The organism is Hydrogenophaga sp. (assembly GCF_030158645.1).
Lineage (GTDB): Bacteria > Pseudomonadota > Gammaproteobacteria > Burkholderiales > Burkholderiaceae_C > Hydrogenophaga.
Genome location: NZ_JAOASO010000093.1, coordinates 1 through 44,763, shown reverse-complemented (window position 1 = coordinate 44,763; position 44,763 = coordinate 1). Strand labels below are relative to the sequence as shown.

General features: G+C 64.1%; 40 protein-coding genes and 1 pseudogene. 16 read left to right on the top strand and 25 right to left on the bottom strand.

The annotated features are described in order from the left end of the window. Positions 1-590 (top strand): HDOD domain-containing protein (locus tag Q1W68_RS10705; protein WP_300716594.1); only part of this gene is annotated, 590 nt, incomplete at its 5' end. Between the two features lie 26 nt (positions 591-616). After that, entirely contained in the window at positions 617-1,354 is a 738-nt protein-coding gene (gene queC, locus Q1W68_RS10700) for a 7-cyano-7-deazaguanine synthase QueC (protein ID WP_300652074.1), read from the top strand. On the opposite strand, the gene Q1W68_RS10695 is transcribed toward queC, so the two are convergent. The 13 genes from Q1W68_RS10695 to gspG form a co-directional block, all read right to left on the bottom strand. After that, positions 1,327-3,105, bottom strand: coding sequence for an ABC transporter ATP-binding protein/permease (locus Q1W68_RS10695; RefSeq protein WP_300716590.1), 1,779 nt, complete (start codon positions 3,103-3,105; stop codon positions 1,327-1,329). The two genes, queC and Q1W68_RS10695, sit on opposite strands and share 28 nt — an antisense overlap. 12 nt (positions 3,106-3,117) lie before the next feature. Further along, the gene (locus tag Q1W68_RS10690) at positions 3,118-4,014 is read right to left on the bottom strand and encodes a 5'-nucleotidase (protein ID WP_300716587.1); all 897 of its coding nucleotides are present in this window, start codon (positions 4,012-4,014) and stop codon (positions 3,118-3,120) included. A 94-nt stretch (positions 4,015-4,108) separates the two neighbouring features. After that, positions 4,109-5,338: a type II secretion system inner membrane protein GspF gene (gspF, locus tag Q1W68_RS10685; RefSeq protein ID WP_300652082.1), complete on the bottom strand. Its 1,230-nt coding sequence runs from the start codon at positions 5,336-5,338 to the stop codon at positions 4,109-4,111. A 1-nt stretch (position 5,339) separates the two neighbouring features. Further along, on the bottom strand, positions 5,340-6,782 hold the full coding sequence (gene gspE, locus Q1W68_RS10680) for a type II secretion system ATPase GspE (protein ID WP_300652085.1): 1,443 nt from the start codon (positions 6,780-6,782) through the stop codon (positions 5,340-5,342). A gap of 10 nt (positions 6,783-6,792) precedes the next feature. Continuing rightward, complete coding sequence (gene gspD / locus Q1W68_RS10675; RefSeq protein ID WP_300652086.1) at positions 6,793-8,958, bottom strand: type II secretion system secretin GspD; 2,166 nt, start codon at positions 8,956-8,958, stop codon at positions 6,793-6,795. Between the two features lie 43 nt (positions 8,959-9,001). Further along, on the bottom strand, positions 9,002-9,796 hold the full coding sequence (gene gspN / locus Q1W68_RS10670; protein ID WP_300658899.1) for a type II secretion system protein N: 795 nt from the start codon (positions 9,794-9,796) through the stop codon (positions 9,002-9,004). A 3-nt stretch (positions 9,797-9,799) separates the two neighbouring features. Continuing rightward, positions 9,800-10,339 carry a type II secretion system protein GspM gene (gspM, locus tag Q1W68_RS10665; protein WP_300652091.1) on the bottom strand — a complete coding sequence of 180 codons (540 nt, stop codon included), beginning with the start codon at positions 10,337-10,339 and terminating at the stop codon, positions 9,800-9,802. 4 nt (positions 10,340-10,343) lie between these two features. Beyond that, on the bottom strand, positions 10,344-11,648 hold the full coding sequence (gene gspL / locus Q1W68_RS10660; RefSeq protein ID WP_300652094.1) for a type II secretion system protein GspL: 1,305 nt from the start codon (positions 11,646-11,648) through the stop codon (positions 10,344-10,346). Positions 11,649-11,750: 102 nt separating this feature from the next. Further along, a complete protein-coding gene (gene gspK / locus Q1W68_RS10655; RefSeq protein ID WP_300652097.1) occupies positions 11,751-12,725 on the bottom strand; it encodes a type II secretion system minor pseudopilin GspK in 975 nt (324 codons plus the stop codon). A 245-nt stretch (positions 12,726-12,970) separates the two neighbouring features. After that, a complete protein-coding gene (locus Q1W68_RS10650) occupies positions 12,971-13,651 on the bottom strand; it encodes a prepilin-type N-terminal cleavage/methylation domain-containing protein (protein WP_300652099.1) in 681 nt (226 codons plus the stop codon). Then, the gene (gene gspI, locus Q1W68_RS10645) at positions 13,652-14,020 is read right to left on the bottom strand and encodes a type II secretion system minor pseudopilin GspI (RefSeq protein ID WP_300660663.1); all 369 of its coding nucleotides are present in this window, start codon (positions 14,018-14,020) and stop codon (positions 13,652-13,654) included. Further along, complete coding sequence (locus Q1W68_RS10640; RefSeq protein ID WP_300652104.1) at positions 14,017-14,487, bottom strand: prepilin-type N-terminal cleavage/methylation domain-containing protein; 471 nt, start codon at positions 14,485-14,487, stop codon at positions 14,017-14,019. The genes gspI and Q1W68_RS10640 overlap by 4 nt, the downstream gene beginning before the upstream one ends. 122 nt (positions 14,488-14,609) lie before the next feature. Then, positions 14,610-14,987 (bottom strand): type II secretion system major pseudopilin GspG, encoded by a 378-nt coding sequence (gene gspG / locus Q1W68_RS10635; RefSeq protein ID WP_300652157.1) that lies wholly within the window; start codon positions 14,985-14,987, stop codon positions 14,610-14,612. A gap of 197 nt (positions 14,988-15,184) precedes the next feature. Between gspG and Q1W68_RS10630 the strand changes: the two genes are divergently transcribed. Beyond that, the gene (locus Q1W68_RS10630; protein ID WP_300652106.1) at positions 15,185-15,694 is read left to right on the top strand and encodes a type II secretion system protein N; all 510 of its coding nucleotides are present in this window, start codon (positions 15,185-15,187) and stop codon (positions 15,692-15,694) included. 32 nt (positions 15,695-15,726) lie between these two features. On the opposite strand, the gene Q1W68_RS10625 is transcribed toward Q1W68_RS10630, so the two are convergent. Both Q1W68_RS10625 and ilvA read right to left on the bottom strand, forming a co-directional pair. Next, the gene (locus Q1W68_RS10625) at positions 15,727-16,824 is read right to left on the bottom strand and encodes a nicotinate-nucleotide--dimethylbenzimidazole phosphoribosyltransferase (RefSeq protein ID WP_300652109.1); all 1,098 of its coding nucleotides are present in this window, start codon (positions 16,822-16,824) and stop codon (positions 15,727-15,729) included. A 17-nt stretch (positions 16,825-16,841) separates the two neighbouring features. Continuing rightward, positions 16,842-18,386, bottom strand: a complete 1,545-nt coding sequence (ilvA, locus tag Q1W68_RS10620) for a threonine ammonia-lyase, biosynthetic (protein WP_300652158.1) — start codon at positions 18,384-18,386, stop codon at positions 16,842-16,844. A 290-nt stretch (positions 18,387-18,676) separates the two neighbouring features. On the opposite strand from ilvA, the gene Q1W68_RS10615 reads away from it, so the two are divergent. Continuing rightward, positions 18,677-19,126, top strand: coding sequence for an OsmC family protein (locus Q1W68_RS10615; protein WP_300652112.1), 450 nt, complete (start codon positions 18,677-18,679; stop codon positions 19,124-19,126). Positions 19,127-19,135: 9 nt separating this feature from the next. On the opposite strand, the gene coq7 is transcribed toward Q1W68_RS10615, so the two are convergent. Further along, positions 19,136-19,795: a 2-polyprenyl-3-methyl-6-methoxy-1,4-benzoquinone monooxygenase gene (coq7, locus tag Q1W68_RS10610; protein ID WP_300652115.1), complete on the bottom strand. Its 660-nt coding sequence runs from the start codon at positions 19,793-19,795 to the stop codon at positions 19,136-19,138. A 327-nt stretch (positions 19,796-20,122) separates the two neighbouring features. Here coq7 and Q1W68_RS10605 point away from each other — a divergent pair, with 327 nt between their 5' ends. The 3 genes and pseudogenes from Q1W68_RS10605 to Q1W68_RS10595 all read left to right on the top strand — a co-directional run. Then, complete coding sequence (locus Q1W68_RS10605; RefSeq protein WP_300716577.1) at positions 20,123-21,181, top strand: porin; 1,059 nt, start codon at positions 20,123-20,125, stop codon at positions 21,179-21,181. 294 nt (positions 21,182-21,475) lie between these two features. Further along, the gene (locus Q1W68_RS10600) at positions 21,476-22,573 is read left to right on the top strand and encodes a porin (protein WP_300652121.1); all 1,098 of its coding nucleotides are present in this window, start codon (positions 21,476-21,478) and stop codon (positions 22,571-22,573) included. A gap of 220 nt (positions 22,574-22,793) precedes the next feature. Next, positions 22,794-24,071: pseudogene (locus tag Q1W68_RS10595) on the top strand (heavy metal translocating P-type ATPase); the annotation flags it as partial. A gap of 32 nt (positions 24,072-24,103) precedes the next feature. On the opposite strand, the gene Q1W68_RS10590 reads toward Q1W68_RS10595, so the two are convergent. The 7 genes from Q1W68_RS10590 to Q1W68_RS10560 form a co-directional block, all read right to left on the bottom strand. Then, a complete protein-coding gene (locus Q1W68_RS10590; protein WP_300652124.1) occupies positions 24,104-24,490 on the bottom strand; it encodes a hypothetical protein in 387 nt (128 codons plus the stop codon). A gap of 34 nt (positions 24,491-24,524) precedes the next feature. Next, complete coding sequence (locus Q1W68_RS10585) at positions 24,525-27,644, bottom strand: efflux RND transporter permease subunit (protein ID WP_300652127.1); 3,120 nt, start codon at positions 27,642-27,644, stop codon at positions 24,525-24,527. Between the two features lie 10 nt (positions 27,645-27,654). Continuing rightward, on the bottom strand, positions 27,655-28,767 hold the full coding sequence (locus Q1W68_RS10580; protein WP_300652131.1) for an HlyD family efflux transporter periplasmic adaptor subunit: 1,113 nt from the start codon (positions 28,765-28,767) through the stop codon (positions 27,655-27,657). After that, positions 28,764-29,312 (bottom strand): hypothetical protein, encoded by a 549-nt coding sequence (locus tag Q1W68_RS10575; protein ID WP_300652134.1) that lies wholly within the window; start codon positions 29,310-29,312, stop codon positions 28,764-28,766. The genes Q1W68_RS10580 and Q1W68_RS10575 overlap by 4 nt, the downstream gene beginning before the upstream one ends. A 41-nt stretch (positions 29,313-29,353) precedes the next feature. After that, positions 29,354-30,631, bottom strand: a complete 1,278-nt coding sequence (locus Q1W68_RS10570) for a TolC family protein (RefSeq protein ID WP_300652137.1) — start codon at positions 30,629-30,631, stop codon at positions 29,354-29,356. Between the two features lie 142 nt (positions 30,632-30,773). Then, positions 30,774-31,172 (bottom strand): hypothetical protein, encoded by a 399-nt coding sequence (locus tag Q1W68_RS10565; protein WP_300652140.1) that lies wholly within the window; start codon positions 31,170-31,172, stop codon positions 30,774-30,776. 214 nt (positions 31,173-31,386) lie between these two features. Beyond that, positions 31,387-31,719, bottom strand: coding sequence for a DUF655 domain-containing protein (locus Q1W68_RS10560; RefSeq protein ID WP_300652141.1), 333 nt, complete (start codon positions 31,717-31,719; stop codon positions 31,387-31,389). Between the two features lie 240 nt (positions 31,720-31,959). Here Q1W68_RS10560 and Q1W68_RS10555 point away from each other — a divergent pair, with 240 nt between their 5' ends. The 8 genes from Q1W68_RS10555 to Q1W68_RS10520 all read left to right on the top strand — a co-directional run bounded on the left by Q1W68_RS10555 (position 31,960) and on the right by Q1W68_RS10520 (position 41,435). Then, the gene (locus Q1W68_RS10555) at positions 31,960-32,721 is read left to right on the top strand and encodes a DUF3047 domain-containing protein (protein ID WP_300652143.1); all 762 of its coding nucleotides are present in this window, start codon (positions 31,960-31,962) and stop codon (positions 32,719-32,721) included. Between the two features lie 100 nt (positions 32,722-32,821). Beyond that, positions 32,822-34,408, top strand: coding sequence for an ABC transporter substrate-binding protein (locus Q1W68_RS10550; RefSeq protein ID WP_300660660.1), 1,587 nt, complete (start codon positions 32,822-32,824; stop codon positions 34,406-34,408). Positions 34,409-34,472: 64 nt separating this feature from the next. Beyond that, positions 34,473-35,453, top strand: a complete 981-nt coding sequence (locus Q1W68_RS10545) for an ABC transporter permease (protein ID WP_300660657.1) — start codon at positions 34,473-34,475, stop codon at positions 35,451-35,453. A gap of 12 nt (positions 35,454-35,465) precedes the next feature. Then, positions 35,466-36,746 carry a M20 aminoacylase family protein gene (locus Q1W68_RS10540; RefSeq protein WP_300652150.1) on the top strand — a complete coding sequence of 427 codons (1,281 nt, stop codon included), beginning with the start codon at positions 35,466-35,468 and terminating at the stop codon, positions 36,744-36,746. After that, positions 36,743-38,320: an ABC transporter substrate-binding protein gene (locus Q1W68_RS10535; protein ID WP_300716570.1), complete on the top strand. Its 1,578-nt coding sequence runs from the start codon at positions 36,743-36,745 to the stop codon at positions 38,318-38,320. The genes Q1W68_RS10540 and Q1W68_RS10535 overlap by 4 nt, the downstream gene beginning before the upstream one ends. Before the next feature lie 130 nt (positions 38,321-38,450). After that, complete coding sequence (locus tag Q1W68_RS10530; RefSeq protein WP_300716567.1) at positions 38,451-39,362, top strand: ABC transporter permease; 912 nt, start codon at positions 38,451-38,453, stop codon at positions 39,360-39,362. A gap of 4 nt (positions 39,363-39,366) precedes the next feature. Further along, positions 39,367-40,341, top strand: coding sequence for an ABC transporter ATP-binding protein (locus Q1W68_RS10525; protein WP_300716565.1), 975 nt, complete (start codon positions 39,367-39,369; stop codon positions 40,339-40,341). Next, on the top strand, positions 40,338-41,435 hold the full coding sequence (locus Q1W68_RS10520) for a dipeptide ABC transporter ATP-binding protein (RefSeq protein WP_300650306.1): 1,098 nt from the start codon (positions 40,338-40,340) through the stop codon (positions 41,433-41,435). Before Q1W68_RS10525 ends, Q1W68_RS10520 begins: the two co-directional genes overlap by 4 nt. A gap of 15 nt (positions 41,436-41,450) precedes the next feature. Here Q1W68_RS10520 and Q1W68_RS10515 read toward each other — a convergent pair whose 3' ends face one another. After that, on the bottom strand, positions 41,451-42,299 hold the full coding sequence (locus Q1W68_RS10515; RefSeq protein WP_300650303.1) for an SIS domain-containing protein: 849 nt from the start codon (positions 42,297-42,299) through the stop codon (positions 41,451-41,453). A gap of 65 nt (positions 42,300-42,364) precedes the next feature. On the opposite strand from Q1W68_RS10515, the gene tal reads away from it, so the two are divergent. Beyond that, positions 42,365-43,306: a transaldolase gene (gene tal / locus Q1W68_RS10510; protein ID WP_300650301.1), complete on the top strand. Its 942-nt coding sequence runs from the start codon at positions 42,365-42,367 to the stop codon at positions 43,304-43,306. 312 nt (positions 43,307-43,618) lie between these two features. On the opposite strand, the gene groEL is transcribed toward tal, so the two are convergent. Next, positions 43,619-44,763 (bottom strand): chaperonin GroEL (gene groEL, locus Q1W68_RS10505; protein WP_300716563.1); only part of this gene is annotated, 1,145 nt, incomplete at its 5' end.

Here is a 44,763-nt window from a genome sequence, read left to right as displayed (position 1 = left end):
ACGACTGCTCGCTCGAACGCCTGGAGCGGCTCGTGCGCCAGGACCCGGTGCTGGTTTACCGCATCCTCCTGCTGGTGAATTCGGCCGCCTACGGTGGTCGCCATGAAATCGGCTCGCTGCGCCACGCGCTCATGATGCTGGGCTTTCGCGAGCTCGGACGCTGGCTGTTTGAACAAGCACCCGGGAGCGAAACCGACAACGACCTGCAACCTGTGCGCGCCGCCATGGTCATGCGCGCGCGCCTGGCTCAGCACCTGCTGGCCACCGGCTCCGAAGACAACCTGCGGCTGGAGGTTTACACCACCGCGCTGTTCGCCCAGCTCGACAAACTCCTGCACGCGCCGCTCTCGGAGCTGCTGCACAAACTGCCCCTCTCCGGCCGCTTGTACGACGCGGTGCTGCGCCACGACGGTCCCTACCACCCGTTGCTCGATGTGGCACGCGCCCAGGGTGAGCCCGGTCAGCTGCATCGCCTGAGCACCGTGTGCGAGCGCAACGAGGTGAGCCTGGAACAGGCCAACCGCGCACTCATCCGGATGCTGGCCACCAGCCGTGATCACGCGGGCGTGCGCTCGGAGCGCATGGCCTGAACGGTCCGGGCGCTACCATCGCGCCCATGACCGCCGCCACCTCACACCACACCCCCCACCACACCAGCGCCCTCGTGCTGTTTTCCGGTGGGCAAGACTCCACCACCTGCCTCGCCCACGCCCTCGAACGTTTCCCCCGCGTGGAAACCCTGGGCTTCGACTACGGCCAACGCCACAGCGTCGAACTGCAGGCCCGGCTCGTGGTGCTGCGCGAGATGCGCGAGCGTTTCCCGCACTGGGCCGATCGCCTGGGCGAAGACCACCTGCTCGATTTGGCGGTGCTGGGCAAGGTCAGCGAGACCTCGCTCACCCGCGACATGGCCTTTCGCATGGAGAGCAGTGGTCTGCCCAACACCTTCGTGCCGGGTCGCAACCTGCTGTTCCTCACCCTTGCAGCGGCACTCGCTTACCGCCGCGGCATCCAGGTCATCGTCACCGGCGTCTGCGAAACCGATTTTTCCGGCTACCCCGACTGCCGCGACGACACCATGAAAGCGCTGCAGGTGGCGCTGTCCCTGGGCATGGACCACCGCTTCCTGATCGACACCCCGCTGATGTGGATCGACAAAGCCGCCACCTGGCGCCTGGCCGAGAACCTGGGCGGCCAGGCCCTGGTGGACCTGATCGTGGAGCACACCCACACCTGCTACCTCGGCGACCGCGAGCACCGGCATGCCTGGGGTTATGGATGCGGGCGCTGCCCGGCTTGCGAGTTGCGGGCGCGGGGGTGGGAACGTTACGTGGGCGAGGCCAGCAACTTGTAACGCGCCTCCCCAGTCGCGTCCAGCGTGAACGTCCACTGCGTCCGGTGGAACCCGGCCACCCCGGGCCGGTGGGCGATGGACACCAGCGCGCCGTTGCGCTCTTTCACCAAAGCCTGGAGGCGGGCGTAGACCGTGGCCTCGGCCGCTTCGTCGAGCGCGCTGGTGGCTTCGTCCACGAACAGCCAGCGCGGTTGCTTGAGCATCGCGCGGGCGATGGCCAGGCGTTGCTGTTCGCCGCCCGAGAGCTTCTGACCCCAGGCGTCGTGCTCGTCCAGGCGCGTGCCCAGGTCGGGCAACAGCGCATCCGTCAGTGCTTGCTGCAGCTCGGCGTCGCTGTAGCGCGCGGCGGGTTCGGGGTAGGCCAGCGCGTCGCGCAGCGAGCCCAGCGGGAAGTAGGGGCGCTGCGGCAAAAACATCACCTGGTTCGCAAAGCCTTCGGGCGTGCGCAGGCTGCGCTGCGCCCAGGGCCAGATGCCGGCCAGCCCGCGGAACAGCGTGGACTTGCCGCTGCCCGACGGACCTTTCACCAGCACCGTGTCGCCCGGTGACACCTGCAGACCCTGCACCGCCAGCAGCGGTGCGCCACCGGGCAGTGCGAGTCGCAGGTCATCGATCGCCAGCGCATCCTGCGCGTTGGGCTGCGGCGCGGCGATGTGTTCGGAGGCCTCCAGCGCCTGGAAACTTTCTTCGAAACTGGTGATGCGGTCGGTGGTGGCGCGCCAGGCGGCCAGGCTGCTGTAGTTGTCGACGAACCACGAGAGCGAGTCCTGCACACGTCCGAAGGCCGACGAGATCTGGATCAGTTCACCGAGCTGGATCGCGCCGCTGAAGAAGCGCGGCGCGGCCACGATGAAGGGGAACACCACGGCGGCCTGTCCGAAGCCCACGGTGAACCAGGTCAGGCGCTTCTGCGCGTTGATGAGCTTGAGGTAGTTGCCGATCACCTCACCGAAGCGCCCACCGAGTTGCTGGCGTTCCACGGGTTCACCGCGGTCGAGCGCGATCGATTCGCTGTACTCGCGCACACGCACGAGGTGGTGGCGGAAGTCGGCCTCATAGCGCTGCTGCTTGAAATTGAGCGCGATCTGCGAGCGGCCCAGGTAGTGCGTGATCACGCTGCCGAGCGCGCAGTAGAGCACCGCCATCCACACCATGAAGCCGGGGATGGTGTATTCGCTGCCGTTGAACGAGAAAGCGAAGCTGCCCGAGAGCGTCCACAGAATGCCGACAAAGCTCACCAGCGTGACCACCGCGTTGAGCAGGCCCATCGTGAGGCTCACCGTGTAGCTGGTGAAGAGGTTCATGTCTTCGGCGATCCGCTGGTCCGGGTTGTCGGGCGGCGCGTCTTCACCCTTGGCAAAGCGGGCGATTTCGAGGTGGTAGAAGGCCTTGTTGGAGAGCCAGCGGTCGAGGTAGTGGCCGGTCATCCAGGCGCGCCAGCGCATCTCGAGCAACTGCGTGAGGTAGAAGCGGTAGACCGCGATGATGATGAAGCCGAAGGCCAGATACGTGAAACGGCCGAGCTCGCGCCAGAACACCGCCGCGTCCTTGTTTTGCAGTGCGTCGTAGAACACGCGGTTCCACTCGTTGAGCAGCACCAGCATGTAGACCGAGGCGAGGTTGAGCGCCACGATGGCCACGAGCAGCGCGCGCGCCTTCCACTTTTCTTCCGACTGGAAGTAGGGCACGGTGAGGCGACCCACCTTGCGTGCGAACACGCGGAAGCTCTGAAATTTTTCAGTCAGGGTCATCGGTTCACCTGCTCAAAGGTTGGAAACGCCACTGACCACATGTCCCGAGGGCACGTGCAGCGAGGCGGATTCGATGTGGCCGGTCTGGTCGTCAAAGAAGAAGTCGGGCTCGAACTCGCGCAGGAACTCGCCCTTGGGCAGGCCGCCGAGGAACATGGCCTCATCGACCTCGATGTTCCAGTTCATCAGCGTGCGGATGGCGCGCTCGTGCGCCGGGGCGCTGCGCGCGGTCACCAGCGCGGTGCGCACGCGCATGCGTGGCGTGCCTTCGCTTTGCAGTCGGTGCAGGGCTTCGAGCAGGGGCTTGAACGGGCCGCCGGCCAGCGGCAATGCGGCCTTGCTGGCCTCGTGTTCCTGAAACGCCGAGAGCCCTTCCGATTGGTAGACGCGCTCGGCCTCGTCGGAGAACAGCACGGCGTCGCCGTCGAAGGCGATGCGCACCTCGTGCGGGTGCGCGTCGCTGGCGTGCACCGAGTGCGGGTACACCTGCGCGGCGGGCACGCCGGCGTCGAGCGCAGCGCGCACATCCGCCAGGTGGGTGGAGAGGAACAGGTTGGCGCGCAGCGGGCGCAGGTACCGCCAGGGCGGCTGGCCGCGCGTGAAGCTGCCGCGCTGGATGGGCAGGCCGTAGTGCTGCGCCGAGCGGAACACCCGCATGCCCGAGACCGGGTCGTTGCGCGAGAGGATCACCACCTCCACGCGCTGCGCGTCGGCGTCGTTGAATGCCAGCAGCTTGTGCACCAGCGAAAACGCCACGCCGGGCTGCGCGGGCGTGTCCAGCCGTTCCAGCTGCAGCTTCATGTAGGACCGGTCGTCCCCGGTTTCAAACAGCCGGTTCTCTTCTTCAAAATCGAACAGCGCGCGGGAAGAAATGGCAACCACGAGTTTGCCGTCGAGAGTTACGCCCATGGGAAAGTTACCTGAGTCGATTGAAACATCGCAAACCAGCGTGCCTTGTACAGCAAACGCCACGGAACTGGCTTGGCCAGCCCGCGGGCGTGGGTCAGGTGACCAGCTGGTTGAGCTGGATGATGGGCATCAAGACCGCCAGCACGATCAGCATCACCACCACACCCATGCCCACGATGAGCAAGGGCTCCAGTATGGTGGCCATGTGCATGGCGCGGCGTTGCACCTCGGCACTGAGCTGTTCGGCGGCGCGGTCCAGCATGGCGGGCAGCTGGCCGGTCTGTTCGCCCAGGCGGGCAAACATTGAAACGAGCGGGGGGAAGCGTTTTTTGCTGGCCAGGGCGGATGCCAGTGGTGCGCCCTCGCGCACCAGCACCAGGGCGTCCAGCGCGTCGGCCCGCATGGCCTGGTTGTTCAGGGTCTCGGCCGCGGTCTGCAAGGCCCGCAGGATGGGCACGCCGGCCCCGGCCAGCATGGCCAGTGTGGCGGCAAAGCGGGCGGCGTTGAAGCCGCGTGCCAGGCGGCCCACCAGCGGCAAGCGCAACCAGGCAGCGTCCATGCGCAGACGCAGCGGTGCGTTGCGCCGCGCCATCACCAGGGCGCCGCTGCCCAGCACCAGCGCCACCAGCATCAGCCAGCCGTGGTTGCGCACGACATCGCTCAGGCCCAGCATCATCACGGTGAGCACTGGCAGGGCGCGCTTGCTGCCGGCAAACACGCTGGCCACCTGCGGCACCACGTAGGACACCAGAAACACCACGATCACGATCGCCACCAGCGTGACGATGGCGGGGTAGAGCGAAGCGGCGACGAGCTTGTTTTTCAGTGCTTCGCGCGCTTCCAGATCGTCGGCCAGGCGTTCCAGCACCGTGCCGAGCTGGCCGCTTTGTTCGCCTGCGGCGATCACCGAGGTGTAAATGGCCGAGAACTCACGCGGATGTTGCGCCAGCGCCTGCGCAAACGGTGCGCCGGCGTTGACTTCGGAGCGCAGCGACGCCATGAGGTTGCGTTGCAGTTTGTCTTCGGCTTCGTCGGTCAGGGCGGAGAGCGCCCGCTCCAGCGGCAGACCGGCTGCCACCAAGCCGGCGATCTGGCGCGTCCACACCGCGAGCGTGGTGGCGCTGAACACGCGCCCGCCCCACAGCGTGACGTTGAGCCCGCTGCCTTTGACGTGGGTGCCACCGCCGGTGGCGGGCTCCACCAGCAGGGGCACCAGCGCGCGAGCGCGCAGCATGCTGCGCGCCGAGCGGGCGGTGTCGGCATCGATCAGGCCGCGTTGTGTGGCGCCTTGCGCGTCGAGGGCTTCGAAGGTGTAGGCGGGCATGTCAATCGCGCGTCACTGACATCACCTCTTCAAGCGACGTGATGCCGGCATCGATCAAGCGCTGTCCATCGGCCCGCATCGACTGCAAACCACCGGCTTCGGCCGCCAAGCGGATCTGGCTTTCCGCCGCACGGTTGTGGATCAGCGCGCGGATCGGCTCGTCGGCCACCATCAGTTCGTAAATCCCGGTGCGACCCTTGTAGCCGCTGTGGTTGCAGTGCTCGCAGCCCACCGGGTGCCACAGGCCCTGGTCGTCCTGGCGGCGGCAGTGCACACACAACTTGCGCACCAGCCGCTGCGCCAGCACGCCCAGCAGCGACGAACTGAGCAGGAAGGGCTCAACGCCCATGTCGGTGAGGCGGGTCACGGCGCTGGGCGCGTCGTTGGTGTGCAGCGTGGCCAGCACCAGGTGGCCGGTGAGCGAAGCCTGGATGGCGATCTGCGCGGTCTCGAAGTCGCGGATCTCGCCGATCATGATCACGTCGGGGTCTTGCCGCAGGATGGCGCGCAGCGCCTTGGCAAAGGTGAGGTCGATGCGGGCGTTCACCTGCGTCTGGCCCACGCCCGGCAGCTCGTACTCGATCGGATCTTCCACCGTCATGATGTTCTGCGTGCTGGCGTCCAGGCGTTGCAGGCCGGCGTAGAGCGTGGTGGTCTTGCCCGAGCCGGTGGGGCCGGTCACCAGGATGATGCCGTGTGGCTGGCCGATCAGTTTGCGAAAACGCGCGAGCACATCGCCCTGCATGCCCACGGCTTCCAGACTGAGCTTGCTCTCGCTCTTGTCGAGCAGGCGCAGCACCGCGCGCTCGCCGTGCGCGCTGGGCAGGGTGGACACGCGCACGTCCACCGCCCGGGTGCCGATGCGCAGCGAGATGCGGCCGTCCTGTGGCAGCCGTTTCTCGGAGATGTCGAGTTCCGCCATGATTTTCAGGCGCGAGATCAGCGCGGCGTGCAGCGCGCGGTTGGGTTGCACCACCTCGCGCAGCGTGCCGTCCACCCGGAAGCGCACGCTGGAGGTGCGTTCAAACGGTTCGATGTGGATGTCGCTGGCGCCGTCGCGCGCGGCCTGCGTGAGCAGGGCGTTGAGCATGCGGATGATGGGCGCGTCGTCGGCGGTTTCCAGCAGGTCTTCAATGGCCGGCAGCTCCTGCATCATGCGGCTCAGGTCGGCGTCGCCCTGCACCTCGCTCACCACGGCCGCTGCGCTCGACTCGCCTTGCGAATAGGCCACGCTGATGCGCTGCTTCAAACTCTCGCCATCTTCCCAGTGCAGACCCTGCACCGGGTGGCAGCGCAGGATTTCGGACAGGGCCGAGAGACGCCGGGTCTGGGCGAGCGCGTCGGCGGCGGGCGTGCTGCTGCCCAGCAGCGTCTGCGTGGCACCGTCGTCCTCGACCAGCCAGAGGTGTTCGCGCGCAAAGGCGTAGGGCAGTGGGTACTTCACGGCCCGGGCCTCACTGCGCGGGTGCGGCAGGTGCCGCTGGCGCCACGGGTGGGTTCAGTGGTGGCGACGACTGCGGGTTGGCCAGCGAAGGCGCTTGCGGCGTGAGCGTCATCGTGTTGGGCGTCAGAGGCGCCGGCATCACCGGCGCCTCGTTGATGCCCAGCACGCTGCTGGGTTTGGGCTGCGAGTCTTGCTGCACCGAGCGCATGAGTTCGTAACGGTCGAGTGCCAGGCTGCTGGTGGCGCGCGCGTCGCGCACCACCACCGGCCGCAGGAAGACCATCAGGTTGGTCTTGCGGCGCGAGCGGCTTTCGCTGCGGAAGAGGTTGCCGAACACCGGCACGTCGCCCAGGCCCGGCACCTTGTCCTGGTTGGCTGCAAACTCGTCCTGCAGCAGGCCGCCGAGCACCACGATGGCGCCGTCGTCGACCAGCACGGTGGACTCGATCGAGCGTTTGTTGGTGATGAGCCCCGAGGCCGAGTTGACCGACGAGGCCTGCACGCTGCTGACCTCCTGGAAAATGGTCAGCTTGATGGTGCCGTTCTCGCTGATCTGCGGTTTCACACGCAGGGTCAGGCCCACGTCTTTGCGCTCGATGGTCTGGAACGGGTTGACCGAGCCGTTGTTGCTGCCGGTGTTGGTGAACTGACCGGTGACAAACGGCACGTTCTGGCCGATCACGATCTTGGCTTCCTCGTTGTCCAGGGTGAGCAGGTTGGGGGTGGAGAGGATGTTGCCCTCGCCGTTCTGCTGCAGGAAACGCGCCAGAAAGCCCAGCACGTAAACGCCGTTGGTTCGGCGCGCGACGCCCACATTGAGCCCCGGCGTCGGTGTGGCGTTGCCACTGGCCAGGTCGATGATGTTTTGTCCACCGGAGCCGAAGTTGGTGCCGAGCAAGCCGATGAGCGAGTCGCCCGAATTGCCCAGTGCGCCCTGCCATTGAATGCCGAACTCGGCCGCCTTGTCGGCGTTGACTTCGGCGATCAGGCTCTCCACATACACCTGCGCACGGCGCGAATCGAGCTGGTCGATCACGGCACGCAGTTGGCGGTATTGCGGCTCGGGCGCGGTGATGATCAGCGAGTTGGTGGCCGGGTCGGCCTGGATCTGGCCGCCCGTGGACGGTTGTGCGCTGGCGGCCACCGGGCTGCCGGAGGGGTTGCCGGCGCCCGCTGTGTTCAAGGGGCTGGTCGCGCGGGCACTGGCGGCCAGGCCGCTGCCGCCGCCGCCGGCCGAAGACTCACCCGCCAGCGCCGCCCGCAGCGTGGTCGCCAGCGCCACCGCGTCTGCGTTCTTCAGGTACACCACATGGATGTTGCCGCTCACGTTGGCCGACGAGGGCTGGTCGAGCCGGGTCACGAGCGAGCGCACCAGCGCCAGTCGCGCGGGGTTGGCGGCGCGCAGCACCAGGCTGTTGCTGCGTGGCTCGGCGATCAAGGTGGTCTTGTAGGAAGCGTCGGCCTGGCCGGCACCGCCAGCGGTCACCGCCGGGTCGATCAGGCGCGACACCAGCGCGGCCAGATCGGCGGCCACCGCGTGCTGCAGCGGGATCACCTCCACGTCGGTGGCGCCCGCCACGTCCAGCGAGGTGATGATGCGGCCGATGCGCTGCAGGTTGTCCGCGTAATCGGTGATCACCAGCGAGTTGTTGCCGGGGTTCACATTGATGGTGTTGTTGGGCCCGATCAGGGGGCGCAACACCGGCACCAGGTTGTTGGCCGACTCGTGGTTGAGCCGGAAGATCTGCGTGACGATCTGGTTCGAGGTGGGCAGCGCATTGACCGATCCGGCGTTGACCACATTGCCTTGCAGCTTGGCATCAGCCTCCGGCACGATCTTGTACAGACCCCCGGTGTCCACGATCGAAAAACCCTGCAGGCGCAGCACCGCTGCAAACTGGTTGAGTGCAGCGGTGGGCGACACCGGGCGTTCGGTGGCCAGGTTGATCGTGCCTTTCACGCGCGGATCGACCACCACGTTGCGACCCGTGATGGTGGCCATGGTGCGCGCCACGGATTCGATCTCGGCCCCCACAAAATTCAGCGTGACAGGCTCGCCGCTGCGGGTTTGCGCCTGCAGCGGTGAGAGGGTGCCGATGCCGAGCGTCAGCAACACGGCCAGCGCGATGGCTGTCATGGACTTGCCGGGGGCGGCGGCGTTGGAGCTCGGTTTCATGGGGCGATCGTAAGGGTTGGGAGGTTTGGAGCCATGGGTGTTGTTACCCGATGTTCAGCAGTGAACGCGGGCCTTGCCGGCGCCCGATGATGTTGAGCAGGTTGGCCAGCGCGGCTTCGCTGTCGGGCGCGGCTTCGGCCACGCCGGAGAAGCGCAGGCGCCCGCCCACCCATTGACCCTCGCCTTGCAGCCGCAAGCGCCCATTGAGCGTGCGCAACACCAGCGCGGTATTGCGCCCTTCGGCGTCGGTGCTCAGGTCCATGCGGTAACTGCCCAGCGGGCGCAAGGTGGACAGGCGCGAACTCAGGTCCTGGGCCTCCAGCGCCAGAGCCCCTTGGAGGCTGCCCCGTCCGCCCGCCCAGCGCAGGCTCAGGCCTTCGGTCTGCAGGCTCAGCACCCCGTCGATGCGCAGGGTGTTCCAGGGTGTGCCCAGACCCATGAGCAGCTGGGCGGGCCAGCGGCTGCTCACGGCGGCCAACCGCAGCTCGACGCCACCGGGGTGGGGTTTGAGGGTCATCGCCATCGGCTGTGGCGTGCAACAGGGCGCAGTGAGCTGCATCGCCATGGCAGGCCAACCACCCGACAAGGTGGGCGACAGGCGCCACTGCACGCCTTGCGGCAGCGATGCACGGGTCTGGCTGCCCTCGCCCCCGGTGAGCAGCACATCGGCCTGGCCGTGCCAGACCGTGCCGCGCGCGTTGACCAGTTGCAGCTGACCCGCGGTGGCCGAGTTGATGGCCTGCGCCAGCCAGCGTGCCGGCGCGAACAGCAACACCGCCATGACCAGCCCGAGCAGTGCGCCCAGCCAGGCCATGCGTGAAGGCCAGCGCGCGTTCATGCTTCAGCTCCCCCCGGCCAGGCCCGGGCCGGTCAGCACCACGGTGCCGCTCCAGTGGCCGGAGCTGGGGTCGCGCGTGATTTGCGTCTCCAGGGGCAACAGCCGGGCGTTGATGCGAACCTGCGCCAGCCACTGCGCCAGGGCCGCCGGTGGCGTGCCCCGCAGGGTCGCGGTGGCGCGGTCGCCCTGGACCGAGAGCTGGGCGGTGCCCCCCAGCGATGCGGTGGCCGCTTCCAGTGCGCGTTGCGCTGCTTCTCTGCCCGGGGGCTGCGCGTTCGTGTCCGCCCGCAGCGCGCTGGCGGTGGCCGCCATGCGCTGCATCTGGTTCAGCTCGGCGTCCAGCCGAGCGTGGCGTCCGGGCGCCTCGCGCAGGGTGGTGAGGGCGGGTGCCACCGCCAGCCACCACAGCAGACCCAAGCCCAACACCCAGGCGGCACTCAGGACGGCCCGCCGTTCGCGGGGCGAAAGGCGGTGCAGCGCGGCCCCCAGCGGTGCGGTGAAGCGGGTGAGCAGCGACTGGGGCGGCGCGGTGCGGGTGGCCATGGGTTCAGGGTGCCGGTGGGTTGAGGGTCAGCTCGGCGCCGTCCAGGCGCGCGCGCCATCCGCCGCGCTCCAGCGCTTGCTGCAATGAGCGGAGTTGATCTTCGGTACCGCCCCAGCCCGTCAAACGACCGTCGCCCGGGGTGAAGACCACGGAGGTGGGTGTGAGGGGATCGCCGCTGGAGGCCTGATCGATCGCGCCCAGCAGCGTTTCCAGATCGCCCGAGGCCAGGGACCCGCTGGCCTGTTGAAGGCGCGCCAGTTCTCGTTGCATCTGCACCGGTGCGTCGAGCACCAGCGTGACCTGCGGAAAAGTCTGCTGCAGCGTCTGGCGCACCGCTTGCTGCTTGGCGGCCCATGCGCTGCGCTCCTGCCAGGCCGCGGTGTTGAGCCCCACGAGGTTCACCACCGCCAGCACGGCCAGACCCCATCGCGCGGGTCGCCATTGCGGTGCGCTCAGTCCCTGCTGCAGCGCGCGGCGCCAGCGCTGTCCGCGCCGCGCGCCGGACGACAGGCTGAGATCGAACTGCGCCAGGTTCCACTCGGACTGCGCACAGCGCAGCAGCCATTGCGGCAAGGGCGCGAGCTCGAACCGCTGGTCCAGCAGACGCTCGGCCAGGGCCGCCACGGCCGGGTCGGCCCACCAGAGGCCTGGTTCAGCGGCGTCACTGTGCAGGAGGCCGGACTGCCCTGCGGGCATGGGCATCAAGGCGTTCAGCCCGCCGGTGCCGGCGCTGCCTTCCGCCAGCGGTGTGCATGCCACGCCGAGTGCGCTGGCGCTGGCCAGCCAGGCCTGCCCGCCTTCGCTGTGGGCCCAGTGGATGGACGCGGGGGCAACGGCTTCGGCACTGTGCGCAGCGCCGGGCGGCAACAGTGGAGCGTCGCCGCGGGCCAGCGGTGACAGTGCAGGCACGATGCGGGACACCGGCCGGCCCGCCGCCTCCAGCACTTGCAGCCAGGCGCTGAGACGACCCTTGTGGACCGCAGCCACCCACACCGTCCGGCCCGATTTTCCACCGGGCTCCAATGCGAAATGGAGGTCGTTCACGTCGGCCAGCACACGGTCTTCCAGCAAACCGTCCAGGGCCGCGCGCAATCGGTTGGCAGCGACCTTGGGCAGGGCCACGCTGTGCCACGATACCGCGCGCGGTGGCAGCACCAGCACCACGTCGTCATCGCGGGGCAACAACGAGGCACCACACTGGCCGGTCTCCGATACCTGCTGACCATTGGCCGACAGCGCCCAGTCGAACAGCGCCGATGCGGGCAGGTGGGTGGCAGCAGAGAAGTCCGCAGGGGTGACGATCAGCACAGTGGTTCGGCTGGCGTGGCGAGCGCCACAAAATGGTCCATTCTAGAGAGGGAGTGTGACAGCTGGACACGCGTCATGAGCGCTGCGCAGCCGCCGGGGCTGTCAGGGTCGGGTGAAGCGCTCCCGCCACGACACGCGCACCTCCAGATCGTTGCGCACCACCAGCGAACGTTCTTCGATCACCGCGTTGTCCAGCCGCAGGCGCCCGCGCACTTCAAAGTAGCGGCTGCGGGTGCCGTGGGCTTGATCCCCCAGCTTGCCACCGGTGGCAGGCACGGCGGTGACCACGTCGGCCAGCGTCTTGAACGGACTGCGCTCGCGCGCAGCCACCACCTGGCGGGCCTGGGCAAGGTCCAGTTCGGGCACGCTCGCCTGGATCGCCTCGGCGCCGGCCGTGTTGAGGTTGAGGGCCGAGCGCTCGGGCAACACCGTGACGTGCGGCTCCAGCACCGACAAGCTGGCGCGGCTGATGCCCAGCCAACCCAGTTGCGAGAGTTTGGTGGGCACCAGCGGCGTCGGCGAGGGCAGGGGATCGGTGAGTGCGCGCTGGGTGGTGTTGCGCAGTGCCTCGGCAGCGGTGGTGAGTTCGCCCAGCGGCAAGCCGAGCTGCTCGTACAGCCGGGTGAAAGCCCGCAGATCCGCCTCCACCGTTTCCACCTTCGTCGAGGCCCCCGCGCCCGTGGTGCGCACCAGGTTGTTGAAGTTCAGCCGCGACTGCATGTCGATCACTTCGCCGGAGAGGAAGGCCTGCAAGGTGCTGTCGGCGCTGTTGTTCCGGTCGGCGGCCAAAAAGCTGGAGAGGCGGGCTTCCTCCAGGGGAAGGGCCCAGGGTTCGCCCAGATGGTCGGCGTTGCCGCTGCTCTGGTTGCCGCGTGCGTCTTCGCGCAGGATCAGGCGCGCCCAGTCCAGCGCGCCGGTGAGGATCCAGCCCGCCTGCACGCGCTGGCGCTCGGCCTGTTCGATTTCAATGGACCGCCACTGCTGCCACAGCGCCGCCGAGGCCAGCGTGGCCACCAGCGTCACGGTGAGCATGGCCAGCAACAGCGCCGCACCGCGTTGTCTGCAGCGTGGGGGCAAGGTTTCACCGCCGGGCCGCCCCAAGGTGAAACAGCCCCCTGGGGGGGCAGCGAGCCGCGAAGCGGTGGAGCGTGGGGGCAAGGTTTCACCGCCGGGCCGCCCCAAGGTGAAACAGCCCCCTGGGGGGGCAGCGAGCCGCGAAGCGGTGGAGCGTGGGGGCAAGGTTTCACCGCCGGGCCGCCCCAAGGTGAAACAGCCCCCTGGGGGGGCAGCGAGCCGCGAAGCGGTGGAGCGTGGGGGCAAGTTCATCGGCCCGCTTCCAGGGTGGGACGAACCCAGTCGCGCAGGAGATCACCGCTCAAACCCTGCCCACCCGTCAGGCTGAGCTGCAGCCGCACGCCATTGGGCATGGTGTTCGCGGCGGGCCTGCCGCCGTTGGCGACTTCGGTGCCCACCGACGACAGCGGGTTGCCCCAGGTTTCTCCCCGGTGGTAGAAAACCTGCCACTGCGCCACACCGATCACCGACAGCGAACTGTCGGCCCCCGCAGCGGCCGCGCCCGGGGTGCCGCGCCCCCAGTCGGCCGCGCGTTGCCAGGCGCGGGCCAGCTCGTCGCGCTGGCGCAATGGCCCCGATTGCCAGCGCGACCACTGTCCGCCCGCGGCTGTGGGACGCAGCGCCCACGCCACCACCCGCACACCCGGGCTGTCCAGTCCGGACTCTGTGCTGTCGCGCCGCGTGAGGCGCAACGTCTGTCCGTTGAAATCCACCGGCGCCACCTCGCCGGTGTCGAGCACGGCGTCGAGGTCGGCGCTCCATTGCCCCAGCGCCGACTGCAGCCGCAGCAGCCCATCGGCGCGTTCCTGCGTGAGGGTTTGCGTGCGTGTCATGCCGTCGATGGCGCGCCAGCTCAGCAGGGCCAGCATCGACATCACCACGATGGCGACCAGCAGTTCGATGAGGGTGAAGCCCTGTTCCCTGCGCATTCAGTACCGACCCTGGATCGTGGACAGGGACAGCAAACGCACCGGGTTCCCGTCCACATCGCCTTGCACCACGGCGTCGATGCGTCGGAAATTCGGGTTGGGCGTGGGCAGCACCGACACCAGCACCCGCATCTGCCGGTCGGCCTGCGTACAAGGTACCTGGCTGTCACCCGTGCCGGGCAGCTGGCGCAGCAAGCGCAGCCGCGTGAGCTCGTTGTCGGCGCACAGCTGGGCCAGCCACTGGTCGCTCTGGCGTTGTGCTGCCCGCGCGAGCGCACCGGTGGCCTGCAGCCCGGCAGCGAGGGTGATGGCAATCACCGCCAGCGCCACCAGCACTTCAATGAGGGTGAAACCGCGTTGCGGTTTCATGGCGCCTCCAGCACCACGGCAAAAGGCGAGAGGCCATCGGTGGCCAGCGTCAGGCGCCGATCACCCTGCCGCAGCACCAGGCGCTGCGCAGCAATGAGGGGCTCCGGTCCCAGCACCAGGCTGAGGGCGCCTGGCGGCTGGGTCACCTGGGCCACGGTGTCGGCGCTGAGCCACGTGCGCGGCCCGCCCTGTCTGTCTGGCGATGGCATGGTGCTGCTTGGCGCTGGGATGCCCACAAATTCGAACCCCTGCGGCAGGCTGCGCCACACCACCGGCACACCACTGGTGCGCGACTGTGCCCGGGCTGCTTCGATCAGTGCCGACAGTCGCAGCGCTTCACGCTCCAACCGCGTCGCGCCATCGTCGCGCAAGGCCAGCGTCACGCCGGCGGTGGCGAGCGCCACCAGCGTCACCACCACCATCAGCTCGATCAGGGTGAAGCCGAGGTTGCGGCGCACGCGTCTCATTCAGGTGATCCGCGCAGCGGCGGAGCGTGGGGGCACAGCTTCGCCGCCGGGCCGCCCCCAGGCTAAGCAGCCCCCCTGGGGGGCAGCGACCCGCGCAGCGGCGGAGCGTGGGGGCACTGGTTTCACTGCCAGCTTCCGACGTCGGCGTCCCGGTTTTCCCCGCCCGGCTGTCCGTCGGCGCCGAGCGACAGCACATCCACCTCGCCCTTGAGGCCCGGGTTGAGGTACTGGTACGGGCGGCTCCAGGGGTCTGCTGGCAGCTTGTCGAGGTAGGGGCGCCAATTGGGCGGCACCGGGCCGGTGGTCGGCTTGGCCACCAGCGCGTTGAGGCCTTGCTCGCCGGTAGGGTAGCGCTGGTTGTCGAGGCGGTAGAGCTTGAGCGCCTTCATCAGGTTGTTGACATCGGTCTTGGCCGCCGTGACGCGTGCGTCGTCGGCGCGATCGAGCACGTTGGGCACGATCAGCGCCGCCAGCACGCCGATGATGACCAGCACCACCATGAGCTCGATCAAGGTGAAGCCCCGCTGCAAAGCGCCCACGGTGGAAAAGCGTCGCGGGCTGTCCGCGGGGACGTGTTGGCGGTGGCTGGTCAAAATCGGACTCCCGAAAACTGAACTGGGGGGCAAGCGCCCTGAGGCGTTTGCTGTCGTGTGGCCCCGCCTGGTCTGAGGAGGCCAAAAGATCATAATCCGCGCATATGAAACTCCGCTCTGCGTTCGATCAATCGGGTTCCATCATGGACAGTTCCAGTGCGCGCCCAGGCGCCGGCCGGCGCGCGCCGGCTTGGGTCGCGGTGCTGTTGTGGATGGCGGCGGGCCTGAGCGCGGGTTATTGGGTGTTGCTCGCCGCCGGGCGTTCGCCGCTCACGCCACTGAGCCTTGCAGCCCCGTCGGCGCTGGAGGTGGACACCGCCTCCGTGGCGCGGGTGCTGGGGGCGCGACCCGAGGCGGCGCAAGCCCCTGTGGTCCCGGTGGCAACGGCCACGCAGTACAGCCTGTCGGGCGTGGTGGCCACCAACGCGCCCGGTGGCGCAGCGTTGATCGCGGTGAACGGCCAGCTGCCGAGGCCCTACCGGGTCGGCGCTTCGCTGGAAGGCGGTCTGGTCCTGCAAGCCGTGACGCGCCGCAGCGCTCGGCTGGGGGCGTCGGTTGACGGGCCGACCACCGTCGAATTGAGCTTGCCTGAGAATCCCGCCGCGCCTTCCTGATGTGAACGCGCACGGCCGGGCGGGACGGTGGTCTACCGCTCCAGCAGACTCTGCGCGGCCAGCAGCATCGGCCAGGCCATGAGCGCACCGGTTCCCTGGCCAATGCGAAGACCCATGTCGAGCAGCGGTTGCGTCTGCATGTGGATGAGCAGCAGACGGTGTCCGGCATCGGCTGCGCGGTGGGTGAACACCAGATAGTCCACGACATCCGGACACAGGCCGCGCGCCACCAGGGCGGCGGCACCGGCCACGTAGCCGTCCACCAGCACCACGCGACGTTCGCTGGCGGCCTGCAGCATCGCGCCGGTCATCATGGCGATCTCGAACCCGCCGAGCGCGGCCAGCGCTTCAAACGGACCGATGGCGTTGCGGTGGCGCGCGGCGGCTGCCGACAGTTTTTCTACCCGCTGCACGTGGTGCGTGTCGTCCAATGCGCTGGCCTCGGTCTCGTCGCGGCCGAAAGCGTCCACCAGCGGCACGCCGCACAGACGCGACAGCAGCAAGGACGCGCTCACCGCGTTGGCCACACCCACGTCGGCCAGCGCGATCACATTGCCTGGCAGGTGGCGCACCACGTCCATGCCGGCGTGCACAGCCGAGACCGCCTGTGCGGTCGACATGGCCGGCCCGAGCAACACGTTGCGCGTGCCGTAGGCGATCTTGCGAAGCAGCAGCGAGCCGCGCAACTTGGTGTTGCCCGGCGCAGAGATCGGCTTGGCCATGCCCGCGTCCACCACGGTGAGGTCGAAGCCATGCAGCGCGGCCAACGCGTTCACCGGAGCCTGACCGCGCAGCAACTGCATCACCATCTGTTCCGTCATCGTGGGCGCCATCGACGACATGCCTTCGTCCGCGATCCCATGATCGGCGGCAAAGACCACCAGTTGTGGCGAGTCGAAAGCCAGCAAATCGAACTCGATGGCCGAGCCGTTTTGCGCCCGAGCCAGCTGCAACACCAAGGTTTCCATGCGACCCAGGGCGTGCTCCGGCATGCCCGTCGGCGCCAGGCGTTGGCGCAGCGCAAATTCCAGCATGGTGTCGGACGTTCCCGCCACCGGTGGCAACTTCAGCGCGTCTGGGAGCGCCGCCGAGCGTTTGGAAATGGGAGCAAAAATGGGGTCTTGTGCCATGTTGCGATCCGCCGCGCTCAACTTTGAAGGAACAGGCGGTAAACGGGGTTGTTGGTCTCTTCCACGCAGGGATAACCCAGCGTTTCGAGAAACTTGTCAAACGCCTTGTGGTCCCGGGCGGGCACTTGCAGACCCACCAGGATGCGCCCGTAGTCCGCCCCCTGGTTGCGGTAGTGGAACAGGCTGATGTTCCAGCCCGGGCGCATCAGGCTCAGGAACTTGAGCAACGCGCCCGGCCGCTCCGGAAACACGAAGCGCAGCAAACGTTCGTCGTGCGCCAGCGGGGAATGCCCGCCCACCATGTGGCGGATGTGTTCCTTGGCCAGGTCGTCGTGCGTGAGGTCCAGCGTCTGGAAGCCGTGCTTGATCAGGTTTTTTGCGATCTTGGCGGACTCGCCCTTGCCCTGCGTGGTCAGACCCACAAACACATGGGCTTTGCTGCCGTCGTGGATGCGGTAGTTGAATTCGGTCACGTTGCGGGGGCCGCCCGGCAGGTCGCCAATGAGTTCGCAGAAGCGCCGGAAGCTGCCGCGCTCCTCGGGAATGGTCACGGCAAACAGGGCCTCGCGCTCCTCGCCCACTTCGGCGCGCTCGGCCACGAACCGCAGCCGGTCGAAATTCATGTTGGCGCCGCACAAAATGGCCGCGTAGGTCTGACCACGCGTCTTGTGGGTGGCCACGTATTGCTTGATGGCCGCCACCGACAGCGCGCCCGCCGGCTCCACGATGCTGCGCGTGTCCACGAACACGTCCTTGATGGCCGCGCACACCGCATCGGTATCCACCGTGATGAACTCGTCCACCAGACCGCGGGCGATGCGGAACGTTTCCTCACCGACCAGCTTGACCGCCGTGCCGTCGGAGAACAAGCCCACGTCGGCGAGGGTGGTTCGTTCGCCCTCGCGCACCGAGCGGATCATGGCGTCCGAATCGTTCATCTGCACGCCGATGACCTTGATCTCGGGGCGCAGCGCCTTGATGTAGTTGGCCACGCCGGAAATGAGGCCGCCCCCGCCGATGGCCACGAACACCGCGTCCAGGTGGTCGGAGCCCAAGCTCTGCAGCTGCCGCAGGATTTCCATGGCGATGGTGCCCTGGCCGGCGATCACGTCCGGATCGTCGAAGGGGTGCACAAACGTGAGCCCCTGCTTTTTCTGCAGCCCGACCGCGTGGTTGTAGGCGTCGGTGTAGCTCTCGCCGTGCAACACCACCTCACCGCCGAAGCCGCGCACCGCATCGATCTTCACCTGGGGCGTGGTGGTCGGCATGACGATCACCGCGCGCGTCCCCAGCTTGCGACCGCTCAACGCCACCCCTTGAGCGTGGTTGCCGGCCGAGGCGCAGATCACGCCTTTCTTGAGCTGTTCCGGCGTGAGGTGCGCCATCTTGTTGTAGGCCCCACGCAGCTTGAAACTGAACACCGGCTGCTGGTCTTCGCGTTTGAGCAACACCGTGTTGTGCAGCCGCTCGCTCAGGTTGCGCGCCGGCTCCAACGCCGATTCCACCGCCACGTCGTATACCCTAGCGGTCAGGATCTTTTTCAAATAATCCGCCGGTCCCATGGCGGTGACGGGCGAAGGCGAGATCGGGACTGGGGATTTGGCGGGGCGGTTTGTCATACGAATGTTCTCCAGCCGCATCATATCGGGGCGAAAAAAAGCCCGGACTGGCAGAACCGGTCCGGGCTTGAATCCACCCACGGGGGGCAGAGGAGACAACCTTACATACAATGCCGCCAGTATATCGAAGCCATGTTGCGACGCAACATGCGGCGTCGTTTTTTGGCGCTTTCTAGGGCGTTGCCCCCAAATTCACCACCCACCCCGCGACTACTTCACGACTGGACACGCCCATGGAATGCACCGTTACCTGGACCGGCGCTGCCGGCACCCGCTCCCACATGGGTTTTGTGGCCGAAACCGGCAGTGGCCATGTGATCACCATGGATGGCGCGCCAGACGAAGCGAAACCCGAGAACGGCGGAGCCAACATGGCGCCGCGTCCCATGGAAACGGTGTTGGCCGGCACCGGCGGCTGCACCGCCTACGACGTGGTGTTGATCCTCAAGCGGGGTCGCCATGATGTGCGTGGCTGCAGCGTCAAGCTGGAGACCGAACGGGCAGACACCGACCCCAAAGTTTTCACCAAGATCCACATGCACTTCACGGTGAGCGGCAAAGCCATCCCTCCCTTGGCGGTGGAGCGCGCCATTGCCATGAGCCACGACAAATACTGCTCGGCCAGCATCATGCTGGGCAAGACGGCGGACATCACCACCAGTTTCGACGTGCTGGAAGCCTGATCCAGCGCCTCAGATGCGGTGTGCCACCGTCGTCATGACCTTGGCCGCCAGCTTCATCAGGCCCTTCACCGGCGCGGGCAGCTCCACCGCCCCTGCGCTCATGGCCTCGCGCGCGTGCCGGGCCTCATCCAGCTTCATTTGCGCGACGATGGCACGCGAAGCATGGTCGCCCGCCGGCAGGCGCTCCATGTGTTCGGCCAGGTGGGCTTCCACCTGCCGCTCGGTTTCCACCACAAAGCCCAGGCTCACGCCGTGCCCCAGGCGCCCGGCCAGCAGACCCAGGCCGAACGCCCCTGCATACCAAAGCGGGTTCAACAGCGAGGCGCGCGCACCCAGCTCGTCCAGCCGCGTCTGGGTCCAGGCCAGGTGGTCTGTTTCCTCTTTGCCTGCCGCTTCGAGTTGACGGGCCAGTCCCTCATTGGGCTGGGCAGACTGGCCCGGCCAGCGCGCCGTGAGCGCCTGCGCCGTGTACAGCGCCTGGGCGCACACCTCGCCCACATGATTCACCCGCATCAAGGCACCAGAGAGGTGCTTGTCAGCATCGCTGAGTTCGTGGTCGGTCGCCCGTTCTGGAACCGTTGGGCAATCCCGTGAGGCCCTCGGGGTGACAAACAGGGTTCTCAGTGCCGAGTCTGCGGCGTTGATCAAAGCGTCTGAAGCAGTGCTCATGGAAGGTCCGTCTGCGTGAATGGAAAACAAGGCTGCCAAAGGCTTGGCGACCATCATGGGGGGATGTTGCTACGTGTACCCAAATCACCTCGATAACCCAGGTGGATACCCCGCAAAGTATCTGTGAATGAATGGCTTAAGGGTAACTACCGAGTGCGTCGCGGTGGTGCAACAGAAGCACCATGGAAGGGCACCAGAACGCCAGAAATGCGGTTTCCACCGTGGCGCCCTCCATCACTTTCTGATGCAATTCATCCAACCTTCTGATGGAGGTCGGCTCGGCGGCAGAGACCACCAGTCCTTATTCAACCCTTGGAGAAACTTTCCATGAAAAAGACCCTGATTGCTTTGGCCGCCCTGGCCGCCACCGGCGCCGCAATGGCCCAGTCGTCCGTCACCCTGTACGGCGTGGTTGACGTTGGCTTCGCCAGCGTGAACAACAGCGGCGTCGGCAGCACCGACAACACTGGCCTGACCAGCAGCAACATGACCACCAACCGTCTGGGTTTCCGTGGCACGGAAGACCTTGGCGGTGGCTTGAAGGCGAAATTCCAGATTGAAACGAGCTTGACCGCAGATCAGCCAGGCGCCAGCTCGATTGGTGATCGTGGCGCTTGGGTGGGTTTGGAAGGTGGCTTTGGTGAGGTCCGTCTGGGCCGTGAGTACTCCACCACTTTCTGGTCGGGTTTCCTGTTCTCGCCATTCGGCACTGGTGGTGTGGGCAACGGCTTCGGTTTTGCCAACCGCGTGGTGGCCCACACGGTTACTGGCCAGACCAACCCGATCTGGAACAACAACGCCATCACTTACAACACGCCTCGTATGGCCGGTTTCCAAGCCCATGCCCAATACGCATTCGACGAGCAGGCTGCTGCCGGTAACAACGCAGGCCGCAGTGCTGGCTTGCGCTTGAACTACTCGGCTGGTCCGCTGATGGCTGAACTGGCCTACAGCGACACAGACGGCTCTGGAGCCACTCGGGATCACAAATCCACAGTGGGTGGCGTGTCGTATGACTTCGGCGTTGCCAAGTTGATGACGAACTTCGGTCAGGAAAAGGGCACCAACGCAGCAACTGGTGCGTTCGTCGCAAAAGTCAGCAACTTTGAAATCGGTGCTGTCGCCCCTGTCGGTCCAGGCCGCGCGCGCGTCTCTTACAACAACACGAAGATCGACTTGGGAACCCCAACGGATCAAAAAATCACGAAGTTTGCGCTGGGCTACATCTACGACTTGTCCAAGCGCACCGCTGTCTACGCGACCGTTGCTTCGCTGAAGAACAAAAACGGTGCTGCTTTGTCGCTTAGTTCTACCAATCCAGCCAACACGGGCGCAGCGAACGGCCGTTCGACTGGCTACAACGTCGGTATCAGCCACGTTTTCTAATAGCTGAGACATGGACAGCCTTTTCCTGGGCTGTCGACTGGTTCAGTTCTAAAGCCCGGCACTTTGTGCCGGGCTTTTTTCATTGGAATCTGCTTTTCTATGGCGTGAAGTCGGATCTGGCACCTCTGGCAGCCGGTCTTCTGGTCAGGCTTATCGTTGCATGCAAGCAACAAAAAGTCGCCTTGATCGCGACTTGCTAGGGGATACCCGTAGCTGTGGGCAGCAACCGCACTAAGATTCGCTTGTCCGTTTCATCAATCTGCAACGTGGTTGCATCCTCACAAGGAAATTTCAATGAAAAAGTCCCTGATCGCTTTGGCCGTTCTGGCTTCCTCCGGTGCCGCTATGGCTCAGTCCAGCGTGACCATCTATGGTTTGATGGACGTTTGGGTGGGATCCACCAAGACCGACATCAGCAGCACGATCGTCCCTGCTGCAAACGGCTCCACGCGCAATTCCGTGTTGAACAGCGGTGGTCTTGCCACGAGCCGCATCGGCTTCAAGGGTACTGAAGATCTGGGCGGTGGCTTGAAGGCAAATTTCACTATTGAGACGGCAATTTCCCCAGACGCACCACAGGCAACTAGGCTCGGAAGCCGTATTGCAAAGGTCGGTCTCTCTGGCGGGTTTGGTGAGATCAACCTCGGCCCAGATTGGACGCCGTATGACAACACCCGCTTTGCTGCAAACGATACGTTTACTGCCAATATTGCTTCGTCCTTCTCAACTTGGCTGAGCTACGAAGACAACCCAAACAACATGGTTGCGTACACCACACCTAGCTTCGGTGGATTGACTGGTTCGGTTGCGTACGCGTTTGGTGAAGACAAGACTGCGGCTCCAGGTTCTAAAGCCTCGAGCATCACCTCCCTCAGCTTGAACTACGCAGCAGGGCCTGTGGTGGCCGGAATTGCTCACCAGCAGCAAAAGCAGAACGGTGCTAACGGCACTTTCAGCGCGATCCCCGGCTTTTTGACCGATCCATTGGTCGTAGCCGCTTTCACTTTGGGTAACGGTAAAACTTCATACACCCTGATCAACGGCTCCTATGATCTTGGCGCCTTGAAAGTGGTTGCGGGCTTCAACACGGTCAAGCATGTGGAAACTGGTGTGGCAGGTTCGACGAAAGCCAACGAGTACAATATCGGCTTGGAAGCTCCTCTCGGCGCCAATCTCACCATCGGTGGTGGATATGCCCAGTCTAAAATCAAAGACAATGGCACCGCTGTTGCAAAGACCACGGGCTATTCTGTCGTCGCCAAGTACGCGTTGTCAAAGCGCACCCTGGCCTACACCGCTGTGACCCAGACGAAATTGAAAGCTCAGCCTACTGCCTCCGATTTGACCGTGAAGTCGAGCTTGTTCGCTGTGGGTGTGCAGCACTCTTTCTGATGTCGATTTGATTGTCATCTGAATAGAAACCTGCCGTGGCAACACGGCGGGTTTTTTTACGCCTGAACCCGGCTTCGGGGATCAAGACTGCCCCGTCTTGGTGGGCAATCTGCGTGGGTTAGCCTATTTTTCAGAGACTTGAACGAGAGTTGGCGGCGGAGTGGCTTCAAGATGTCCAATGGGTTCATGAAACAAGAAACCGCCAGCCCACAAGACGTGGATGTCGAGCAACACGACTCTGGCGAGGATCATTCAAGCTGTTGAGCAAGCGCAAGGCACGCGTGCGCCGACACAGCGATTCGTCGATCGCTTTGCCGCCATCTACACGCCTGCGGTCTTCGCCATTGCAGTGGCTGTGGCGGTTCTCCCGCCGTTTTTGATGGGCCTGACCTGGCTGGAAGCGCTGTAAAAGGCGCTCGTGCTGCTGGTGATCGCCTGCCCCTGTGCCTTGGTGATTTCCACGCCTGTCACTGTGGTCAGCGGACTGGCAGCCGGTGCCCGCCGCGAAATATTGATCAAAGGTGGTACCTACCTGGAGGACGCCCGACTCCTGAAAGCAGTGGCACTGGACAAGACGGGCACCATCACCAAGGGCAAACCGAAGCTTGTGCAGTGGCGAAATTGAGGTGATGGCGATGAAGCATTGGCCCAGCAGATGGTCGCCACTCTGGCCAGCCGTTCCGATCACCCAGTTTCCAAGGCAATTGTTCAGGGTCTGAAAGTTCAGGGGCCAGAGGCGCAAGATTTCAAGGCTTTACCTGGGCGTGGTGTTGAGGGTGTGGTGAATAGTGCGCGCTTGGTGCTGGCCAATCACCGACTGATTCATGAGCAGGGACTGTGCACCCCTGACCTGGAAGCGGAACTCGCTGTCCACGAAAAGCAAGGCCTCACGGTGACCCTCTTGGCGGACGGATCCCGCGTTCTCGCACTGTTTGCCGTTGCTGACACCATCAGGGAGACCTCTAGACAGGCCATCGTCGCCATCAAGGTACTCGTCGTGACCTCAGTCATGCTGACCGGCGACAACAGCGCAACCGCCAAGGCCATTGCAGCGCAGGCGGGCATCGAAGATGCACGCGGCGACTTGCTTCCCGAAGCCAAGCTTGACGCGATCAAGGAGATGCAACAGCGGTATGGCCCTACCGGCATGACCGGCGATGGCATCAACGATGTACCGACGTTGGCTCAGGCCGACATTGGTTTCGCCATGGGCGGTGCAGGTACCGACACAGCCATGGAAGCAGCGGATGTGGTCATCATGAACCACAACCTTCAGCGCGTGGCCGAGACGGTACGGCTGTCCAAGCGCACCCACGCGGTGCTCTGGCAGAACATCGCCTTGGCATTGGGAATCAAGAGTGTGTTTCTGGTGCTGGGCACCGCGACCATGTGGATGGCGGTTTTCGCCGATATGGGCGCAAGCCTGTTGGTGGTTACCAACGGCCCGCGCTTGCTTCGTGGGACAGAGGTAGAGCCGACTTTCAACCGAAAGTCGTGAGCCGCCATGCAAACGCAAAGAGCAAAAGCGCGTCACTTCATGACAAAGCGCACGGTAGCTGGCTTGCCCGCCAAGGTCACCACAGCGACGGCTTTGGTGCCTGAGCCGATATTGAAGTTGCCTGTGGCTTCGAGCTTGTCGCCGACGGGTTTCAGTTCAACTTCCTGTTTTTCAGTGCCTGTCAGCAGCGTCACCTTGGCAGTGCCTTTGGACACGTCAGCGGGTTTCCCGTGGTCGCGCAGGTGCAGCTGGATGATCGAGGACTTGGCCACCAATTCATAGTCCATGTCCTTGAGTTCGACGACAACGCCTCCGTGCAGCGGTTTGTGCTCGTGTGCGTGGCTGTGCTTGTCGCCAGCAGCCAAGGCCATATTGGCCAAGGCCAAGGCCGCAGAAGCGGCCAATATTTTCGTTTTCATGAGAGTCCTTTCGGGGTGGATGGCAGGGTAAAAATCAAAGTGCTTCGGCATCTTTGTCGTTCATGAGGGCTTCGGCAGGCTTGCGCCCAAACAGCCAGAACATGGCCGGCGTCAGGAAGGTGTCAAGCAGGGTTGAGCTGATCAGACCGGAAAAAATCACAACGGCTACAGGGTGCAAAACCTCGGTTCCAGGTTGTTCAGCTTCGAAAAGCAGCGGGGCCAGCGCAAAGGCTGTCACCAAAGCCGTCATCAGCACCGGGCTCAACCGTTCGAGCGAACCGCGCATGACCATCTTCTGGTCGAAGGACTCACCCTCTAAACGCATCAAGTTGATGTAGTGGCTGACCTTGAGGATGCCGTTACGCACTGAGATGCCGGCGAGGGTGATGAAGCCCACCAATGCTGCGACGCTGAGGGGCTGACCTGACAGCCAAAGCCCTATCACAGCACCGACCAAGGCGAGCGGAATGTTCACCATGATCAGCGCCGAAAGCGCCGCCGACTTGTAGCGGCTGTACAGCACGACAAACATCAGGGTAAGCGACACGATCGACAACAGACCGACCAGCCGCGCAGCTTCTTCCTGTGCTTGGAACTGACCACCCAGGGTAATGAAGTAACCCTCCGGCAGCTTTGTCTCAGCGACCACCCGCCGGATATCAACGACGATTTCGGACAGCGCGCGCCCGGAAGCATTTGCTGACAACACGATGCGCCGCTTGCCGTCATCGCGACTGATCTGATTGGGTCCATCCCCATCTTCGATGGTGGCAATTTTCGACAGCGGTATGCGCCCGGCTGGAGTTTCGATCAGGATCTGACTCAAGCCCTCCACGGACCGCGCCGACTCCGGCAGCTTCACCACCAGTGCAAATCGCCGGCTGCCTTCCACGATCTGGGTGATTTTCTCGCCTTCAACCAACGCTTGCAGGGCGGATAAAACCTGCGGTGCAGGGACTCCATATTGGGCAGCAGCAGCGTAGTCGATGCGCACCTTGATTTGCGGCGAAAGCACCTGCTTTTCGATCTGAAGATCTGCAATACCTGGAATGGTGGCCAGCCTGGCACGCAGTGCATCCGCCTGTCCCCGCAACGCGTCCAGGTCCTCTCCGAAAATCTTGATTGCAATCTGCGAGCGCACGCCCGAGAGCATATGGTCAATGCGGTGAGAAATAGGCTGCCCGATCTCCAGGGCAGCTGGCAGATTGATCAAACGCGCCCGGATGTCGGCCTTGATTTCGTCCATGCTGCGCGTCAGTTCGGCAGTCGGTTTCAATCCTACGTCGAGTTCGTTCACGTGCACACCTTCCGCATGCTCATCGAGCTCGGCACGTCCACTGCGGCGCCCGACGTGCGTCACCTCCGGTACTTGTTTGACCAACACCTCTGCCTGGCGAGCCAGCGCAGATGACTCCGTCAAAGTCACGCCAGGATTCAAACGCAACCCGATCAGCAACGTGCCCTCGTTGAATGGCGGCAGGAATGTTGTTGGGAAGAACGGCACAGAGGCTGCCGCCACCAGCACTGCTGCCCCCGCGGCTGCCATGGCAGCTTTGGGTCTGTTGAGCACGCCCTGCAAACTGCTGCTGTAACGCGCCTTTAGCCAGGCAAGCACTTTGGTATCCCCGTGGTCCAGGTTCTTCATGCGTGGAAGAAGATAGAAGCTGAGCACAGGAGTGACCGTAACCGAAACGATCAACGACGCGAGGGTCGAAACGATGAAGGCGATGCCCAGTGGCGCAAACAGCTTGCCTTCCAATCCTGGCAACGCGAACAACGGAATGAACACCAACACGATGATGATCGTTGCGTAGAGGATGGCCGATCTGACTTCCATCGTGGCTTGCGCAACAACTTCGATGGGGTGCAACCGGCTGTGCGGATGGTTGGCCCGATCGGCCTTCAATCGCCGAAGGACGTTCTCTACCCCGACCACTGCGTCATCGACCAAACCGCCAATCGCGATGGCCAAGCCGCCCAGTGTCATCGTATTGATCGACAGTCCAAAATACTTGAAGACCAGAGCAGTGATGAAGATCGACACTGGAATGGCCGTCAGGGCGATGATGGTCGGCCGCAGAGTCCCCAGAAAGAAGAAAAGGATCACTGCCACAAAGATGGAAGCGCCTATCAGCTTGCCCTGCAACGTTGTGATCGAGGCTTCGATGAAGCTGGCCTGTCGAAAAGTCACTCGCGGCGGCTCCATCCCTGCGGGCAGCGAAGCCTTGAGCCCTTCAAGTGCTTCCTCAATGGACTGCGTGAGAGCAATGGTGTCTGCAGTTGGCTGCTTCTGGATACCCAGAATCACCGCCGGTTTTCCTTCGTAGCCTGCGTCACCCCGCTTCAGCGCAGCAGCAAAAGTCACCTCTGCAATTTGGCGCATCAGGATGGGTTGTCCGTCCTTCGCGGTCAAGGCCAGGTTGTTGAGGTCATCCAGCTTGGAAGTGCGCCCCAGATTGCGAATCAAATACTCGCGACCGTTCAACTCCAGAAAACCACCAGAGGTGTTTGAGGAATATCCCTTCAACGCGTCTTCGAGCTGTCCGTGTGTGATCCCCAGCTCGGCCATTCGCATGGTGTTGGGTTGGACTTGGAATTGACGAACCTCGCCTCCAATGGGAATGACTTGTGCAACGCCGGGTACAGAGAGGAGTCGCGGTCGCAGCACCCAATCAGCGTACTCGCGCACAGCCATCGCGCTGATCTTGCTTGGATCGACTGGGATGGCGATTTGCATGATCTCGCCCATGATCGAGCTGATAGGCCCCATGCGCGGCACCACCCCGTTTGCAATGCCTTCTTCCATCGACGACAACCTCTCCGACACCAGTTGCCGGGCGCGAAAGATGTCAGTGCTCCAATCAAAAGTCACGTAGAGAAAGGACAGGCCAGCAGACGAAGTTGAGCGCACCGACTCCACGCCTGGCAGGCCGTTCATGGTCGTCTCAAGAGGGAAGGTGATGAGTTGTTCGACTTCTTCAGCCGCCATGCCACCAGCCTCCGTCATGATCGTGACAGTTGGCTTGTTGAGGTCAGGGAAGACGTCCACCGGAGTGGTCGAAAGCGTGAATGCACCATAGGCCATCAGAACCACGCTGGCGATCATCACCAGCAAACGATTCGAAAGGCTGTTATCCAGTAGCCACTTGAACATGATGGCTTCCTTAGCGAACTTGATTGATCAGCGTGGCGCCCTGCGTCGCGACACGATCTCCGGCTTGCAGTCCCGAAGTAACCGCAATAGTGACGCCGTCCAGCGGCTCGATGGTCACCGTCCTCGGCTCGAACCGCTCCGGCGCTGTTTTTACCCAAACCACCGTCTGGTTGGCAGGGTTCTTCATCAGTGAGGCCACCGGTACCGGGATGCCCATGACCTTCTCTTTCGTCTGTACGAATACGCGCACCGGTTGACCTACTGCAAGTTGGTCGAGTGCGGCGCCTTGAGCGCGGAAGGTCAGAGGCAAGGCCTGCTCCCGAAGGCTGCGCGAGGCGCCGACAAAGGTGAGCTGCACTGGCTTGTCGCCAATCGCCAAACTTGCACTCCCAATGTTGGAAACGATGGCAGGGTCGAATGCCAGCGCTTCGATTCGCAGGCGAGAGGGATCGACGATTTCGAACACAAGTTCACGCGCATCGACCACCTGCCCTGCGACCACGTTGGCCGATGCGATCACGCCGGACACAGGCGCCAGAAGTGCTTCACGGTTGGACAAGCCTCCGCCGACCGCAGCGATACGAGCAGCCAGGCTGGCAGCCTCGCTTTCGACTGCTTCTACCTCCTTGCGCGGTACCGTGTCAGCCAGCTCCCGCAAGCGCGCGACGCGCTTGTCTGCCAAAGACTTGGTTGCGCGCAACTCGGCCAGTTGTGCCGCTTGATTTGAACGCTCAATCGGCGCTGCGGACGACAAAACGTAAGCCATCACCTCGCCTTTGCGCACCGCTTGCCCTGGGCTTGGCAGTCCACGCGGCCCCGGCTCAATGCGGCCAGCGTTCAGTGCCTGCACCATGCCGCCAGCGTTGGGGTCCATCAAAACCTTCGCTCCGAGTTCGATCGTGCGCGGCAGATCTGCGGCTTCGGTGACGACGGTGCGAATACTCAACTGTCGTTGCGCTGGCTTGGGGAGGAAGACGCTGCCGTCGGGCTGACGCTGCGGCCCGTTGGCACTGGGCGCCGAGGGCGCGCCGCCATGGTCATGGCCTTCGCCAGCAATGGCGAGGGGTGTTTTTGCGAGGGCCAACAACAGTGCCAGGCATGTGGCGATCAATGCGGGCTTCATGCTGCACCTCCGGCACGGGCGCTGCTGGAAGTCATCAGCCGGCGTCCGGCCCAGACAAACAGGGCCAAACAGGCGAGTCCCCCGGCGAACCATCCCACATATTCCACTGTGGAGCGCGTTACCGCTTCATCTGTGTGCGCTTCCTCGTGGACATCAAGTTCACCAGCGAGCAAATCGGACTCAGCGCCGGCGACAACTGTCGCCGAGACTGTCAGTACTCCGGGCTTGGGTTCGGTGGGTAGCACCACCTCGTATTCATCTTCGCCCTGCTTCCCAGCTTTGAATGTCGTGCCACCGATATCGAGTTCTATTTCTGCATTGCGCACTGGGCTGTTGTCCGCAAAGCGGTCGAGGTATAGCGTTATCTGTTTACCGCTAAGTACCCCGACAAGTTCGAAGCTCTCTGATACGGCGGAAAAACGAGGAAGCGCTTCTGCTGCGCTTTGGGGTGCAGACTCGCCGTGATCGTGGCCTTCGCTGGCCCCTACAGACAAAGAGAGGAAGGTGGTCGCTATCAATACGACTGACAATTTCGGAAATTTCATGGGTGGTTCTCAAGAAAAGGAGTTGATGTGTCAGGGACGTCTTATTGGGGGAGCAGGCCGAGCGCCTGCCTCCATGCAGAGACAGCCGCTGAGAGCTCGATGCGTGTCCTAGAGGCTTGTCTTTCGGCCTCTGTCGCTTCCGCCTCGATACGCAGCCGGGTCGGCAAGTCGGTTTCTCCCAACCGGAAAGACTTATCAAAAAAACTACGTGATTCGCGGGCGAGCTGAGCTCGTCGCTCAGTGGCCTCCAGCTGGGTGCGCAGGCCATCCACGCGCACGCGCGCTGCCTCACGTTCAGCCATCAGACGTTCACGCTCTAACGCCAGCTGAGCCTGAGCCTCTGTAGCCTCAGCAGTTGCGCTTGCGATGCGAGAGTCCTGTCGCGGCCCACTGCCGAACGGGATTCGTACGCCCAACGTGATGGTTTTCTGGGCCGATTCTCCAAATGAACCGCGATCACGCGCGGTCGACAAGACGAGCTCGGGATTTGCGCGGGATCGGCTCGCGGTCAGTGCTGCGGTTTTTTCAGCCACAGCTGCACGATCTTTCAGCTCCTGCAGTGAAGCGTGGCTTTCAACTTCAATCAAGGCCATTCCAGGTTCTGGTTCCTGTATTGCAATGCCCGGCTCATCGAGTGTGGGTATGAACCCGGCTAGTGCGCGCAACTGCTGGCGAGCCGCCGTAAGGGTAGCGTCGGCTTGCGCAACGTTGGCCTGCGCGCCCGCAACCGCGCCGTCTGCTTGATGCTGATCGGCTCGTGCCAGATCGCCGGCTTTTGTCCGGAGAACGACGTCAGCTGCAATGCGTTGGGTACTGTCAAGTTGACTTCGGGCCGTGTACGCATCAATGCGTGCTCTATGCCACTGCCACCAGGCTTCACGTACCGACGCGGCGACGCGCAGTCGCGCCGCCGCCGCACGGCTTTCAACAGCCGCACTCTCGGCACTGGCCAGAGCCGCGCCTCGACTGCGCTCGCCTGGAAGCCAAAGAGGTACGGATACTCCGAGCTCAATTTCCCGCGCACCTTGATTGCGGTAAAGACGATCGGATTTATTTGAAAACTCAAGCGCTGGCGGCTCTGGAGTCCAAGCGCTTGTTGCGCGCTGTTGCGCACTGGCGGCTTCGCGCCGCGTTTGCAGTGCTACAGCCTCGGGTTGGCGTGTCCAAGTTGCTTCGAATATCTGAAGCAAGCTTGAAGTGTTTTCTCGCAGTGCGGCCGTTTCGGTACCTTGCGCTTGCGCCGCTGCGCCGCACAATCCCCAAACAACCGTCGCCGTGGTCCACAGCAGTTGCGCGTTGGTGCGATTTCTTTGAATCATCTGATGCTCCGACATTGAAGTTAATCCAAGGGAGATCGGCGATTTGTCGACGCTGGCGCCGACTCGAGCCTGACACGCCGCTAGCTGCGGCTAGACGTCAGGAGCGAAGGAAGAGGGTAGGAAGGTAGACCCGCCTCGCCGATCAGGCGAGGGGCCGCCACTGAGGGCGTTCTGGACGGCTTGACATGTGTGCGCCACCAAATTCGTCCGGAGCAACGTCGTGTAAGCCCGATGCGAATATGCCGAAGTTTTCCGGCTCCATGCCTAAAACAGCGCTGAAATGGCCGTGGCATTGTTCGCAGTCGGATTTCATGGATCCGGTCGAAGTCTTCTCGATGCTGTGGGTAGTGACTTCCGGGCTGATGGATAGCGAAGACGTTTGGGTTGAACCACTAGGGTGGCTTGACTTGCTTGGGACCTCGGTTAGCCCCGAGAAATCGGAACTCATGCCCGACTCATGCGCGTAGTAAGGCACCACTGCCGCCCAGGAAAGCTGGAGGGGCAGCAGAAAGATCAAAGCCAAGGCAGTCAGAGCGCGCATCGAGGCGGAGTATAGCCAGCGCAGATGTCGCCTTGGCCTTCGTAAGGTAATCAGTTTGTAGGGTTTCAACGATGAAAACCATCTATCCCGCGTGCGCCGGTTTAACGACCTCACTTGGCTGTGCGCTTGTGCTCCAGTAGTTGATATTCGAACCCGAAGCAAAAAACCCACCGTGGCAACGCGGTGGGTTTTTTTGTGGGTGCGTCCTTTCAGATCACTTCACAGCGGTCGCTGCAGGCTTCTTGTCCACCGGCTTTTTCTCCACCACCGGCTTAGCGGTGGGTTTGAATGCGTCACCGTTCACGGTCAGGCCCTCGGACGACAGCTTGGCTGCGCGTTTGTCACCGATGCCGGGTACCCTCTGGATCAGATCGGCCCAGGCCTTGAACGGTGATGTCTTGCGCTCTTCGATGATCTTGCTGGATGTGCTGGGACCGATGCCTTTGATGCTGTCGAGGTCGGCTGGTGTGGCTTTGTTGATGTCGACTGCAGCGAAGCTGGCGGCTGTGACCAGTGCCAGCAGGCTGGCAAGCAATGTCTTGAACATGGATCCTCCGATGATTGAAGTGGTTTGAACGCGCCAGCGTCGTCGGTTGGGCTTGCGCCGTCGCGTCTGCCGCGGAAACCTGCCGTCAGGTTTCGGTTGATCAATTTAATTTAAAAGAATTCACAAAAAATCAAAAATCGCCAAGCTATTAATCCTTTTTTACCTGTTTGAAACATGATTCCGAATGCCTTTTCTTCCTGTGTGAGCGTTGCTGTTGGGGGATCCCGACGGTGCGTTGGCGTGGGTTTGCTGGTGCTCACCGCCGCGCTGGGCGCTTGCTCGTCGCCGCCCGACGTGGCCAACGGTTCCGAAGCCGCGGGCGCCCAGCGGGAGACGGTATTGCGCCAGGCGGCGCAGCAGCTGCTGATCACGCCGTCCGGCCACGTTCCCTGGCAGCCGTTCGCGTTGCCGGGCAAGCGTTATGTGGCTTACGAGCCGGTGGTGGCATTGGCCCGGCCGTCGCTGCGCGTGAATGCAGACAGTTCGGTGAGCATCTTGCGGCGGCGGTTCGAATCGCCGCTGCCGGCGCCCGGTCGCCTGTCGTTTTCCTGGAGGGTGGACGCGTTGCCGCAGGAGGCCGATCTGGCAGCCTCGGACGCATCGGACTCGCCCGTGGGCGTGGTGCTGGGCTTTGAGGGCGACCGTTCGCGCTGGACACCGAGGACGCACCGCCTCTCGGAAATGACCCGGTTGCTCACGGGCGAAGAGTTGCCGTTTGCCACGCTGATGTATGTGTGGGGCAACAAGGAAGCACCGGGCACGGTGGTGGTGAACCCTCGCACCGACCGCATTCGCAAGCTGGTGGTGGACAGCGGCACTGGCGAACTGGGTCGCTGGCGCGACCATGTGCGCGATGTGCAGGCCGACTACCGGCTGGCGTTTGGTGAAGAGCCCGGGCCGTTGCGCGTCGTGGCGCTCATGACCGACACGGACAACACGAACAGTGCGCTCACCGCCTGGTATGGCGCATTGACGCTGGACAACGCCGCACCTGCGCGCTGACCTCCAACCTGCCCAGGTTGTCGATTCGGGTTAGCCCGGCTCGAACACGGGAACGTTTGTTGCATAGTCCCTGCCAGTTCAACTGTTCAGGGATGTCTTCATGAATGCACGTGTTTCGACGCTTCACTTGGCCGTTTTCTCCGCAGCGCTCGCCCTGGGTTCAAGCGGGTCGCACGCCAAAACGTTCAAATGGACCAGCGCCAGCGACATCCCCACCTGGGACATCCATTCGCAGAACAACGCGTTGTCCAACGGCATCCACGCAGCGGTGTACGAGTCGCTCGTGTACTACAACAGCAAGACCTTCAAGCCCGAGCCGATTTTGGCCACGGCATGGAAGCAGGTGACGCCCACCCAGCTGCGTCTCAATCTGCGCACCGGTGTGAAGTTTCACGACGGCTCCACCTTTTCGGCCGACGACGCGGTGTTCTCGATCGAGCGCGCCATGGCCAAGACCTCCAACTTCGGTATCTACGCGCAGGGCATTGACCGCGTGGTGAAGGTGGACGCGAACACCATCGACATCTTCACCAAAGACCCCAACCCGGTGCTGCTCAACCAGCTCACCGAGCTGCGCATGATGAGCAAGGCGTGGTCGGAGAAGAACAACACGACGTCGCCGAAAGACATCAAGACGCAGGAAGAAAATTTTGCCCACCGCAATGCCAATGGCACCGGTCCGTTTGTGCTGAAAGAGTGGCAACCCGACCAGAAGCTGGTGCTCACGCGAAACCCGAGCTGGTGGGGCCAGGCCGATGGCAATGTGACCGAGGTGATCTACACGCCGGTGAAGGCGGTGGCCACGCGCATGGCCGCGCTGCTGTCGGGTGAGGTGGATCTGGTGCTGGATCCGAGCCCACAGGACCTGCCGCGGGTGCGCTCCGAGGGCCGACTCAAGGTGGTCGACGGGATCGAGAACCGCACCATCTTCTTCGGCATGGACCAGTTCCGAAGCGAACTGCCGGGCAGCAACATCAAGGGCAAGAACCCGCTGAAAGACCAGCGTGTGCGCAAGGCGCTCTACCAGGCGATCGATATCAACACCATCTCACGTGTCACCTTGCGCGGCCTGGGCCAGCCCACCGGTGCGCTGGTGGCGCCGCAGGTCAATGGCTGGACGGACGCGGTGCACAAACGGTTTCCGTTCGATGTGGCGGCGGCCCAAAAACTGCTCGCCGACGCCGGCTACCCCGACGGCTTCGAGGTGGACTTCGCCTGCCCGAACAACCGCTACATCAACGACGAACAGATCTGCCAGGCGGTCACGGCCATGTGGGCGCGCATCGGTGTGAAGGCCAAGCTGCGCACACTGCCGCTGGTGACTTACTTCCCCATGATCCAGCGCTACGAAGCCAGCATCTACATGCTGGGCTGGGGCGTGCCGACCTTTGATGCGCTCTACAGCCTGCAGTCGCTGGTGCGCTCGGTGGGTGCGGGTGGTGACGGCAACTACAACGTGGGCCGCTACAGCAATCCGCAAATGGACGCGCTGGTGGAGCGCACCAAGAAGGAAACGGACCTGAAACTGCGAACCGAGTTGCTGACCAAGGCCCTGGCGCTCCAGAACGACGATGTCGCGCACATACCGCTGCACAACCAGGTGATTCCGTGGGCCATGAAGAAGAGCATTGACGTGGTGCACCGCGCGGACAACCGGCTCGACTGGCGGTTGATCAAGGTAAACTGAAATCGGCTGATCGGTAGGGGGTCGTTCACCGCGTGGTGCGACCCTTTTTTCATGTGTACCCACGATGTTTGCATTCATTCTTCGGCGCCTGGCGCAGGCCGTGATCGTCATGGTCAGCGTTGCGCTGATCGCGTTCATGCTGTTTCAGTACGTGGGCGATCCGGTGGTTTTTTTGCTGGGCCAGGACGCCACCGCCGAGCAGATCCGGGAGCTGCGCGCCGATCTTGGTCTCGACCAGGCTTTCTTCGTGCAGTTCTGGCATTTCCTGACCAACGCGGTGCAGGGTGAATTCGGGCTGAGCCTGCGCCAAGGTGCCAAGGTGTCTCGCCTGATCGCCGAGCGCTTTCCTGCCACCCTGGAACTGGCGCTGGTGGCCGCCGTGCTGGCGCTGGCGGTGGGCATTCCCATGGGGGTGTATGCGGCGCTGAAGCGAGGCACCTTCATGAGCCAGGTGTTCATGACGGTGTCGCTGCTCGGGGTGTCGCTGCCCACCTTCCTCATCGGCATCCTGCTGATTCTGGTTTTCGCCGTGAACCTGGGGTGGTTTCCGAGTTTTGGTCGGGGCGATGTGGTTCAACTGGGCTGGTGGTCCACCGGTCTGCTCACCGCCAAAGGCTGGTTGCACATCACCTTGCCGGCCATCACGCTGGCCATCTTCCAGCTCACGCTCATCATGCGGCTGGTGCGCGCCGAGATGCTGGAGGTGCTGCGCACCGACTACATCAAGTTCGCGCGGGCGCGAGGGCTGACCGACCGCGCCGTCCATTTCGGACACGCCTTGAAAAACACGTTGGTGCCGGTGATGACCATCACCGGCCTGCAGCTCGGGGGCCTGATCGCGTTTGCCATCATCACCGAAACGGTGTTCCAGTGGCCGGGCATGGGGCTGTTGTTCATCCAGGCGGTCACGTTCGCCGACATTCCGGTCATGGCCGCCTACCTCTGTTTGATCGCGTTGATTTTCGTGGTGATCAACCTGATCGTCGATTTGCTGTACTTTGCCGTCGATCCGCGCCTGCGCGTGGAAAAGTCTGGCGGCCACTGAGCCTGCACCGATATGTTGAACTCCCGCATCAAAGCCCACGGCCGCGCCTTCGCGCACATCGCGGCGTTTCACCCCGAGCTCACCGCGCTGCGCCGCGACCTGCACGCGCACCCGGAGATCGGTTTTGAAGAGCACTACACCGCGCAGCGTGTGGTGGAGTCGCTCAAGGTGTGTGGCGTGGACGAAATTCACACCGGCATCGGCAAGACCGGCGTGGTGGCGGTGATCCACGGTCAGCGGCGCGAGAGCGGCCGCATGATCGGCCTGCGCGCCGACATGGACGCCTTGCCCATGACCGAGCACAACGACTTTGCCTGGAAATCCACCAGGCCCGGCATGATGCACGGCTGCGGTCACGACGGACACACCACCATGCTGGTGGGTGCTGCGCGCTACCTGGCCGAGACGCGACAGTTCGACGGCACGGCGGTGCTGATCTTTCAGCCCGGCGAGGAGGGCTTTGCCGGCGCCAAGGCGATGATCGAGGACGGGCTGTTCGAGCGCTTTCCGGTCCAGTCGGTCTACGGCATGCACAACTGGCCACAGATGAAACCCGGCACCGTGGGTGTGAACCCAGGGCCCATGATGGCCTCGGCCGATCGCATCACGATCGAGATCATCGGCAAAGGTGGTCACGGCGCGCACCCCTACCAGACGGTGGACCCGGTGCTGGTCTCGGCCCACATCATCACGGCGGTTCAGAGCATCGTCTCGCGCAACGTGCGCGCCATCGACAGCGCGGTCATCAGCATCTGCGCCATGCAGGCTGGTGACCTGGGCGCGTACAGCGTGGTGCCGGGCAAGGCCACGCTGGTGGGCACGGTTCGCACGTTCAACGCCGAGGTGCAAAACATGATCGAGCAGCGCCTGCAGGAGGTGTGCTCGGGCGTGGCACTCGGTCTGGGGGCTGCAGCCCACGTGAAATACGAGCGCGTGTACCCGGCCACCATCAACAGCGCTGCCGAAGCCCGCTTCGCGGGTGACGTGGCTCAGCGGCTGCTGGGCCACGACCACGTGGACCGCAACATGGACCCGAGCATGGGGGCCGAAGATTTTTCGTTCATGCTGCAGGTCAAGCCGGGCGCGTATTTGCGCCTGGGTCAGGGCCTCGAGAGTGGCATGGGCGGCTGCTACCTGCACAACAGCCGTTACGACTTCAACGACGAGGTGCTGCCTTTGGGGGCAGCCCTGCACGCGGGGCTGGTCGAGCAGGGCATGCCGCTGCCCGAGGGGCACGTCAAGTCCGCCAACCACGTTTCCACCATTTCCAACCCCGCAAGGAGCGATGCATGAAGTTCAAGACAACGCGGGCGGCCAGCCTGCTGGTGGGTGCCGTGCTGGCGCTGTGCGCAGCGCAGGCCCAGACGATCCGCATCGGCAACCAGGGCGATGCGCTCTCGATGGACCCGCATTCGCTCAACGAGTCCCTGCAGCTCAGCGTCACCAGCAACGTCTACGAGCCACTGGTGGCGCGCGACCGCAACCTCCAGCTGGTCCCCGGCCTGGCCACCAGCTGGAAGCAGACCTCGCCCAACGTGTGGCGTTTCGAGCTGCGCAAGGGCGTGACATTCCACGATGGCGCGCCGTTCACGGCCGATGACGTGCTCTTCAGTTTTGCGCGTGCTGGGGGTGAGGGTTCGGACATGCGAAGCTACACCAACGACATCAAGGCGGTGCGCAAGCTAGGCGACTTTGCGGTGGAGATCGAGACCAAGTCGCCATTCCCCATCCTGCCGGACGTGATCTCGCTGCTCTTCATGATGAACAAGAAGTGGGCAGAAGAGAACCAGGCCACCCGGCCCGTGGACCGCCGCAAGGGCATCGAGAACGCGGCCTCGTTCCGCGCCAACGGCACAGGCCCGTTTCGCCTGCGCGAGCGCCAGCCCAACGTCAAGACCACCTTCGTTCGCAACGGCAACTACTGGGGAAAGATCGAAGGCAATGTGATCAACGTCGAGTACACGCCCATCGGCAACGACTCCACGCGCGTGGCCGCGCTGCTCTCGGGTCAGGTGGATGTGATCGAACCCGTGCCGCTGCAGGACGTGGCGCGCATCAGCGCCAGCGGCAAGACCAAGGTCATGCAGGGCCCGGAGCTGCGCACCATCTTCCTCGGCATGGACCAGAAGCGGGACGAGCTGCTCTTCTCCAACGTCAAGGGCAAGAACCCGTTCAAGGACAAGCGCGTGCGCCAGGCGTTCTACCAGGCGATCGACATCAACGGCATCCAGCGCACCGTGATGCGCGGCGCCTCCCAGCCCACGGCGCTGATGGTGGGGCCCGGCATCAACGGCTTTGACGAGTCGATGAACACCCGCTTGCCGTACGACCCCGATGCGGCGAAGAAACTGCTCACCGAGGCCGGCTACCCCAACGGTTTCGAGGTGGCCATGAACTGCCCGAACGACCGTTATGTGAACGACGCAGCGATCTGCCAGGCGGTGGCCACAAACCTGGCTCGCGTGGGCGTGAAGATCCTGTTGCAGGCCGAGACCAAGGGCACCTACTTCCCCAAGATCCTCAAGCGCGACACGAGCTTCTACATGCTGGGCTGGACCCCGGGCACCTACGATTCGCACAACGCGCTGAACGCGTTGATGCGCTGTGTGGACGACAAGGGTAGCGGCCAGTTCAACCTGGGTGCGTATTGCAACCCCAAGCTCGACGAGCTCACGGTGCAGATCCAGTCGGAAACCGACAAAACCAAGCGCGACGCGTTGATCAAGCAGGCTTTCAAGCTGCACTCTGACGACATCGGGCATTTGCCGCTGCACCAGCAGGCGCTCGCCTGGGGCGTGGCCAGCAACGTGACCCTGGTCCAGGTGGCAGACAACTTCATGCCTTTCCGATACATGTCTGTGAAGTAGAAAGCCCCCCCTGCGCCGCCTGCGGCGGCTTCCCCCCGGTGGGGGGACGCACGCTGGGGCCGGCGGAGCCGGACCCTCGCGCGCCTTGGGCTGGAGGTTTTCTCACTCGATGCACTCTTAGGAATTCACGTTGACCTCTTTTCTGCACCGCTGGTTCGACAGCGATGTCGGCCACAGCTTTCGCTCCTCGCCCACCGCCATCGTGGCGGCGGTGATGGCGTTCATCTGCGTTTTCTGTGCGGTGTTCGCGCCCTGGGTGGCACCGCACAACCCGTTTGATCTCGCCACGCTCGAACTCTCCAATGCGCGCCTGCCGCCGGCCTGGAGCTCCGATGGTTCGCGCAATTTCCTGCTGGGCACCGACGACCAGGGGCGCGACATCCTGTCGGCGCTGATGTACGGTGCCCGCATTTCGCTGGCGGTGGGGTTGGCGTCGGTGGTGCTCTCGGTGGTGATCGGCGTGTCGCTGGGGCTCGCCGCCGGCTTTCTGGGTGGCTGGATCGACAGCGTGCTCATGCGGCTGTGCGACGTGATGCTGTCGTTTCCGGCCATCCTGGTCGCGCTGCTCATCGCCGGTGTGGGCCGCGCGCTGTTCCCCAACGCGCACGACGCGCTGGCCTTCGGCGTGCTCATCATCTCGATCACGCTCACCGGCTGGGTGCAGTACGCGCGCACCGTGCGCGGCTCCACGCTGGTGGAGCGCAACAAGGAATACGTGCAGGCCGCGCGCGTGACCGGTGTGGCTCCGCTGCGCATCATGCGCAGCCATGTGCTGCCCAACGTCATGGGTCCGGTGCTCGTGCTGGCCACGATCCAGGTGGCCACGGCCATCATCACCGAAGCCACGCTCTCTTTCCTGGGGGTAGGCGCGCCGCCCACTTCTCCGTCCCTGGGTACGTTGATCCGTGTGGGCAACGACTATCTGTTCTCCGGCGAGTGGTGGATCACCATTTTCCCCGGCGCCATGCTGGTGCTGATCGCACTCAGCGTGAACCTGCTCGGCGACTGGCTGCGCGACGCGTTGAACCCGCGACTCCGATAACAACATGAGCCTCCTTCAAGTCAAGAACCTCGTCGTCGAGTTTCCCGGCCGCCGCGGCACGCTGCGCGCGCTCGACGACATTTCCTTCGACATCGCACCGGGTGAAATCCTCGGCGTGGTGGGTGAATCCGGCGCGGGCAAGTCGCTCACCGGCGCGTCCATCATCGGCCTGCTCGAGCCGCCGGGTCGCGTGGCCTCGGGAGAAGTTTTGCTGCAGGGTCAGCGCATCGACAACCTGCCCCATGAAGAAATGCGCAAGGTGCGCGGACGCAAGATCGGCGCGATCTTTCAAGACCCGCTGACCTCGCTCAACCCGCTGTACTCGGTGGGCCGCCAGCTCATCGAGACCATCACCACCCACCTGCCGGTCACGCAGGCCGAGGCGCGCCAACGTGCCATCGAGCTGCTCAAGGACACCGGCATTCCCGCGGCCGAGCAGCGCATTGACCACTATCCGCACCAGTTCAGTGGCGGCATGCGCCAGCGCGTGGTGATTGCGCTGGCGCTGGCGGCCGAGCCGCAGCTCATCGTGGCCGACGAGCCGACCACCGCGCTCGACGTGTCGATCCAGGCGCAGATCATCACGCTGCTCAAGACCATCTGCAAACAGCGTGGTGCAGCGGTGATGCTGATCACGCACGACATGGGCGTGATCGCCGAAACCTGCGACCGCGTGGCCGTGATGTACGCCGGGCGCATCGCTGAAATCGGTCCGGTGCACGACGTCATCAACCACCCGGCCCACCCGTACACCGCTGGCCTGATGGCCTGCATCCCCGACATGAGCGTGGACCGCGAACGCCTGCACCAGATCGATGGGGCCATGCCGCGCCTCAACGCGATCCCGACCGGCTGCGCCTACAACCCGCGCTGCGACAAGGTGTTTGACCGCTGCCACGTGGATCGGCCCGATCTGCTGACGGCGGGCGCCACGCGCGCTGCTTGCTGGCTGCACGCCAGCGCCGGAGCCGCCGCATGAGTTCGGACATGTTCGAGCGGGCCGTGGAGGCCCAGGCGGCCCGGGCCAAGACAGCCGAGACCCGCGCGGCCGTGTCGGCGGCGACGCTGGATGCGACCAACGCCGCACCGCTGGTGCGCGCCACCGACCTGGCCAAGACCTTCGATGTGTCGGCGCCCTGGCTGAACCGCGTGATCGAGCGCCAGCCACGCCAGTTGCTGCGAGCGGTGGACGGTGTGTCTTTCGACATACCACGTGGCCAGACGCTGGCCCTGGTGGGCGAGTCGGGCTGTGGCAAGAGCACCGTGGCGCGCCTGCTGGTGGGGCTGTACGAGCCCACGCGCGGCGGCTTCGAGTTTGACGGGCAGGACGCACACGCTGCGTTCAAGACGCCCGAGGGCCGTCGGCTGCGCCGCCGCATCCAGATGATCTTTCAGGACCCCTACGCCAGCTTGAACCCCCGCTGGCGCGTGGAAGACATCGTTGCCGAGCCGCTGCGCGAACACGCGATCGTGACCGAGCCGGCCGCGCTGCGCGACCGGGTCGACGAACTGCTCCAGTCGGTCGGCCTGTCGCCGCTGGACCGGGTGAAGTACCCGCACCAGTTCAGCGGCGGACAGCGCCAGCGCATCTCGATTGCGCGTGCGCTGGCCACACAGCCCGAGTTTCTGGTGTGCGATGAGCCCACCAGTGCGCTGGACGTGAGCGTGCAGGCGCAGGTGCTCAACATCATGAAAGACCTGCAGCGGCAGCGAGGTCTGACGTATCTCTTCATCAGCCACAACCTCGCCGTCGTGCGCCATGTGAGCGATCGGGTGGGCGTGATGTACCTGGGCCGGCTGGTGGAGCTCGCACCCAAGCACACGCTGTTCGACAGCCCGCGCCACCCCTACACGCGCATGCTGCTGGACGCAATCCCGAAGATGCACGACACCGGCCGCGCACGCACGCCGGTCTCCGGCGAGGTGCCCAACCCGCTGAACCCACCCCCGGGCTGCGCCTTCAACCCGCGCTGCCCGCACGCCAACCAGCGCTGCCGCAACGAACGGCCCCAGCTGCTGACCCTGGGCGGTATCCGCATCGCGTGCCACGCGGTGGAAGAAAACCGCATTTGAAGACGACCCTCTGGCTCAGGCGTACCGCTTGCTCTTGAGGTTGTTTTTCATCTCTTTGAGCAGCGGCTGCAGTTTGTTGCCGCCAATGCGCAGCGCGAGGCACGTCGCCACGATGTCGATCACCATGAGGTGCATCAGGCGCGAGGTCATGGGGCTGTAGCGGTCGTAGCCTTCGGGATGGTCGGCCGACAGGTGGAAGTGGCCGGCCTGCGCCAGCGGGGTGCCGCTGGTGGTGATGGTGATCACGGTGGCGCCGTGCTTGCGCGCGATGTCGGCCGCGTCCATCAGGTCGCGCGTGCGACCCGAGTTGGAGACGATCACCACGCAGTCGCCCGGACCGAGCAAGGACGCGCTCATCACCTGCATGTGGCCGTCGCTGTACGCAATGGCGTTGATGCCCAGGCGAAAGAACTTGTGCTGGGCGTCCTGCGCCACGATGCCGGAATTGCCAGCGCCATAGAACTCGATGCGGCCCTTGTGCTTGTAGGTCGCGACCAGCGCGTCCACCACCTTTTCGATCGCGTGGCTCGACGCGTCGTTGCGGTATTTCAGGAACGCCGCCACCGTGTTGTCGATCACCTTGACCAGCACGTCACCGGTCTTGTCGTCCACATCCACGCTGCGGTGGATGAAGGGCACGCCCTCGCTCACCGTGCCGGCCAGCTTGAGCTTGAAATCGGACAGGCCGTCGTATCCCATGCTGCGGCAAAAGCGCACCACGGTGGGTTTGCTCACGTGGGCGCGGTCGGCGAGTTCGGTCACGGGCAGGCTGGCGAAGGTGCGGGGGTCCAGCAGCACGAGTTTGGCCACACGTTGCTCGGCGGGCGCCAGTGAAGGCAGGGAGGCTTTGATCCGGTCGAGCATGTTGGTTACCTGGGTTGCATGGCAGGGTGAAATTTTATTACCTGCCCTGCTCGATAATGCGGTCCATGAACCAGCTCGACGCCCTCAAACAATTCACCACCGTGGTCGCCGACACCGGCGACTTCAAGCAGATCGCTGCGTTCGCGCCGCAAGACGCCACGACCAATCCCTCGCTCATCCTCAAGGCGGTGCAAAAGCCCGAGTACGCGCACCTGTTGAAAGAAGCCGTGGCGCAACACGGTGCGCAGGGCCTGGACGAGGTGACGAACCGCTTGCTGGTGCGTTTCGGCTGCGAGATCCTGCGGCTGATTCCGGGTCGTGTGTCCACCGAAGTGGACGCCCGCCTGAGCTTCGACACCGAGGCCACCGTGACCCGAGCGCGCCGAATCATCGACCTGTACCAGGGCGAGGGCGTGCCTGTGGACCGCGTGCTGATCAAGATCGCGTCCACCTGGGAGGGCATCCAGGCCGCCGCCCGGCTGGAGCGGGACGGCATCCACACCAACCTCACCTTGTTGTTCTCGTTTGCCCAGGCCGTGGCCTGCGGGCAAGCCCAGGTGCAGTTGATCTCCCCCTTCGTGGGGCGGATCTACGACTGGTACAAGAAAACCGCCGGTGCGGGCTGGGATGAGGCCGCAATGGCGGGCCCCAACGACCCGGGTGTGCGATCGGTGCGCGCCATCTACGAGTTCTACAAAAAGCACGGCATCGCCACCGAGGTGATGGGCGCGAGCTTTCGCAACGTGGGCCAGATCACGGCGCTGGCCGGCTGCGATCTGCTGACCATCAGCCCGGAATTGTTGGCCCAATTGGCTGCGAGCGAAGCTCCCCTGAGCCGGGCGTTGAATGCCGATGCCGCGAAAGCCATGGACATTCCTTTTGTGACCCACGACGAGGCCAGCTTCCGGTTTGCCTTGAACGAGGACGCCATGGCCACGGAGAAGCTGTCCGAAGGCATCCGGGCTTTTGTGGCTGACACCATCAAGCTGGAAGCTTTGATGCGCTGAGTTTCTTTGGCCTGGAGCGCGTGGGTGCCCGGGTGGGCCGGACAGCTCATCAGCCGCTTCGCGTCAGCAAATCGCCATCCGACCCAACCGGACACCCGCGCTTTGGGTTGGCGAACGACCGAAGACTGACGACCCAATGAAAAAACCCCGCGAGTCGCCTCGCGGGGTTTTTTTCTTGGGTTTCCTTTGTCGGCTTGCAGCGATGCATTCCGACGCAGCATGAGGCGCCAGGCCAAGGCGCAAGGGCGTAGACAGTGGCAGCGCCACGGCAAGCCCTTGCAACGCCGGCATGGCGTCTCAGGCAAGGAGCAATTACATGCCCATTCCGCCCATGTCGCCCATGCCACCCATGCCGCCGCCGCCCATGGCAGGTGCGTCATCCTTCGGGGACTCGGCCACCATGGCTTCGGTCGTCAGCATCAGGCTGGACACGGAAGCGGCGTTCTGCAGTGCAGTGCGGGTCACTTTCGTGGGGTCCAGAATGCCCATCTCGATCATGTCGCCGTAGGTGTCGTTGGCGGCGTTGAAACCGTAGTTGCCCTTGCCAGCCAGGATGGCGTTGACCACCACCGATGGCTCGCCACCGGCGTTGGCCACGATCTCGCGCAGGGGCGCTTCGATGGCTTTCAGCACCAGCTTGATACCGGCGTCCTGGTCGGCGTTGTCACCTTTGATGGTGCCAGCGGCCTGACGTGCACGCAGCAGGGCCACGCCACCACCGGCGACGATGCCTTCTTCCACCGCAGCGCGCGTGGCGTGCAGGGCGTCTTCCACGCGGGCTTTCTTTTCCTTCATCTCGACTTCGGTGGCAGCGCCGACCTTGATCACGGCCACACCGCCGGCCAGCTTGGCCACGCGCTCTTGCAGCTTCTCGCGGTCGTAGTCGGAGGTGGCTTCTTCGATCTGCACGCGCACTTGTTTCACGCGGGCTTCGATGTCAGCAGCAGCGCCGGCGCCGTCGATGATGGTGGTGTTTTCCTTGCCCACTTCGATGCGCTTGGCCTGGCCCAGGTCAGCCAAAGTCACTTTTTCCAGCGTCATGCCGACTTCTTCAGCGATCACTTTGCCGCCGGTCAGGATGGCGATGTCTTCCAGCATGGCCTTGCGGCGGTCGCCGAAGCCAGGGGCCTTCACAGCCACCACTTTCAGGATGCCGCGGATGGTGTTCACCACCAAGGTCGCCAGGGCTTCGCCTTCGACGTCTTCGGCAATGATCAGCAGCGGACGGCCGGCCTTGGCGACCTGCTCCAGCGTGGGCAGCAGGTCACGGATGTTGGAGACTTTCTTGTCGTACAGCAGCACGAAAGGGTTGTCCAACAGGGCCGACTGCTTCTCGGGGTTGTTGATGAAGTAGGGCGACAGGTAGCCGCGGTCGAACTGCATGCCTTCGACGACGTCGAGTTCGTTCTGCAGCGATTTGCCGTCTTCCACGGTGATCACGCCTTCTTTGCCCACTT

What these genes read in the sequence shown, in the direction of transcription:
- queC (WP_300652074.1), top strand. Translation starts at nt 617, where the DNA reads ATGACCGCCGCCACCTCACACCACACCCCCCACCACACCAGCGCCCTC.
- Q1W68_RS10695 (WP_300716590.1), bottom strand. Translation starts at nt 3,105, where the DNA reads ATGACCCTGACTGAAAAATTTCAGAGCTTCCGCGTGTTCGCACGCAAG.
- Q1W68_RS10690 (WP_300716587.1), bottom strand. Translation starts at nt 4,014, where the DNA reads ATGGGCGTAACTCTCGACGGCAAACTCGTGGTTGCCATTTCTTCCCGC.
- gspF (WP_300652082.1), bottom strand. Translation starts at nt 5,338, where the DNA reads ATGCCCGCCTACACCTTCGAAGCCCTCGACGCGCAAGGCGCCACACAA.
- gspD (WP_300652086.1), bottom strand. Translation starts at nt 8,958, where the DNA reads ATGAAACCGAGCTCCAACGCCGCCGCCCCCGGCAAGTCCATGACAGCC.
- gspN (WP_300658899.1), bottom strand. Translation starts at nt 9,796, where the DNA reads ATGAACGCGCGCTGGCCTTCACGCATGGCCTGGCTGGGCGCACTGCTC.
- gspM (WP_300652091.1), bottom strand. Translation starts at nt 10,339, where the DNA reads ATGGCCACCCGCACCGCGCCGCCCCAGTCGCTGCTCACCCGCTTCACC.
- Q1W68_RS10650 (WP_300652099.1), bottom strand. Translation starts at nt 13,651, where the DNA reads ATGCGCAGGGAACAGGGCTTCACCCTCATCGAACTGCTGGTCGCCATC.
- gspI (WP_300660663.1), bottom strand. Translation starts at nt 14,020, where the DNA reads ATGAAACCGCAACGCGGTTTCACCCTCATTGAAGTGCTGGTGGCGCTG.
- Q1W68_RS10640 (WP_300652104.1), bottom strand. Translation starts at nt 14,487, where the DNA reads ATGAGACGCGTGCGCCGCAACCTCGGCTTCACCCTGATCGAGCTGATG.
- gspG (WP_300652157.1), bottom strand. Translation starts at nt 14,987, where the DNA reads ATGGTGGTGCTGGTCATCATCGGCGTGCTGGCGGCGCTGATCGTGCCC.
- Q1W68_RS10630 (WP_300652106.1), top strand. Translation starts at nt 15,185, where the DNA reads ATGAAACTCCGCTCTGCGTTCGATCAATCGGGTTCCATCATGGACAGT.
- Q1W68_RS10625 (WP_300652109.1), bottom strand. Translation starts at nt 16,824, where the DNA reads ATGGCACAAGACCCCATTTTTGCTCCCATTTCCAAACGCTCGGCGGCG.
- ilvA (WP_300652158.1), bottom strand. Translation starts at nt 18,386, where the DNA reads ATGGGACCGGCGGATTATTTGAAAAAGATCCTGACCGCTAGGGTATAC.
- Q1W68_RS10615 (WP_300652112.1), top strand. Translation starts at nt 18,677, where the DNA reads ATGGAATGCACCGTTACCTGGACCGGCGCTGCCGGCACCCGCTCCCAC.
- coq7 (WP_300652115.1), bottom strand. Translation starts at nt 19,795, where the DNA reads ATGAGCACTGCTTCAGACGCTTTGATCAACGCCGCAGACTCGGCACTG.
- Q1W68_RS10605 (WP_300716577.1), top strand. Translation starts at nt 20,123, where the DNA reads ATGAAAAAGACCCTGATTGCTTTGGCCGCCCTGGCCGCCACCGGCGCC.
- Q1W68_RS10600 (WP_300652121.1), top strand. Translation starts at nt 21,476, where the DNA reads ATGAAAAAGTCCCTGATCGCTTTGGCCGTTCTGGCTTCCTCCGGTGCC.
- Q1W68_RS10590 (WP_300652124.1), bottom strand. Translation starts at nt 24,490, where the DNA reads ATGAAAACGAAAATATTGGCCGCTTCTGCGGCCTTGGCCTTGGCCAAT.
- Q1W68_RS10585 (WP_300652127.1), bottom strand. Translation starts at nt 27,644, where the DNA reads ATGTTCAAGTGGCTACTGGATAACAGCCTTTCGAATCGTTTGCTGGTG.
- Q1W68_RS10580 (WP_300652131.1), bottom strand. Translation starts at nt 28,767, where the DNA reads ATGAAGCCCGCATTGATCGCCACATGCCTGGCACTGTTGTTGGCCCTC.
- Q1W68_RS10575 (WP_300652134.1), bottom strand. Translation starts at nt 29,312, where the DNA reads ATGAAATTTCCGAAATTGTCAGTCGTATTGATAGCGACCACCTTCCTC.
- Q1W68_RS10570 (WP_300652137.1), bottom strand. Translation starts at nt 30,631, where the DNA reads ATGATTCAAAGAAATCGCACCAACGCGCAACTGCTGTGGACCACGGCG.
- Q1W68_RS10565 (WP_300652140.1), bottom strand. Translation starts at nt 31,172, where the DNA reads ATGCGCGCTCTGACTGCCTTGGCTTTGATCTTTCTGCTGCCCCTCCAG.
- Q1W68_RS10560 (WP_300652141.1), bottom strand. Translation starts at nt 31,719, where the DNA reads ATGTTCAAGACATTGCTTGCCAGCCTGCTGGCACTGGTCACAGCCGCC.
- Q1W68_RS10550 (WP_300660660.1), top strand. Translation starts at nt 32,822, where the DNA reads ATGAATGCACGTGTTTCGACGCTTCACTTGGCCGTTTTCTCCGCAGCG.
- Q1W68_RS10545 (WP_300660657.1), top strand. Translation starts at nt 34,473, where the DNA reads ATGTTTGCATTCATTCTTCGGCGCCTGGCGCAGGCCGTGATCGTCATG.
- Q1W68_RS10540 (WP_300652150.1), top strand. Translation starts at nt 35,466, where the DNA reads ATGTTGAACTCCCGCATCAAAGCCCACGGCCGCGCCTTCGCGCACATC.
- Q1W68_RS10535 (WP_300716570.1), top strand. Translation starts at nt 36,743, where the DNA reads ATGAAGTTCAAGACAACGCGGGCGGCCAGCCTGCTGGTGGGTGCCGTG.
- Q1W68_RS10525 (WP_300716565.1), top strand. Translation starts at nt 39,367, where the DNA reads ATGAGCCTCCTTCAAGTCAAGAACCTCGTCGTCGAGTTTCCCGGCCGC.
- Q1W68_RS10520 (WP_300650306.1), top strand. Translation starts at nt 40,338, where the DNA reads ATGAGTTCGGACATGTTCGAGCGGGCCGTGGAGGCCCAGGCGGCCCGG.
- Q1W68_RS10515 (WP_300650303.1), bottom strand. Translation starts at nt 42,299, where the DNA reads ATGCTCGACCGGATCAAAGCCTCCCTGCCTTCACTGGCGCCCGCCGAG.
- tal (WP_300650301.1), top strand. Translation starts at nt 42,365, where the DNA reads ATGAACCAGCTCGACGCCCTCAAACAATTCACCACCGTGGTCGCCGAC.